Annotated in this window: 51 protein-coding genes and 1 tRNA gene (2 of these 52 only partly in view); 34 read left to right on the forward strand and 18 right to left on the reverse strand. The window is 44.9% G+C overall.

Annotation, left to right across the window (positions count from 1 at the left end; all coding sequences use genetic code 11):
- Window positions 1-520 carry the 3' portion of a polysaccharide deacetylase family protein gene (locus QFZ48_RS08585; RefSeq protein WP_429044010.1) on the forward strand. It extends 104 nt beyond the left edge of the window, so only the last 520 of its 624 coding nucleotides appear in the window; its start codon lies off the left edge, out of view; it ends in the stop codon at window positions 518-520.
- Between the two features lie 45 nt (window positions 521-565).
- Here the strand turns inward: QFZ48_RS08585 and QFZ48_RS08590 are convergent, their stop codons facing one another.
- A complete protein-coding gene (locus QFZ48_RS08590; RefSeq protein WP_429061960.1) occupies window positions 566-1,480 on the reverse strand; it encodes a hypothetical protein in 915 nt (304 codons plus the stop codon).
- Between the two features lie 104 nt (window positions 1,481-1,584).
- Here QFZ48_RS08590 and QFZ48_RS08595 point away from each other — a divergent pair, with 104 nt between their 5' ends.
- The 5 genes from QFZ48_RS08595 (at window position 1,585) to QFZ48_RS08615 (ending at window position 5,651) form a co-directional block, all read left to right on the forward strand.
- Window positions 1,585-2,355 carry a TatD family hydrolase gene (locus QFZ48_RS08595; protein WP_429061961.1) on the forward strand — a complete coding sequence of 257 codons (771 nt, stop codon included), beginning with the start codon at window positions 1,585-1,587 and terminating at the stop codon, window positions 2,353-2,355.
- A gap of 41 nt (window positions 2,356-2,396) precedes the next feature.
- Entirely contained in the window at window positions 2,397-3,434 is a 1,038-nt protein-coding gene (locus tag QFZ48_RS08600) for an asparaginase (RefSeq protein ID WP_429044004.1), read from the forward strand.
- A 144-nt stretch (window positions 3,435-3,578) separates the two neighbouring features.
- Window positions 3,579-4,271 carry an aquaporin Z gene (gene aqpZ / locus QFZ48_RS08605; RefSeq protein ID WP_370911196.1) on the forward strand — a complete coding sequence of 231 codons (693 nt, stop codon included), beginning with the start codon at window positions 3,579-3,581 and terminating at the stop codon, window positions 4,269-4,271.
- 91 nt (window positions 4,272-4,362) lie between these two features.
- Window positions 4,363-4,449 (forward strand) — tRNA-Ser (locus QFZ48_RS08610).
- A gap of 269 nt (window positions 4,450-4,718) precedes the next feature.
- Complete coding sequence (locus QFZ48_RS08615) at window positions 4,719-5,651, forward strand: FimB/Mfa2 family fimbrial subunit (protein ID WP_429061963.1); 933 nt, start codon at window positions 4,719-4,721, stop codon at window positions 5,649-5,651.
- 182 nt (window positions 5,652-5,833) lie between these two features.
- Here QFZ48_RS08615 and QFZ48_RS08620 read toward each other — a convergent pair whose 3' ends face one another.
- The 6 genes from QFZ48_RS08620 to QFZ48_RS08645 all read right to left on the reverse strand — a co-directional run bounded on the left by QFZ48_RS08620 (window position 5,834) and on the right by QFZ48_RS08645 (window position 9,586).
- A complete protein-coding gene (locus tag QFZ48_RS08620) occupies window positions 5,834-6,142 on the reverse strand; it encodes a DUF3817 domain-containing protein (protein WP_370911199.1) in 309 nt (102 codons plus the stop codon).
- Window positions 6,143-6,144: 2 nt separating this feature from the next.
- A complete protein-coding gene (locus QFZ48_RS08625; protein ID WP_429061965.1) occupies window positions 6,145-6,609 on the reverse strand; it encodes a hypothetical protein in 465 nt (154 codons plus the stop codon).
- A gap of 54 nt (window positions 6,610-6,663) precedes the next feature.
- Window positions 6,664-7,581, reverse strand: a complete 918-nt coding sequence (locus QFZ48_RS08630; RefSeq protein WP_429061967.1) for a helix-turn-helix domain-containing protein — start codon at window positions 7,579-7,581, stop codon at window positions 6,664-6,666.
- Between the two features lie 57 nt (window positions 7,582-7,638).
- Entirely contained in the window at window positions 7,639-8,190 is a 552-nt protein-coding gene (locus QFZ48_RS08635; RefSeq protein WP_429061969.1) for a GNAT family N-acetyltransferase, read from the reverse strand.
- A 133-nt stretch (window positions 8,191-8,323) separates the two neighbouring features.
- Window positions 8,324-8,713 (reverse strand): type VI secretion system tube protein TssD, encoded by a 390-nt coding sequence (tssD, locus tag QFZ48_RS08640; RefSeq protein ID WP_079469761.1) that lies wholly within the window; start codon window positions 8,711-8,713, stop codon window positions 8,324-8,326.
- Window positions 8,714-8,893: 180 nt separating this feature from the next.
- Window positions 8,894-9,586: a response regulator transcription factor gene (locus tag QFZ48_RS08645; RefSeq protein ID WP_370911203.1), complete on the reverse strand. Its 693-nt coding sequence runs from the start codon at window positions 9,584-9,586 to the stop codon at window positions 8,894-8,896.
- A gap of 280 nt (window positions 9,587-9,866) precedes the next feature.
- On the opposite strand from QFZ48_RS08645, the gene QFZ48_RS08650 reads away from it, so the two are divergent.
- The 5 genes from QFZ48_RS08650 to QFZ48_RS08670 all read left to right on the forward strand — a co-directional run bounded on the left by QFZ48_RS08650 (window position 9,867) and on the right by QFZ48_RS08670 (window position 13,677).
- Entirely contained in the window at window positions 9,867-10,445 is a 579-nt protein-coding gene (locus QFZ48_RS08650) for a Crp/Fnr family transcriptional regulator (protein WP_429043989.1), read from the forward strand.
- A 72-nt stretch (window positions 10,446-10,517) separates the two neighbouring features.
- A complete protein-coding gene (locus QFZ48_RS08655) occupies window positions 10,518-10,928 on the forward strand; it encodes an ester cyclase (protein WP_429061970.1) in 411 nt (136 codons plus the stop codon).
- 649 nt (window positions 10,929-11,577) lie between these two features.
- Complete coding sequence (locus QFZ48_RS08660; protein WP_429043984.1) at window positions 11,578-12,462, forward strand: AraC family transcriptional regulator; 885 nt, start codon at window positions 11,578-11,580, stop codon at window positions 12,460-12,462.
- 340 nt (window positions 12,463-12,802) lie between these two features.
- Entirely contained in the window at window positions 12,803-13,402 is a 600-nt protein-coding gene (locus tag QFZ48_RS08665) for a class I SAM-dependent methyltransferase (RefSeq protein WP_370911207.1), read from the forward strand.
- 26 nt (window positions 13,403-13,428) lie between these two features.
- A complete protein-coding gene (locus QFZ48_RS08670) occupies window positions 13,429-13,677 on the forward strand; it encodes a hypothetical protein (RefSeq protein WP_429043982.1) in 249 nt (82 codons plus the stop codon).
- On the opposite strand, the gene QFZ48_RS08675 is transcribed toward QFZ48_RS08670, so the two are convergent.
- Window positions 13,678-14,295 (reverse strand): redoxin domain-containing protein, encoded by a 618-nt coding sequence (locus QFZ48_RS08675; protein ID WP_370911209.1) that lies wholly within the window; start codon window positions 14,293-14,295, stop codon window positions 13,678-13,680.
- Window positions 14,296-14,655: 360 nt separating this feature from the next.
- On the opposite strand from QFZ48_RS08675, the gene QFZ48_RS08680 reads away from it, so the two are divergent.
- The 4 genes from QFZ48_RS08680 to QFZ48_RS08695 are packed head-to-tail and all read left to right on the forward strand — an operon-like array spanning window position 14,656 to window position 21,047.
- Complete coding sequence (locus QFZ48_RS08680) at window positions 14,656-15,564, forward strand: bestrophin family protein (RefSeq protein WP_429061971.1); 909 nt, start codon at window positions 14,656-14,658, stop codon at window positions 15,562-15,564.
- Window positions 15,565-15,618: 54 nt separating this feature from the next.
- On the forward strand, window positions 15,619-17,082 hold the full coding sequence (locus tag QFZ48_RS08685; protein ID WP_429043976.1) for a DUF3375 domain-containing protein: 1,464 nt from the start codon (window positions 15,619-15,621) through the stop codon (window positions 17,080-17,082).
- Window positions 17,083-17,086: 4 nt separating this feature from the next.
- Entirely contained in the window at window positions 17,087-17,677 is a 591-nt protein-coding gene (locus QFZ48_RS08690; RefSeq protein ID WP_370911212.1) for a DUF4194 domain-containing protein, read from the forward strand.
- The gene (locus QFZ48_RS08695) at window positions 17,658-21,047 is read left to right on the forward strand and encodes an ATP-binding protein (RefSeq protein WP_429061973.1); all 3,390 of its coding nucleotides are present in this window, start codon (window positions 17,658-17,660) and stop codon (window positions 21,045-21,047) included. The genes QFZ48_RS08690 and QFZ48_RS08695 overlap by 20 nt, the downstream gene beginning before the upstream one ends.
- 206 nt (window positions 21,048-21,253) lie before the next feature.
- On the opposite strand, the gene QFZ48_RS08700 is transcribed toward QFZ48_RS08695, so the two are convergent.
- A complete protein-coding gene (locus QFZ48_RS08700; RefSeq protein WP_429061975.1) occupies window positions 21,254-21,628 on the reverse strand; it encodes a winged helix-turn-helix transcriptional regulator in 375 nt (124 codons plus the stop codon).
- Window positions 21,629-21,744: 116 nt separating this feature from the next.
- On the opposite strand from QFZ48_RS08700, the gene QFZ48_RS08705 reads away from it, so the two are divergent.
- The 6 genes from QFZ48_RS08705 to QFZ48_RS08730 all read left to right on the forward strand — a co-directional run bounded on the left by QFZ48_RS08705 (window position 21,745) and on the right by QFZ48_RS08730 (window position 28,455).
- On the forward strand, window positions 21,745-22,755 hold the full coding sequence (locus tag QFZ48_RS08705; protein ID WP_429061977.1) for a zinc-dependent alcohol dehydrogenase family protein: 1,011 nt from the start codon (window positions 21,745-21,747) through the stop codon (window positions 22,753-22,755).
- 214 nt (window positions 22,756-22,969) lie between these two features.
- Window positions 22,970-24,361: a cytochrome ubiquinol oxidase subunit I gene (locus QFZ48_RS08710; protein WP_429043965.1), complete on the forward strand. Its 1,392-nt coding sequence runs from the start codon at window positions 22,970-22,972 to the stop codon at window positions 24,359-24,361.
- Window positions 24,362-24,364: 3 nt separating this feature from the next.
- Window positions 24,365-25,399: a cytochrome d ubiquinol oxidase subunit II gene (gene cydB / locus QFZ48_RS08715; protein ID WP_429061979.1), complete on the forward strand. Its 1,035-nt coding sequence runs from the start codon at window positions 24,365-24,367 to the stop codon at window positions 25,397-25,399.
- 254 nt (window positions 25,400-25,653) lie between these two features.
- A complete protein-coding gene (locus QFZ48_RS08720) occupies window positions 25,654-26,616 on the forward strand; it encodes a helix-turn-helix transcriptional regulator (RefSeq protein WP_370911218.1) in 963 nt (320 codons plus the stop codon).
- A gap of 75 nt (window positions 26,617-26,691) precedes the next feature.
- Window positions 26,692-27,723 carry a DJ-1/PfpI family protein gene (locus QFZ48_RS08725; protein WP_429061980.1) on the forward strand — a complete coding sequence of 344 codons (1,032 nt, stop codon included), beginning with the start codon at window positions 26,692-26,694 and terminating at the stop codon, window positions 27,721-27,723.
- A gap of 51 nt (window positions 27,724-27,774) precedes the next feature.
- The gene (locus QFZ48_RS08730) at window positions 27,775-28,455 is read left to right on the forward strand and encodes a GyrI-like domain-containing protein (protein WP_429061981.1); all 681 of its coding nucleotides are present in this window, start codon (window positions 27,775-27,777) and stop codon (window positions 28,453-28,455) included.
- Window positions 28,456-28,490: 35 nt separating this feature from the next.
- On the opposite strand, the gene rnc is transcribed toward QFZ48_RS08730, so the two are convergent.
- Genes rnc through QFZ48_RS08745 form a run of 3 tightly spaced genes read right to left on the reverse strand, consistent with a single transcriptional unit; the run spans window position 28,491 to window position 30,737 of the window.
- Window positions 28,491-29,210, reverse strand: coding sequence for a ribonuclease III (gene rnc / locus QFZ48_RS08735; protein ID WP_079469778.1), 720 nt, complete (start codon window positions 29,208-29,210; stop codon window positions 28,491-28,493).
- 10 nt (window positions 29,211-29,220) lie between these two features.
- A complete protein-coding gene (gene fabF / locus QFZ48_RS08740; protein ID WP_429061983.1) occupies window positions 29,221-30,477 on the reverse strand; it encodes a beta-ketoacyl-ACP synthase II in 1,257 nt (418 codons plus the stop codon).
- A 23-nt stretch (window positions 30,478-30,500) separates the two neighbouring features.
- Complete coding sequence (locus QFZ48_RS08745; protein ID WP_012788038.1) at window positions 30,501-30,737, reverse strand: acyl carrier protein; 237 nt, start codon at window positions 30,735-30,737, stop codon at window positions 30,501-30,503.
- A 451-nt stretch (window positions 30,738-31,188) separates the two neighbouring features.
- Here QFZ48_RS08745 and QFZ48_RS08750 point away from each other — a divergent pair, with 451 nt between their 5' ends.
- The 4 genes from QFZ48_RS08750 to QFZ48_RS08765 all read left to right on the forward strand — a co-directional run bounded on the left by QFZ48_RS08750 (window position 31,189) and on the right by QFZ48_RS08765 (window position 37,665).
- Window positions 31,189-32,277, forward strand: coding sequence for an efflux RND transporter periplasmic adaptor subunit (locus tag QFZ48_RS08750; RefSeq protein WP_429061984.1), 1,089 nt, complete (start codon window positions 31,189-31,191; stop codon window positions 32,275-32,277).
- Window positions 32,278-32,355: 78 nt separating this feature from the next.
- Window positions 32,356-35,487 (forward strand): efflux RND transporter permease subunit, encoded by a 3,132-nt coding sequence (locus tag QFZ48_RS08755; RefSeq protein WP_429043949.1) that lies wholly within the window; start codon window positions 32,356-32,358, stop codon window positions 35,485-35,487.
- Between the two features lie 36 nt (window positions 35,488-35,523).
- On the forward strand, window positions 35,524-36,855 hold the full coding sequence (locus QFZ48_RS08760) for a TolC family protein (RefSeq protein WP_429061986.1): 1,332 nt from the start codon (window positions 35,524-35,526) through the stop codon (window positions 36,853-36,855).
- A gap of 219 nt (window positions 36,856-37,074) precedes the next feature.
- Window positions 37,075-37,665 carry a family 16 glycoside hydrolase gene (locus tag QFZ48_RS08765; RefSeq protein WP_429061989.1) on the forward strand — a complete coding sequence of 197 codons (591 nt, stop codon included), beginning with the start codon at window positions 37,075-37,077 and terminating at the stop codon, window positions 37,663-37,665.
- 70 nt (window positions 37,666-37,735) lie between these two features.
- On the opposite strand, the gene QFZ48_RS08770 is transcribed toward QFZ48_RS08765, so the two are convergent.
- The gene (locus QFZ48_RS08770; RefSeq protein ID WP_429061990.1) at window positions 37,736-37,936 is read right to left on the reverse strand and encodes a hypothetical protein; all 201 of its coding nucleotides are present in this window, start codon (window positions 37,934-37,936) and stop codon (window positions 37,736-37,738) included.
- 49 nt (window positions 37,937-37,985) lie between these two features.
- Window positions 37,986-38,630 (reverse strand): hypothetical protein, encoded by a 645-nt coding sequence (locus QFZ48_RS08775; protein WP_429061991.1) that lies wholly within the window; start codon window positions 38,628-38,630, stop codon window positions 37,986-37,988.
- Window positions 38,631-39,077: 447 nt separating this feature from the next.
- Here QFZ48_RS08775 and QFZ48_RS08780 point away from each other — a divergent pair, with 447 nt between their 5' ends.
- Genes QFZ48_RS08780 through QFZ48_RS08790 form a run of 3 tightly spaced genes read left to right on the forward strand, consistent with a single transcriptional unit; the run spans window position 39,078 to window position 46,111 of the window.
- Entirely contained in the window at window positions 39,078-41,102 is a 2,025-nt protein-coding gene (locus QFZ48_RS08780; RefSeq protein ID WP_429061992.1) for a type VI secretion system Vgr family protein, read from the forward strand.
- A 15-nt stretch (window positions 41,103-41,117) separates the two neighbouring features.
- Window positions 41,118-44,993: a PAAR-like protein gene (locus tag QFZ48_RS08785; RefSeq protein ID WP_429061993.1), complete on the forward strand. Its 3,876-nt coding sequence runs from the start codon at window positions 41,118-41,120 to the stop codon at window positions 44,991-44,993.
- A complete protein-coding gene (locus QFZ48_RS08790) occupies window positions 44,990-46,111 on the forward strand; it encodes a hypothetical protein (protein ID WP_429061994.1) in 1,122 nt (373 codons plus the stop codon). The genes QFZ48_RS08785 and QFZ48_RS08790 overlap by 4 nt, the downstream gene beginning before the upstream one ends.
- 109 nt (window positions 46,112-46,220) lie before the next feature.
- Here QFZ48_RS08790 and QFZ48_RS08795 read toward each other — a convergent pair whose 3' ends face one another.
- The gene (locus QFZ48_RS08795) at window positions 46,221-46,898 is read right to left on the reverse strand and encodes a carboxypeptidase-like regulatory domain-containing protein (protein WP_429061995.1); all 678 of its coding nucleotides are present in this window, start codon (window positions 46,896-46,898) and stop codon (window positions 46,221-46,223) included.
- A gap of 215 nt (window positions 46,899-47,113) precedes the next feature.
- Here QFZ48_RS08795 and prs point away from each other — a divergent pair, with 215 nt between their 5' ends.
- The 6 genes from prs (at window position 47,114) to QFZ48_RS08825 (ending at window position 54,595) form a co-directional block, all read left to right on the forward strand.
- Window positions 47,114-48,046, forward strand: a complete 933-nt coding sequence (gene prs / locus QFZ48_RS08800) for a ribose-phosphate diphosphokinase (RefSeq protein ID WP_370911232.1) — start codon at window positions 47,114-47,116, stop codon at window positions 48,044-48,046.
- Window positions 48,047-48,153: 107 nt separating this feature from the next.
- Window positions 48,154-48,600, forward strand: coding sequence for a GNAT family N-acetyltransferase (locus QFZ48_RS08805; protein ID WP_429043926.1), 447 nt, complete (start codon window positions 48,154-48,156; stop codon window positions 48,598-48,600).
- A gap of 140 nt (window positions 48,601-48,740) precedes the next feature.
- Window positions 48,741-50,459, forward strand: coding sequence for a TonB-dependent receptor plug domain-containing protein (locus tag QFZ48_RS08810; protein ID WP_429061997.1), 1,719 nt, complete (start codon window positions 48,741-48,743; stop codon window positions 50,457-50,459).
- On the forward strand, window positions 50,404-52,266 hold the full coding sequence (locus QFZ48_RS08815; RefSeq protein WP_429061999.1) for a TonB-dependent receptor domain-containing protein: 1,863 nt from the start codon (window positions 50,404-50,406) through the stop codon (window positions 52,264-52,266). Before QFZ48_RS08810 ends, QFZ48_RS08815 begins: the two co-directional genes overlap by 56 nt.
- 11 nt (window positions 52,267-52,277) lie before the next feature.
- Window positions 52,278-53,768, forward strand: coding sequence for a SusD/RagB family nutrient-binding outer membrane lipoprotein (locus QFZ48_RS08820; RefSeq protein ID WP_429062000.1), 1,491 nt, complete (start codon window positions 52,278-52,280; stop codon window positions 53,766-53,768).
- Window positions 53,769-53,878: 110 nt separating this feature from the next.
- Window positions 53,879-54,595 carry a DUF2490 domain-containing protein gene (locus QFZ48_RS08825; protein WP_429043923.1) on the forward strand — a complete coding sequence of 239 codons (717 nt, stop codon included), beginning with the start codon at window positions 53,879-53,881 and terminating at the stop codon, window positions 54,593-54,595.
- A gap of 11 nt (window positions 54,596-54,606) precedes the next feature.
- On the opposite strand, the gene QFZ48_RS08830 is transcribed toward QFZ48_RS08825, so the two are convergent.
- The 3 genes from QFZ48_RS08830 to QFZ48_RS08840 form a co-directional block, all read right to left on the reverse strand.
- The gene (locus tag QFZ48_RS08830) at window positions 54,607-55,095 is read right to left on the reverse strand and encodes a YcxB family protein (RefSeq protein ID WP_370911237.1); all 489 of its coding nucleotides are present in this window, start codon (window positions 55,093-55,095) and stop codon (window positions 54,607-54,609) included.
- A 20-nt stretch (window positions 55,096-55,115) separates the two neighbouring features.
- Window positions 55,116-55,616 (reverse strand): hypothetical protein, encoded by a 501-nt coding sequence (locus QFZ48_RS08835; RefSeq protein ID WP_370911238.1) that lies wholly within the window; start codon window positions 55,614-55,616, stop codon window positions 55,116-55,118.
- Window positions 55,617-56,166: 550 nt separating this feature from the next.
- Window positions 56,167-57,671: the end of a vitamin B12-dependent ribonucleotide reductase gene (locus QFZ48_RS08840; RefSeq protein ID WP_429062002.1), read on the reverse strand. It continues 1,792 nt past the right edge of the window; 1,505 of the gene's 3,297 nt are visible here — the last part of the coding sequence; the start codon falls outside the window, past its right edge; the stop codon is at window positions 56,167-56,169.

Here is a 57,671-nt window from a genome sequence, read left to right on the forward strand (position 1 = left end):
TGGTCCGCATCCGCAGGCAACGCCCTTTGTGCTCGAGCAACTGGCAAAGTTCAATGCCAAAGCTACTTTTTTCTGTATAGGAAAAAATGTACTGGAGCATCCCGCTATCTATCAGCAGATACTGGAAGCAGGGCATACTACCGGCAATCATACCCAAAACCATTTGAACGGATGGAAAACCAATACCGGAAAATATATTGAGAATGTGCTGGAAGCAGCAAAATATATTGCCTCTCCATTGTTCAGACCTCCCTATGGCAGGATCACTCCCTTCCAGATCCGTCAGATCAGGAATAAGATACCGGGCGCTAAAATTATTATGTGGGACATCCTCAGTGGCGATTTTGATACGCAAATCAACGGGGAAGCCTGTGTGCAGAATGTAGTATTCAAGTTGCAGCCGGGATCTATTGTGGTTTTTCACGACAGCGCCAAAGCCTGGGACCGGCTGGAGTATGCGCTGCCACGGGTACTGGAGTATTGCAGGAAGCAAAAATTTGAAGTAGCCGCTATACTATAATAACTGTTGCTGATAAACTCATTTATCAGCAACAGTCAAGAGGTTTTATAATTTAATCTCTTTGGTTTTATCTCCCACAGTAATCGTAATGGGATCGGTACATTTACCATTACCATAATCAATTACCCCGGTTACTTTATCAAATTCAACCTTCAGTTTTCCTTTAACGAAGTGCTGGCAGTCAAATATTTTCACCAGTGCTTCCTGTGTTGTAAAAGTGGCCGTAACACCAATTACAGGTCCTTTTTCATAAGAAATGCTGGCTGTTCCCTCCACGGTAAACACATCATCAGAAGGATTTAACAACGGTGTTACCGGGTCAAAACCTGCTGTTTGCTTAATGGTTTTCTTACTGGCGTAGTTGATTACAATGGTATCGCTGAGCGTTACTTTTCCGTTAGTTAACTCGGTGGTATACTGGATACCGGTTGTTGCGCTGTAGCTCACGCCACTGATGGTAAAGCGGCCTTCTACTGATTTTCCATTGAGTTTATAACCAACCGGCTCCACCAGGATGATTGAAGCAGGATTAAATAACGGACCGCTGAAAGTAACATTCAATATGCCGCTGCGGAATACGCCATACCTGTCGAGGCACGATTCCCCAAAATCAATCTTTACTTTTTTGGGCCACTGGTCGGGATTGGTGGCATCCATTAGTTCCGCTACCGGGCAGGAAGTGGAGGCCGTATTGGCCAATGCATTGTTTACGTTATCTGCCTTGCGGGCGGTAAACAAACCCTGCGTAATAGCTACTTCCGCCACTGTTTCAAACAGTCCGCTGTACATAGCACTGGCAGCCGCCTCGTGTTGCGAAGCAGCAATGGTATTGTTATCTGATTGGTTATTCGGTGCTGTATCTGTGGTTACTTCCTTCTTACAGGCAAAGAAAATGGTGACTACCGCCACGCTGGTGAAGGTCCACGCCAGCACACGATTGGTACTGAAATAGCTTTTCATAGTTTAGGTTTTATTAGCAATTAGGTTTTTCGGTCTTTACCTTTACAGAAATAAAGATACCGTTTAAATATTAAAGAAATTACAAATTTAATAAAATAATTATTATGCTTTGGATGGATACCCACACGCACCTTTATTCTGAAGAATTTGAGGCCGACCGGGACGAAATGATAGCGCGGGCCATAGCAGCGGGGGTAGATAAACTGTTGTTGCCGAATATAGACGAGAGTTCCATTGAAGGGATGCTGGCGCTGGAAGCCAGGTATCCCGATCATATTTATGCCATGATGGGAATACACCCCTGTTATGTAAAGGAAGCCGTAGATGAGCAACTGGACCTGGTAAGAGCCTGGTTACAGCAGCGGCCTTTCCGGGCGATCGGGGAAATAGGACTGGATTTTTACTGGGATAAATCCCTGCTCATTCAGCAATACAAGGCTTTCCAGGAGCAACTGATGCTGGCGCGGGAGTATGGGTTGCCCGTATCCATTCACAGCCGGGAAGCTACACGGGAATGTATCAATGAAGTAAAGGCATTGCAGGATGGCCGTTTAAGCGGTGTTTTTCACTGTTTTTCAGGCACCCTGGAAGAAGCTAAGGAAATCATTGACCTGGGCTTTTACCTGGGCATAGGCGGGGTAGTTACCTTCAAGAAGTCCGGTTTGGATAAGCTGCTGGAAGAAATAGACGTGGCGCATATCGTGATGGAAACAGATGCACCCTATCTGGCGCCGGTTCCTTATCGCGGTAAACGCAATGAAAGTGCTTACCTCCCGCTGGCAGGTGAAAAGGTGGCAGATATAAAAAATCTAAAAATAGCAGACGTTGCAGCTATAACAAGCAGCAATGCCCGGAAATTATTCAAAATGCTCTAACTGTTTAGTGAATACCTTTGCAGGCAATGGCTACTAGCACAATGAGTAAAATTCTGATAATTTACACGGGCGGTACTGTAGGTATGATCTACGACGATAAAACCAAAGCACTGCGCCCGATCGGCTTCAATGAAATAAGAAATAATTTACCGGAACTATACCGGATGGGCATCGATTTTTATGTGTACGCATTTAATCCGCCTATTGATTCATCAGACATGCAGCCGGAGATATGGGTGGAACTGGCCAGTATAATTGAAGACCGGTACGACCGGTACGATGGTTTTGTAATTCTGCACGGATCCGATACAATGGCCTTCACGGCGTCCGCCCTGAGCTTCATGCTGGAAAACCTGTCGAAGCCCGTTATCTTAACCGGCTCCCAGCTTCCCATCGGGAAAATACGTACAGATGCCAAAGAGAACATCATTACAGCGATGGAAATAGCCTGCAGCAGGCATAATGGCACTGCCATCTCTATGGTACCTGAAGTATGTATTTACTTTGACTTCTCCCTGTTCAGAGGCAACCGTTCCAAAAAATATAATGCGGAAAAATTTGAGGCCTTCTATACCATGAACTATCCTCAGCTTGCGGAAGCCGGCATTGATATTAAATTCAAGCATCAGTTTATTTTACCGCCGCCTACACAACCACTGAAGGTGCATAAGGAACTGGAAACAAATATCACCGTACTGAAATTATTCCCGGGCATTACCAGGAGAGCTGTAGAAGCCACACTGGGTGTATCCGGTTTGAAAGGTGTGATCATGGAAACCTTTGGCAGTGGCAACACCAACACACAGCCCTGGTTTATTGAGAGCATAAAAAAAGTGATTGATCATGGCGCCATTGTAGTAGACATTACCCAGTGTGATGGCGGCTCTGTGGAGTTAGGCAAATATGAAACCAGTCAGCATTTAGTGGAAATTGGTGTAGTGAGCGGGCATGATATGACCTTTGAAGCAGCAGTCACCAAACTGATGTTCGTATTGGGTCAGGGCCTCTCTGTAGAAGATGCAAAGACAATGCTGGAAACATCCCTGCGGGGCGAACTAACGCCAATCGAAGTATACTAAATACCTTTTTAACGGAAGCTATTACAAGCGGGAGATACATTCAGTTGTACTTTCGCTTTTTTTTATTTTGAATATTTAAGGTAATTTTAACCATCACCAAATTCTCTTCCCCTATTTTCTATTCACCACAAAATTCATTATTCTATGGGAGTTTCCTTATCACAGAAATGCATTGCTGAATTCTTCGGCACTTTTGTCCTGGTATTTATGGGTTGCGGCAGTGCCGTGTTAGCCGGTACGCACGTAGGGTTTCTGGGTATCGCTTTTGCATTTGGTTTATCAGTAGTAACCATGGCGTACGCTGTAGGCCACATCTCCGGATGTCACTTGAATCCGGCTATTACTATTTCCCTGTGGTCTACAGGCAAAATATCCGGCAAAGATGCGGGCGGATATATTGTAGCACAGATCATCGGAGGTATTGTTGCTGCTGCTCTCCTGTATTTTATTGCACAGGGAAAAGCAGATTACAGTCTTGCTGCTAATGGCCTTGGCGCCAATGGTGTGGAAGATGGCTCACCAGACCATTATTCACTGATCAGTGGATTGATTGCTGAAATCGTTCTTACCGCCATTTTCCTGGTGGTAGTTCATGGCAGCACTAGTAAAAACAACGGCAACAGCGCATTTGCCGGACTGGCAATAGGCCTCTGCCTCACCATGATCCATATTGTAGGCATCCCGGTTACAGGGGTATCTGTGAACCCCGCAAGGAGCATCGGACCGGCTCTGTTTGTTGGTGGCGCCGCCCTTTCCCATTTGTGGGTGTTCCTCGTAGGACCCATTGTAGGCGGGCTTTTAGGCGGAGGAATATGGAAGCTGTACGATAAGAATTAAACTTTTTTTTGAAATATAAACTAAAGGATTATCTTTGCAACCCTGAATTGGAAAATCAACCCTTCCTTTGTATTCAGGCAAAGATAATCACGGAGAAGTGCAGGAGTGGTTGAACTGGCACGCCTGGAAAGTGTGTATAGGTGAAAGCCTATCAAGGGTTCGAATCCCTTCTTCTCCGCAAGCTTTAAAGCTCTGGTAACGCAAGTTATCAGGGCTTTTTTGTTTTGCTTATCTACTTAAAAATAGCGCTGTAATTTCGTGTGGGATATTCCATTTTTTCTAAAATGGAAAGTATCTTTAGACTTCCACAATAAGATATTCCTTTATTTGAAGAAAAAGTATAATTAGTCATTGTTTTAACGAGAGTTGTGAACCCATAATCCATACAATCTATTATTTGTCAAAATTTTCAACCCTTATATTTAAATTCTCAAACACATTTTATCTATGAAAAAAAAATGGCTAATAGCGTTATCGCTAAGTGTACTGTTTTATGCCTGTAGCAAAAACAACACCAATGAAAGACCAGACACCCGTCAGGTACAAATTCCATTCAAAGTAAGCGTTGCTGAGTTTATAAAAAAAGTGCAGCAGCTACCCAGCGCTTCCGGCAGAATGGCTCCTTCGTCAATTTTTGCAAAAGATTCAACGCTTAATACAGCGGTTTCTGATATTTACTTTTTTGCCTTTAAAAATAATGGAGACAGAATTAGTTATATACATCAAAGATCCACCGATGCGGATTTTGGCGTTATTTCAGATTCATTACCAAGTGGAGAATGTACAATAGCCCTGATTGCTTCCAGTGATTCTCTGATAATAAGTGATGAATTACGTAACGCTGGTATAAATCTTAATGCAGATTATAACAACAATACTATATTAGCTGCGTTCCCGGATATCTTTTACAAAAAGATGCAAATTACAGTTGGACCCGACACTACCGCAAACAACTTCAGTTTATCTCTGGAACGCATCATGGCTTCTTTGGAAGTAAATATTACAGATGCTCCTGCTATCAGAGCTGATTCAAATATAACCGTCAACGTAAGATCTGAAAACACCTATTTTGAGATTTTTTCGGCCTGGGCATATACAGGGATTCCTATGCAACTGAAAATTCCCCAAAGAACTCAGCAATTATTTAGCGAACTGATTATGAATACAAGTGAAGAAATCAGGATAGATATCAATTATCCAGACAAAGTAACAAATACGATGTTAACTAAAACAATTGGCCCTATTACACTTACTAAAAATACAAAAACAATACTGACTGGTAGTTTATATCCCGCAATACCACCGGTAACTAATGTCAATAGTGGATTCAGTGTTAGTATTAATAATATATGGAATCCAGCTCAGACAATTGATTTTTAATCTGTTTACTACAACTATTCAGTGCAAAATCTTCTGAACAAGCTTTAAAGCGCTGGTAGCTTAAGTTGCCAGCGCTTTAAGGCTTTTATCCCAAAAAGTTTTTCGTCGAAACAAACCTGTTGTCTTGCAGCTACGAACTAACTTCGGCAATCAAGCCCGGCTAGCTTCATCCCTCATAGTTCTCACGCCATCATCCGCGACAAAATAACCCGGTCCACATAAAACGTTCCGAAAGGAATAATACACGCCAGTAAAACTTTCCAGGTAGTTGTACTGAATTTCCACTTATAGGCAATTCCTACGCTCAGGGTATTCAGGATAAAGAACAGGAATAATATTCCGTGCACGGGGCCTATTGCCTTTACCAGGGAAGCATCATGATATACATACTTCAGCGGTACTGCCACTCCAATCAGTATCAGCAGGGAAATCCCTTCTAAAAAGGCGATCAGCCGCAATCTTCCTATTTTTGTATTAAAGAACTTCAGCATAGTTAAAATGGTCTTATATATGGCCGGTTCGCCAGCGGTGAGAACGGCCACGGTATTGCAATGAAAATAATAATAAGTGCGAGGGAAAACCAAATGGTCATTGTACGGAACCTGCCTGCATCGGTATTTTGCCGTTTGGCTACCGATGAACCAATAGTTATAAAAACAATGGCGATGGTCATCAGCACAATATGTATTAACCCGAAAAACAGGAAATCAAATTGCCGGATAGCCTCATGATAATGAGACCTGAAATAAGCCACCACCGGGCTGTTAAAGTACAGGATATAACCAATCGCCAGCTGGATATGTGCAATGGTGGCGGTACCATGTCTTACCAGATCATCCTGCCGGGTAAATACTTCTTTGCGGCTCCATCCGCGTATGCCACGGTATACAGCGTATAAAAGGCTTAGTACTACTGCCCAGCGGAATAATGAATGTATGAATAACAAAAAGAAATACATGCCCGCAAAGCTCTGACTAAAAGCAACGGGCTGTTAGGACAAATAAGGGTTGTTTTAGGACAATTCAATCTTCCTGCGGAAATCAGTAGGGGTAATACCTTCATACTTTTTAAAGAGCCGGGTGAAGTACGACTGATCCCCGAAACCCACTTCCCCCGCTACTTCGCTGATGGTGAGATCACTTTGACTTAACAATACTTTTGCTTCCAGCACGATGGCCTCGTCGATCCACCGCGCAGGTGATTTACCGGTAACCGCTTTCACTGATTTGTTTAAATGATTGGGGGAAATATTCAGCAGGGATGCATAATCCGTTACCAGGTGCCGCGACCGGACATTGGTAAATACCAGCTCCTTAAAACGATTGGTGGTATTGACGGCTGCCGTTTGATGACTGCCCGTCAGCGGCTTGTAAAGCAGCTTTACTTCGCATAGTAATGTGATCAGGTATGGCTGGATAATTTCCAGGTGCTGCAGCCCGTTCCGGCTGTAATCAAATAACAGGCGTTTGAAAAGATGTACCACAAACCCCGCGGTTTGCCTGTCGAGACTGATCCTTGGATTGCCCCATACCCTTAAAAAATCAAATGCTCTCAGCGGCTCTTGTGTATTGTATTTGCCGGTAAGGATATCAGTATGGAAATTACACAGATATCCCTTGTTCACCTCCCCGCTTTTAAAGGAAAAAACCTGTCCCGCCGGTACAAACAACATTTCATTTTTGTGGATGGTATACAATTCACTGCCAATTTTTATACTTGCTTCTCCACTGGTAATAAACAGGCAGCTATGGTTGGTAGACCTGGAAGCCGGTACTGACTGCGTTACCAGCCGGTACATCTCTTCCACTTTCACTATAAAAAACTTATCAAAATCGGGTCTTAAGATGTTATCAAGCTCCTTCTTAGGTTGCATAAACCTGGCAGTAAATGAACCAGGACCATATACCCTTATTCCCTTTCTCGCTGGCATGATCAATTTTCTTTTACCCTGAAGGTAAAAAATTATGCGCTTCCCGGCAGGCCCATATTATGCGGGCCTGGCGAGGGAGTAACACAACAGCCCCGTCAGATCATCTTCCTTTTCCAGTTCTTCTCTCAATGCGTGATCGATTTCAAAGTGATGACGTTCGAGGAGCTTAATGGATTTTTCATTTTTGTCAGCGGGGAGAGCTGCAATTTTTTGAAGATGCAATTGCTCAAATCCCAACTTTATGACCACCGGTATCACTTCCTGCATAATGCCTTTTCCAAAGAAGGCAGAGCGAAGCTCGTAGCCAATTTCAGCCCGGCCGGATTCAGGTACTATGTTCCAGCAACAGATAGTGCCAACGAGTTGGTTACTTTCTTTGCCGGTAATTATCCAGTACAGCGATTTGTTGGCAGCGATGCCTGCCTGTAGCTTTTCAATAAACTGCCGCGCCTCTGCTACCGTAGTGGTGGCAGCCCGGTTCAGGAACTGGTTCACACGCGGGTCCGACCTGAGAGCGGCAATGGCTTCATCATCACTCAAGGCAGGAGCCCTCAAAATAAATCGTTCGGAAACGAGCGTCGGAAAGGGGTTAAAATTAAGTACCAGCATACAGTTAAAATAATCATTATTCAGTTGCTATACTTATCAACAGGCATATCTTTTTAGATATACAGCTACAACCCGCATGTAACAGGTGTTCGTGCGGGTTGTTCTTTTTTAAAAAGATGTACAACGGCTAGCGCTATGCAGGCCAGGGATTCTGGTAAGTGGAGTTATTTAATTTCACCTCCCTCGATGACAAGGTCAGCTGTATTTGCAGGGGTTGCTCATTGGCGGAATTAAACGTCTCTTCGTATTCTACGCAATAGGCGTCTGTAAACTTCAGCTCTTTGAGCCTCGACATGGAATCCCGCCGGAAAAAGGTGATACTGCCGTTTTTCGTCTGGGTGTTGGAAATCATCCAGTCAAACAAACTGGTTTCACCGGCAGACTCGATCAGCAGGTTAATAGTGCCTCCTTTGGGGCGGGCGGCAGGTTTCCCGTTATGATCTGTATTTTGGGTAAATGAAAACCTGCATTCCAGGATGTTCATTTCTTCCCCGTCGATGTTGAGAACAGCTTTAAAAGACATAATTAATCTGGTTAACAGGTCCGTTGCAAGGCACAACAGACAGGCACAAAAATATGGTATACAGAATGAAAATACACATTTCTGTTTACATGCCGAAAAATTGAGGGTTATTTTTGAAGGAAGCCAATGGATCCCGCAGGGATGGCCCTTCCAGCCAGTTGTTGATATACGGTTTAATAACTATATAAGATCAAATGCCTGGGCAAAACTGGTCAGGTCGTAGCTCGACTGTGCCCCGATCTTCGCTTTGATATTTCGCCGGTGTGTAACGGCGGTCTTTTCGGAGATCCCCGCCTTTTCGGCAATTTCACTGGCGCTGAGTCCGAGGGCCAGCAGCCGCAGGATTTCCTTTTCCCTTTTGGTAAGGGAAGCAAAAATATGCTGGTTACGGCGCAGGAAGTTATTTTCTTCCAGCAGGCGGTTTACCTTGCTGGTAACGTGATGCAGCGGATCAATGGGAATGGCGCAGGTAATAACGTGTGTGGGAAGCCCTCCGGCATCCCGCATAAATACCCGCGTAGAGCCCAGATGCCAGGTCCAGTCCCGCGATGCAGTGGTTCGTACCTGCTGGAAAAAGGTGACCGTTATATTGGCTTCCGCCGGTGCGTCCAGCATGTTGATGATCTTTGGCAGGTAATCCGCTACATCGTGTGGGTTAAAGAAGGTGTCGTAATACCCGGCGCCCATTTCCCGTAAAGCCTCCAGCGTAATATCGAGTTCCCGGCAGCCCCGTGGCGACATATACTCCACGTAGCTCTTTACCACATTCATTACAATTACCACTACCGGAAGCTCCTGATCAATGGCCCTTAAAGCGTTCAGCTTCTCTTCCAGCCCTGATCCGTCATTATTAAATGCAGCGTGCTCAATCATGTACCTGATATAAAATCGTGTATAGGAATCCTCTGTGATGTTGGTTGACTACTTACTTCAGTGCTCTTTCGGCAACAAATGTAGTGAAAATAAGAAAGGGTCCCTCACAAAGAAGAGACCCTTTTTTGGGGATAGAAAATACGGTGATTGACTAAATCAGGTGGATGACTTTATATAGAATAATGTGAAATCAGATTATTTTCACAAAGATATGTTAAAGCTAAAGGGAAACAAATACCTACATGTGAGTATTTTTAAAAAAATAAATGACCTTCCTGTCATGAAAGCCAGTCCGGAACATTTCCTCCAAAGCCTTTCGCACATTGCTCCCCTCAGCGATGAAGCAAGGGAACTATTTGCAACACATACTACTTCACAAATAGTAAAAAAGGGTGACTATTTACTGCGTGAAGGACAACGCTGCCAACACATATGGCTCATTGAAACCGGTGCCTGCAGAGCCTTTCAACATCACAATGAAAAAGAGATCAATACCGGCTTCTACTTTGAAAATACATTCCTCACTAACCTGAACAGCCTGCGAAACAACGTTCCAGCCGATTACAATATACAAGCTATTGAAGCCGGCACCATATGGAAATGGCATAAGGACAATCTGTTTTCACTCTATCAGCAATCATCCGAAATCACCGCCTTTGGCCGCCAGTGGCTGGAACACCTGTTCATTGAACAGGAAAAACATAACCAATGGCTTAAAAGACACAATCCCGAAGAACGATACCAGTCCATACTAACTACGCAACCCGAACTCCTGCAACGTGTATCTCTTACACAACTCAGCTCTTATCTCGGCATCTCGCGGGAAACCCTCAGCCGCATCCGCCGCCGCCTGCCCTGAACCCATTATGTGACGTTTGACACAATTGCTTTATAGCAGGCCTTCTACCTTTACGGTATAAAACTAACGGTCATGACTATACAAGAACAGAAAGATTTCATCGGACACTACATTGCCACTATCTGGAACCTCGGCGATACCAGCCGTTTGGAGCAATTCCTGCATCCCGATTATGTGGATCATTCATTGCCGCCTGCGCTGCCCGGCAATGCTACCGGCCTGAAACAATGGATTGCATTAACGCATGAATCCTTCCACCCCAAAACCATTATAGAAGAACAGGTAGCCGAACCCGGGAAGTGTATCATAAAAGTAACCATGCGCATGAAACACATTGGACTATGGCGGGGAATAAGTCCTACCGGCTTAACAGTAAGCATTCCTGGCTATCGTTGCTTTCGATTGCAGGATAACCGGATCGCGGAGCACTGGGGTTTAATAGATGGAAATGCACTTGAAAGAAAACTTGCCCCAAAGTCTTAAGGACTCCGTATGCCCGTACCCGTTATAACCGTTTACTAAGAATGGAGCTTGGTCGCCTGCCGCAGGGGGACAAGCCCCTGCCGGAAAGCAACACCATTGGTAAAACTGAGTAATAAAACGTGAAAGTGGAACGGAAAAATGCAACAGTCCATCTGTAAAAAGATCCGTATTAATACAGTAAGCAATAAAAATCCAGGTGTTACGGCCGGCTATGTTCCCTTCCGGAACCATTGTAAAATCAACTATCCGCGCATCCGGATCGTTGATTTCAACAGCCAGCTCCTTCCGGTAATATTCGTCCTCCCCCTTACAACGCCACGCCGGCCATAAACACCTGGAAATAATATTATTCTTCTCCCTGGAAATGTTTCTATACAAAAATGCCTTTTATTCACACATCTGCTTAATACTTTTTTATCTTTTAATTATACTTTGATAATCAAATTCATGATAAAATAAGTGTAATAATAACACCTATATACTCAAATCGCCCGGCAGTTAATACTATAAGGAAAAAAGTAAAAATTGTATTTTACGCCCGATAACCTTATTTTTATAATGCTTTTTTAGCAACCAGGTCATAAAAATCAACAACCAGTACTTACATTCCACGTCAGGATTCCGGTGTGTTATAAAAACTGCGCTCATTATGAAGAGTAAATTATTAAGGGAAATCACTCCTCTTACGCAAAGTGATTGCTTTACGTTGTTTGCCCGTGAGAAAAAAGTGTTCGATTTCCCGTTGCATTACCACGACGAATTTGAATTAAACTTTATCCAGTATGCCAGTGGGGCCAAACGGATCATCGGGGATCATATTGAAGAGATAAGCGACCTTGAGCTGGTACTGGTAGGGCCCAACCTGCAACATGGCTGGTTTGCCAATAACCATGAAGGCGGCAGCGTTAAGGAAATCACCATCCAGTTCCACCGCGATCTGTTTGATGATAAATTCCTGCAGCGCAACCAGATGAATTTCATCAAAAACATGTTTGAACGTTCTCTGCGGGGAATCCTCTTTTCTGCCGAAACCACCCAGCAGATCATGCACCGCCTGATCCGGTTGCCGCAACAGCAAGGCTTCGATTCCGTCCTGGAACTGATGTCTATTTTGCACGACCTGTCTATCAGCCGGAATATGCGCATCCTGTCTGATTCCACTTTCGGCAACACGGAAACCTTCTCCTACAATAGCCGCCGCGTGGAAAAGATCATGACTTACCTGAATGCCAATTACGATAAAAATATTTCACTGGGGGAAGCCGCCAGGCTCGCTGCCATGACGGAGGTGGCCTTCAGCCGCTTTTTCAAGGCCAAAATCGGTAAAACCTTTGTGGATACCCTCATAGAAATCAGGCTGGGACACGCTTCCCGGCTATTAATAGAAACCACACACACGGTAAATGAAATCGCCTATAAGTGCGGTTTTAATAATATCTCCAACTTCAACCGCATCTTTAAAAAGAAAAAAGATTGTACACCCAAGGAATTCAGGCTGGCCTATACTTCTTCAGGGACGCGGACTTTCGTTTAACGCGGATTTTGTCTTGGCTCAGGATTACGCTGATTTTACTGATTACCTGGATTTTTACTTTTGGATTTTTAGATTATAATATAATAACTAAGGGAGATAAGAGCGAATATCCGCTTCTATCTCCCTTAATCCTTTATAAATCAAAGTAAAAATCCAGGTAATCAGTAAAATCAGCGTAATCCTGAGCCAAGACAAAATCCGCTTAGCAGGTAAATTGTAATAGCGACATTTAAAAAAAAAGGTATTACTGGCCACTGTACCGGTTTATATGCCCCGTTTTGCATATATATAAGGGTTAAATCCTCCAAAAATGCCGGTAAAAGCGTAACTTTGCGGCTTCATGCAGACTTCTACTTTATTAAAGCCTAATTGCTACGTAAATGATGCCGGGTTTGACTGGTTGTATCCTGAAAAAATACAGCAACTATCAAGAAGGCACTGGACGCCACTCAGTATCGCTAAAGCAGCGGCCCGTTTCCTCGCAAATGAACCAGGGAAAAAAATTCTGGACATCGGCAGCGGTGTCGGAAAATTTTGCCTGGTAGGCGCCCGCTTTTACCCGGGAACCAATTTTTACGGCATTGAGCAACGGGAAGAGCTTTATCAGCACGCACTTGAAGCAAAGGCTGCCACGCAAATCAGGAATGTGAGCTTTATTCACGGCAATTTTACGCAGGAGGATTTTTCTGCGTATGACGGTTTTTACTTCTATAATTCTTTCTTTGAAAACCTGGTAGATCAGGATCAGATAGATAACAACGTAGAATATTCAACAAGTTTATATAATTATTACAGCCGCTTTTTATTTAAAAAACTGGAAAGCAGTGCAAGCGGTACAAGACTCGTAACATACCACAGTCTTGAAGATGAAGTACCTCCCTGTTATCAGATGGTGGATGCTTCTACGGATTTAATGCTAAAAATGTGGATCAGAAGATAGGACTAAGTAATACAAAAATTAATACAATGACTGCAGACGAACATGCTTTAGAGACCATAGCACAATTAGGCGCCATAACAGATTACCAGCAGGCTGACCAGTTACTGGAAACCATAAAAAAGGAACATGCTGCTTTATATAAAGAAATCTTCACCTCCCTCCAGGAAAAAATAGAAAGTTTGTCACCATTGGAATGTAACAGCTTACAATGGAGCATTTACCGGTATGCCTTGATGCACATACGTAAATGCACGGCATTGGAACCAGCCTGCTAATCAGGCGCTGATAGCCAGCTTTTTGCCAATGGCAGCCACCACGGCTTCCGGCGAAAATTCTTCCTGCAAATACAGGTCAACAAAATCGTAACTGATTTCCAGTGAAGGCGCAATAAGATATGCCGCCGGCACAGGTACGTCTGCATTAACACCGGAAACAAAGCCCCAGATCGGGTCTGATTCCCTGTAAATGCCTGCTTTCCTGGCTATGCGGAACTGTGCGTCGTGCACTACATCAAATGGCAACACCTCCGGATAAACCGATGTAAACTGCTTCTTATCCTCGCTGGACAATACCAGCAAACGGGCGCCGGCAGCCACTATGGCCGCATGGCTTTCTTTCAATCGTTCCATCAGCTGATCAGCGTAATTGTTCCAATGCCAGGAATAAAACACCACTACCAGCGGCTGCAAAGTAAGACTGTGCAATGATGCGCCGGAATGGGCATTATTCAGCAGCGGACCAGCATTGATCACACGCGCTTCTTCAATAAAAAATTCAGGAAAAAAGCTGCCTGATTTTAACGGGTTAATTTTTTCCCTGTTCCTCACAGGGCTGGGGAAGTTTTCCGGTGTGGGCTGCGGTAAGTAATCGGCGTATCTATACAATGATGACATATTAAAGGCTTTTATAATGGCTGATAAAATGGCCGCTGTTATAGGTTTGGTGAATATCTTTTGCTTTCGTAAAACAAAGATAGGGAGAATATTTTAATTACCCTACTATTCCTATAGACTATTAGTATTATAAATTCTAAATAACTGGTTCCTAATAACTTTGAGAGGAAAATATTTTTCCGGGAGATGAAAACAGGGGTATTTAAGTCCGGCGCCAAACATTCAAAGCGTGTACCCGTTATTGTTATAAAGTTATAGCAACCAGGGGCGCCCGTCTTTAAAAAAAAAGATAAAAACGTGCCAGGATAAACCCGGATGACATAATTTACAGCGAAGCCATAAAAGAATAAATATTGACATATGCTGCTGAAACACAGACTATCACTCGGCCAGATCTTTTCCTTTACCTGGAAGGTAGACCTTATGCTGCTGGGATGTTGTACCCTGGTATATTTTCTCGACTCACGCTGGCTGGCAGCACATATTAACATCCCTATAGCCGTATCTACCGTACTGGGTACCGCCATCGCCTTCTTTATCGGCTTCAATAACAACCAGGCTTACGACCGCTGGTGGGAAGCCCGTAAAATATGGGGCGCACTGGTAAACGACTCCCGCACCTGGAGCCGGTCCATGCTCAACTATCCCTCCCCGGACGCTACGCCCGAAACCAAAGCCCTCATCCGTCACATGATTTACCGGCACCTCGCCTTTATTTATGCGCTCAAAACCGTTCTCCGCAAACGGCCCGACGACTACTACACCCGCTACCTTACCACAGAAGAAATTGAAGAAGTACAAAAACAAAGTAATATCCCCAATGCCATCCTGAACTTGCAGACCCGCGACCTCCAGCAACTCCGGGCCTCCGGCAGCATCGATGGCTTCACTTTTATAGAACTGAACCAGATCCTGGTAAAACACTGCGACTGCATGGGCCAGTCGGAACGGATCAGGAACACCGTATTCCCTCCCAGTTATGTATATTTTACGCAGATGTTTATTTGGTTTTACGTTATCATGAATACACTGATGATGACGGAATCCATCGGCGCATGGGCCATTCCTTTCGGATGGATGTTCGGCTTCGTATTCCATGTAACCCACCTGAACGGCATCACCCTCATGGACCCGTTTGATTTTCAGCCACTCGCTATTCCGCTCGACAGCATCGCCCGGACCATTGAAATCAACGTTATCCAGCTGCTGGGAGATGAACCGGTACCTGCCCCGGTATTGCCGCGACAGGAAGGTTTGTACGTAATGTAAGCCCATAGCGAAACGTATTTACTTTGTAATACGTAATTCCTTATTTTTACACCTATGACGTATGACCAATTATGTAATCTATATGCCCAGTCAGTTACCCTCAAGATACTACGGGCACGTAGCGCGCCAATGATGTTGTCATTTTTTCATTACACATTCAAGGAAAAAAATCATACTACCATTTCCAATGTGGAACTGGTAACCCGCTTGTCCGACTACCTCGGCGTAACCGGCTACCGGGCCGCAGATGATGAAATAGACGCTACCAGCCTGCTGGAACACGACGATGTGAAGGCCAGGAAATATATCGATCAATGGAGCAATAAAGGCTTCCTCCGCAAATATCCCGATGACGACGGACTGGATATCCATGAGCTGAGCAGCGACATGGAAAAAGTGATGCACTGGGTATCTACTCTCCAGAAAAGAGAATTTGTTGGCACGGAAAGCCGCTTCAAAGATATCTTCTCCAAACTCAAAGAACTGATTGACCAGAGCAATAAAGACCCGGAACAAAGGATCCAGGAACTGGAGAGAAAGAAATATGAAATAGAACAGGAAATAAAGGCGATCACCATCACCGGTAAAGTTCAGGTGTTTGATGATACCCAGATAAAGGAAAGATTTTACGACGTCAACCGCATGTCGCGGGAACTCCTGAGTGATTTCAAAGAAGTGGAACAAAACTTTGAACAGATCACCCAGGAAATTTATCGCAAACAAAGCGAAAAAGATATCGCGAAAGGCGCCCTGCTGGCGTATACCCTCGACTCCTTCGAAGCGCTCCGCCAGAAAGACCAGGGGAAAAGCTTCTACTCCTTCTGGCAGTTCCTCATGGATGAAAACAAACAGGAGGAAATGCGGGAGCTGATCGAAAAACTTTATCTCCTCCTGGAAGACCGGAACATCGAATATAAAAATGACCGCTTCTTAAAAAAACTCAAACAATTCCTTCATGCCTCCGGCAAAAAGGTAATTGATGCCAATAAAAAACTGAGCGATAAACTCAGCCGCGTGCTCAGCGAAAATAATCTTACGGATCACCGCAAAGCAATGGAGCTTATCAACGATATCCGGCAGCTGGCGTTCCAATCGCTCGAGAACCCACCAGGGGAAGAATTTTTTATAGAGATAGAAAGCGATCCAGAAATAGACCTCCTCGACCGCTGGGATATGGCGGAAGAGAAGAAACCCAACGTTGAAGTGGAATTCCCCGAAGGAATGGGTGGTACCGAATTTGACGACAACGACCTGAACGCATTATTTAACCATTTTAATATAGACCGCGCCCTGCTGGAAGACCGCATTTCCGCACAACTGCAAAATAAAAAGCAGGTAAGCCTGAAAGAACTGGTAGAAATTTATGGCGCCGAAAAAGGGCTCACTGAACTCATTACCTATTTTTCCATCGCGAGCCAGTCGGCACACCATATCATCCTGGAAACCCCGGACCCGGTGATGCTGGGCAGCCGCACCATCAATATGCCGATGGTGCTGTTCACAAATTCACAAAACTAATATCATGGCCGAGAAAAATATATCTCCCTTTGCACACGTGTTTCTAAAACTCATGCAGGGACCTGTATACGAAGAAGATAAATCTTACTGGAAAGACCTGCTTGGATGGCAAACAGAGCTCAGCAAATACCTGCAGCAAACCGGCCTCCAACTGGTGGTAAACGAAGCCGATGGATTTGCACGTATCGTGCAACCGGAAGCAGATGAAACCAACGAAAAACCACTGCCTCGCCTCATGCGCAAATCACGGCTTACCTACGAAGCCACGCTGCTGTGCATTGTGCTCCGCGAAGCCCTCGATGAATTCGATATCCAGGGCAATGGCACCCGTCTTTTTATGACACAAAAAGAAATCAAAGAAAGACTCGCACTCTTCTTTAAAGAACGACACAACAAATCCAAACTACTGAAAGATCTCAATAAACCCATCAACAGCCTCTTAAATGTAGGCGTGCTGAAAATGACCCGGGAGGACGCTGCCAACAAGGAACTGCATCAATACGAGGTAAAAAGAATCATCAAAGCACTGGTAAATAACGAGAAACTGGAAGAAATAAAATCAAAATTAAACCTGCATGTCCACCCTGTTCAATAGTGATTCAAAAGAAAGTGGATTCCGGTTGCAATATTTTGAAATATACAACTGGGGAACCTTCCACAATAAAATATATCGCGTCAATACCAACGGTAATACCTCCCTGCTCACCGGCGCAAACGGTAGCGGTAAAACTACCCTGATCGATGCGCTCTTAACACTGCTGGTGCCCGCCGGGAAAAGATTCTATAACCAGTCGTCCGGAACAGAACAACGCCGCGACAGAGGAGAAGAATCCTATTTCTGGGGCTACTACGGTAAAACCTTCTCCGAAGAATCGCAGCAGTCCAAAACGGACCAGCTCCGTCATAAGGAAAACAACCCTTACTCAGTACTGCTGGCCTACTTCTACAACGCCGCTACCATGCACCAGATCACACTGGCGCAGGTTAGATGGTACTCCGGGGAAATGAAACGGCAATACATCGTTTCGCCGCATAAACTTAATATCAACGATCACTTCGGCAACGGGAAATTTGATGTAAAAGGCGACTGGAAAAAAAGACTGCGCCTCGAATTTCCCAAAACAGAAATCACCGACAGCTTTAAAGAATACGCAGCCCTGTTCAGCAACATATTCGGACTGCGAAGCGAAAAAGCCCTGTCTCTCTTTAACCAAACCGTTGGTATCAAAGTACTCGGCGATCTGAACACGTTTATCCGCGGACAGATGCTGGAAGAAACAGACAGCGAAAACGAATTCCTGAAACTGCGCGAAAACTATGATAGTTTACTCACCAGTCATCGTGCCATTCAGAAAGATGAAACCCAGCTGAAACTGCTGGAACCTATCATCGAAAACCGCGCGGCCTGGCAGCAATTACAAGACAGGAACCGGGAGTTGCAAATGCTCCAGGATATCCTGCCCTCCTGGTTTAATAAACAGGAAAAAGATATCCTGGAAAGAGAACTGGAATCTTTACAGAAAGAACAACAGGCAACTACCCGCAGTCTTACCAATATCAATGAGCAACTCCAGTCGCTGCACCTCCGTAAAGACGAGCTGATAGCCCAGAAAGCCAATAACAGCGTAGATGAACAACTGCGCTCTATCGAAAAATCCATCCATTACGAACAAAAAGCCATGGAGGCCAAACGTAATAAGATGGAAGAATACAATATGCTCACAGACCGGCTGGAGCTCGCACCCAATCCGGATGAACAGCAGTTCCATGAAAATATTACAGGCGCTGAACAGATGAAAACAGCGCACGATAAACAACTGGAAACATTACAGGAAGAAATTTTTCATCACAAAAGCAGCCTCGCCGCAGAAAGGACACAGGTATCAAAGCTGGAAGAAGAAATAGATTCCTTCCTGCACCGGAAAAATAATATCCCTTATGAGCTGATCCGTATCCGTCAGCAGCTGGCAAATATGCTGGATATCCAGGAAGATGACCTGCCCTTTGCCGGTGAACTGATCAAAGTAAAAGATGCAGAGATCCATTGGGAAAGCGCCATCGAAAAAGTATTGCACAACTTCGGCCTGCGCCTCCTTGTACCCGAAGAATATATCCTGGACATCAACCGCTACATCAATTCCAATAACCTGCAAACCCGCCTCGTATACCACAAAGTAGAAGAGGAGAGTTATACCATGTTGCGGATGCCTTCTGAAAAAGAAAGCCTGCTGCAAAAAATAGATATCAAACCCGGCACCATCTTCAGGGAATGGTTACAGAACCAGCTGCTCGATCAGTTCGATTATACCTGTACCGACGACATGACTGTATTCAACCGTTGCCGGAAAGCAGTAACTTCCAACGGACTAACGCGGCAGGCTACACGCCATGAAAAAGATGATCGCCCTAACCGTTCCCAGAAAAATAATTATGTGCTGGGATGGAACAACAAAAACAAATTGCGCCTGTTAAAAGAAGAACAGGATGAATGCAACAAGAATATTGAAACACTGCAGCATAGCATTTCCCAGCTGGAAGACAGCAGGAAAGCCATTGCCAATATCAATGCGCTGCTGAACGCATTGCTGTCGCTGCGTAACTACAGTGAAATCAACTGGCAGATCCATGCCGGCGTCATTGAATCATTTGCACGCGAAAAAGCAACGCTGCTCAAAACCAGCGATAAATACCAGGTGATCTGTGATCAGCTGGACGATATTACCCTGCAAATACAAGGCAAGGAAAAAGAGAAAGAAGGCACCCTCCAGGAAAAAGGCCGCCTGGACGATAAAGCCGCGGAGAAACTGCGCCACTTCAATCAACTGAAGGTCAATAAACTGGACGACGTTTCCCTGCAATACGTGCTGGAATACCTTACAGACCTGTCGCTGACCGAACCGGCGGAAACAACCCTTGAGCTGGCATCTTACCGGAAACGGGCAGATGATAACATGAAGGCAACCATGCACGACGCGATGCGTCTGACCGCGGAAAAAGAAGCCGAAATCACCCGGCAGCTGGCAGCATTTGTGATGCCGCCAAAATCCATCCACGATACCTTCCCCGACTGGCTCGGTGATGTTGCGGATCTGCAGCCGCATGTGAAATACCTCGACGAATTTACCTCGCTCTATGAGCGGATTAAATTCCAGCGGCTCATTGAACATAAAGAACGCTTCCGTAAATACATGGACACCAGCATGCTCAATGCCATCACCAACTACCGGGCATGGATATACGGACAGGAAGACCTGATACGCGAAGTAATGGAAGACCTGAACGAACCGTTACGCAACATCACCTTCAATAAAAACCCGGATACCTACCTCCAACTGGAATGCCGCCATGTACGCGATGTGGAGATCCGGAACTTCAAGGAAAAACTCAGCAACGCAGTACCGGATTCTTATAAATATCAACTTGAAAAAGATGAAGCCTATGGCGATCAGCTGTTTGAAAATATCAAACTGCTCATCACCGAGTTACAACAAAACGAAGCATGGCGCCGCAAAGTAACGGATGTACGCAACTGGCTCGACTTCGGCGCAAAAGAATTCTATGTGGCCGACAACAAGGCATTCAAATATTACGAGGATACGGCTAGTCTTTCCGGTGGCGAAAAAGCACAGTTCACCTACACCATCCTGGGAGCCGCCATTGCCTACCAGTTTGGTATCAATGAAGCCAACCGTCAACACCGCAGCCTGCGCTTCATCACAGTAGATGAAGCCTTCAGCAAACTGGACCCTGAAAAGAGTCACTACCTCATGGAATATTGCGGACAACTGAACCTGCAGCTACTGGTAGTAACGCCACTGGACAAACTGAATATCGCAGAACCATATATCCATGCGTGTCATTTTGTAGCAAATAAAAACAAACGCGACTCCGTGGTATACAACTTCACGATGGAAGAATACCGCGACAGGAAGAAAGAGTTCGAATCCATGGCGGCAATGTCCTAAGCGAAGGTTGTCTTTTTCGCTGATTACGCTGATTATACTGATTACTTTGATTTTACTTTTGGATTTTTTTGGATTTTTAGATTAATAATAAGGGAGATAAAAGCGAACCTATCCGCTTATATCTCCCTTAATCCTTTATAAAATCCAAAAGTAAAATCAAAGTAATCAGTATAATCAGCGTAATCAGCGAAAAAGACAACCTTCGCTTAGGACATTGCCGCCAGAGCGGGTTCTGGTTGGCATTGCGGCTCCCGTCCCATTTGTTTGCGGCCCCATTCGCTCAGCAGGGTAATAAAGGGCAGTAGTTCCCTGCCCGTATCCGTTAGCTGGTATTCCACGCGGGGCGGCACCTCCAGGTATACATGGCGGGTAACCAGGTCGTCGTCCTCCAGTTCACGTAGCACTTGCGTGAGCATTTTAGGAGTTATACCGGTCATGATCCTCCGTAGCTCTCCATATCTTTTCACCCCGTTTCTCAGGTGGTAAATAACACGCCCCTTATGCTTGCCGCCAATCCGTTGGAAAGCGTAATCAACCGCGCAAATCGTGTCAGCATGAATATTTTTTCCGGATTTCTTCATTTTTTTGGCATTGATTATCAGCAATAGTATCCATCTGGTACCTACATTCCCAAATGGTGCATACTTGTCTTATATGAAGTTAGGGAGCAATTTTGTGAAAGAAAAAAATAGTTCTTATGAAAGCAATACAACAAGTAGCATTCGGACTGGAGAGTTTACAGCTCAAAGAAATACCCACTCCCATAGCCGGGCCTGGTGAAGTACTGGTAAAAATAGAAGCCGCGGCACTCAATTACCTCGATGTAGCCCTTGCTACCGGCACTTACAGCAAGGAATTGCCGCTGCCGCGCATTCCCACTTCCGATGGCGCCGGCGTGGTAGCCGCCATCGGTGATAACGTTACCAAATGGCAACCGGGCGATCGGGTGGCCATTCATTACAACCAGCTCTGGCAGCATGGCCTGGCCACCGCCGGTACCAATCATATCAGAACCGGTGTAAGCACGCCCGGCCTGCTGGCAGAATATGCAGTGATCCCTGAATATGCACTGGTACGCACTCCTGCCAATTTAACCAGCGTGGAAGCCGCTACATTGCCTGTTGCCGGCGTTACCGCATGGACAGGCCTGATGGGCTATGCTGGTATCAAGGCAGGGCAAACCGTACTTACACAAGGCACCGGCGGCGTCTCCCTTTTTGCCATGCAAATCGCATTGGCAGCAGGCGCGAAGGTGATTGCCACCAGCAGTCATCCGGATAAACTGAAGAAATTACAGGAGTTGGGCGCCCACGAAGTAATCGATTATAAAAAATATCCCAACTGGCATGAAGAAGTAAAACGTATCACGGGCGGGGAAGGTGTACATGCTACCTTGGATATTGCCGGCGCCGCCACCATCGTTAATTCTGTTAAGTCGGTAGGCTTCAATGGCTTTGTGGGCCTGGTAGGCTTCATTGAAGGCGCACAGCTGCCGGTAGACCTGTTTACAGTTGTAGGCAGCTATATCCGGCTGCAGGGCTACTCTGTAGGCAGCCTGAAAAGTTTCCAGGAGCTGGCTGCCGCAATAGAAGTAAATGATATCCACCCGGTAATAGACAGCGTATTCCCTGTAAGCGAGGCGCAGGAAGCATTCAGGTATATGGGCGACGGTAATTATTTGGGGAAAGTAGTAATAGAAATGAAGTAAAGTGGTGAACATATAAACGTCCTGCGCATCGGCAGGACGTTATACCAAGTAAACCATTACACTAAAATTATTGTTTCAAGATAGTAAAAACAAGTTGAAAAGCGGGTTATTTCCTTGTTAAGGTGATGATAACATTATATTTTTATCAATACATGACAAACATCAGTTTCATGGATATCTTCACCTGCTACCTTTGCATCAATAATTGAACATTATGCCTTCAGTAGAAATACTATCCAGAATACAGTTTGCCTTTACCATTGCCTTCCATTACATCTATCCTCCGCTGAGTATAGGGCTGGGACTGTGCCTCGTGATCATGGAGGGCCTGTACCTCAGAACCGGTTTGTCGCTTTACAAGGACATTACACGATATTGGATTAAAATATTTGCATTGATCTTCGGGATCGGCGTAGCCACCGGCATTGTAATGGAATTTGAATTCGGCACCAACTGGGCTACTTATTCACATTACGTAGGCGACATTTTCGGAAGCGCGCTGGCAGCGGAAGGCATCTTTGCATTTGCGATGGAATCTGCCTTCCTGGGTGTATTATTGTTTGGCTGGAACCGCGTTCACAAAGGCGTACATTTCTTTTCTACGTGTATGGTGGCGCTGGGCTCTATCTTTTCTGCATTGTGGATCGTTATTGCCAATTCCTGGCAGCAAACGCCAACTGGTTACCGCATAGAAGGGCATGATCTGCAGGCGCGCGCAGTAGTTACTGATTTCTGGGAGATGGTGTTTAACCCTTCTTCGGTCGACAGGTTCTCACATGTGATCATTGGTTCCTTTCTCGCCGGCTCTTTCCTCGTGATGAGCGTTGCCGCCTGGTATGTACTTAAAAACCGCTTTGTCAAACATGCACAGGCTATGTTTAAAGTAGGCCTGGGCGTAGCTGTAATTGCTGCGCTGATGCAGCTTTTCACCGGTCACCGTTCCGCTCACTATGTAAGCAAATATCAACCCGCCAAACTGGCTGCTATGGAAGGGCACTACGATAGTTCTGCAGTAGCGCCCATGTATATTGTGGGTTGGGTAGATAATAAAAATGAAAAAACAACCGGCATAAAAATTCCGGGAGGCCTTTCTTTCCTTACGCATGGCAGCTTCTCCGCCCCGGTAGAAGGTCTCAGAGCCACGCCCAAGGCAGACAGGCCCGGCGCAGTGAACTTTGTATTCCAGATGTATCATTTGATGATTACGATCGGCATGATACTCATAGGACTTACGCTGCTGGCCGTTTTCTTTTTATGGAGAAAGAAACTGTTTAACCAGCGCTGGCTGATGATCATATTTGCATGGGCGGTACTGCTGCCGCAAATAGCCAACCAGGTAGGCTGGTATGCCGCCGAAGTAGGGCGCCAGCCCTGGGTGGTGTACAAATTGTTGCGCACATCTGATGCACTGTCGCGTAAAGTAACCGCAGACCAGGTAATGTTCTCGCTGATATTATTTACGCTGGTATATATGTTGCTGTTTACGCTGTTCATCTATCTGCTAACGCGGAAAATACAGCACGGACCAGATGTTTCAGAGAATGCTGAAATTGAATACGACGGCTATTATCACGATAATATAACTTACCATCCCACTAAATTATAACTCATGGAAACAATTCTCGGACTGGATCTTCCCACCTGGTGGTTTTTAGTGATTGGCGGATTGATCACTGGTTATGGTGTGCTGGATGGCTTCGACCTGGGGGCTGGTGCTTTGCACCTGTTTTTTAAAAAAGAAGAAAGCCGGCGCCTGGTGCTGAATGCGATAGGACCGGTATGGGATGGAAATGAGGTATGGCTGGTAATTGCCGGCGGGGCTTTGTTTGCCGGTTTTCCGCTGGTATACGGCGTGGTATTATCTACCTTCTACATTCCCTTTATGTTATTCCTCGTAGCCCTCATCTTCCGGGCTATTTCAATAGAATTCAGGAGCAAGGAAACCTGGCTCTGGTGGCGCAAAATGTGGGATATCAGTTATACCGTGTCCAGTACCGGTATTACGCTGTTGCTGGGGTTGGTATTGGGCAACCTCATTCACGGTCTCCCGATAAATAAGGAACATGAATTTACCGGCACGCTGCTCACCTTTTTTAATCCTTATGCAATACTGATTGCTTTTACCACCTTATCGCTGTTCATGCTGCATGGTTCTATTTACCTGGTAATGAAAACGGAAAACAGGCTGTACACCAGGCTTACGGTGATAGTGAACAACTGCAGCAAGTTCTTCATTCTCTGCTTTATCCTAACGTCAATGGCTACCCTTATTTATGTGCCGCATATGACGTTTCAGTTTAAATCACATCCGCAGCTCTTCCTGCTGCCCATGCTGGCGGTACTGATCCTGCTGAATATCAAAAGAAATGTGGATGCCCGCAGATATTACACCGCCTTCCTCTATTCTTCTATTATCACTGCCTGTTTGCTTATCCTCTTCGCGGTAGGCCTGTATCCCAACATTGTGATATCTACTACTGATCCTGCTTATAGTATCAGCATTTATGCAGCGGCGTCTTCTGTTAAGTCGTTGAAAATTATGCTGCTCATTGCAGTCATAGGCACCCCGATGGTAATTGGATATACTACTTTCTTATTCTGGACATTCCGGGGCAAAGTGAAGCTGAACGAGATGAGCTATTAGATATTAGCTATTGGCTTAAAAAACAGGTCCCCGCAAGAAATTGCAGGGACTTACCATTTAACCTATATTCTGTACTGTAGCATTGTGTTGATGATCTCCCGAAAGTCGCCAGTTATCATTTTCCCGGTATCCTATCTTTTATCAGGAGAGATGTATTTAAGACGGCCTGCTTTGATAAAAGTTTAACCGGTTTAAAAAAATTTCTGAAAATAATTCCGGGAAGCCGAAATTAGTACCCAGAATTGATCACTTCCATGAATCGTATCGACCGGCTTACCGCCATTCTCATACAACTACAGGGTAAAAAAATAGTAAAGGCCGCGGAAATCTCTGACCGCTTTAACATTAGCTTAAGAACGGTATACAGGGATGTAAAAGCCCTGCAGGAAGCCGGCGTGCCCATTGGTGCGGAAGCGGGTACCGGCTATTATATCGTGGAAGGGTATCATCTGCCCCCTGTGATGTTTTCCAAAGAAGAGGCAGCCGCACTCCTGACCGGGGAAAAACTGATGGAACAATTCAGTGACCACAGTAACCGGAAACAGTTTAGTCTTGCTATGGAAAAGATCCGTTCCGTACTCCGTGGAACAGAAAAGGACTACCTCGAATCACTGGATGAAAACATCGCCGTATTGAGGTACCGGCCTGTAGTAACGGATGCGGCGGAGTTCCCCAACCGGTTCCTTTCCGATATTCAGCAAGCCCTGGGCATGAACCAGGTGATCAGTATGGAGTACTTTTCCTTCCAGGAGGAAGTGGCCACCCGCAGGGAAGTAGAACCAATAGGTATTTTTCATAGCAGCGCCAACTGGCACCTGATCGCCTTCTGCAAGCTCCGGCAGGGCTACCGCGACTTCCGGGTAGACCGTATCCGTAAATTAACCGTGCTGCCGGCCACTTATAAGAAAAACAAGCATCTTTCTTTGCAGGACTACCTGGAACAGCAGCGCAGCCGGAACAGCGAAAATACCTATCTCGTTAAAATAGCGCTGGACAACGATATGTTGCGGTATGTAAGGGAACAGAAGTATTATTATGGCCTTATGGACGAAAAAGTGGTGGGCGATAAAACAGAGCTTACATTCCTCCAGGCCTCCCTGGGCCATTTCGCCAGGTGGTTGATTATGTTTGGCAACCGGGTGGAAGTGCTGCAGCCCCAGGAGCTCAAAACCGCTATCGGAGATCTTGTAACAGAACTCCACGGACATTATTTATAAATCCGGAAATGCTGCTGACATAAGGTTGTCACTCCCAGGCTGTTCTTTTGTATTGTGATCAAAAACAATACAAATATGAAAAAGCTCAGCAATTGCTATGTATTCCTGTTCAATGGCTACTCCGACTGGGAACCCGCGCTGGCCATGTATGGCCTGGGAAGCTTCACAGATACCAACATCGTTACCTTTTCCTTTACCGGCGAACCCGTTACTTCCGGCGGGCAGCTAAAGATACAACCCCGTGCAAGTCTTGATGAGGCATTGAAAGCGGATATCGACCTGCTGATACTTCCTGGAGGTGCGGCCATGGAAAATGATTCCAATGCTGCAATCATTCCACTTGTTAAACAACTGCTGGCACAGCAAAAAACAGTCGCGGCTATCTGCGGCGCCACTGTGCTGCTGGGGCAGCACGGCTTCCTGGACAACATTGCCCATACCAGCAATCACCCTGAAGTGCTAAAGCAACAGGCCCCTGCTTATAAAGGCGCCGGAAAATACCTGGATGAACCCGCAGTAGCTGATAAGCAGATCATAACCGCCAGCGGTACTGCAATGACAGCCTTTGCCAAAGCTATCTATCAGCATTTTAATTTACTGGAGATAGAACCCCTGAAGTTTTGGTTTGGCTTCTTTGATCATTCGGCTGTTCTTCCGGAGATGTTATCTGCGGCGCCCTTTCATTTCTTCTATCAGCGTTACGAAACTAATTATGCCGGTATGTTGTCGCTCGTACGCACCGCTATTAAAGACGTGTACCGGGAGGCCATCAACGCCGGACTGGAAATATGCGGCGCCCCCGAATGGCACTACCGCAACTTCGACGGAAAACCAGATACCGTATTCACCCTGGATATCGGCCTGCCGGTAACGGCCGTGCAAACAGTTACAGCGCCGTGGCAATGCGAAACACTGCCCGCCTTCAACTGCGTAAGCATGCAGCACAAAGGCCCCTGGGAACAGCTCATCACTACCTACGGGCAGCTGTTTACCGGTATCGGTATACTGGGTATGGAGGTAACCGGCTATACGCGGGAACAATACCTCCGGTATAATTTTGAACAACCGGCGCAGAATATCACCAACATACAGATTGGGTTACGCTAGCCGGCGTAAACATCCCCTGGCACTCCCCGGGGGATTTTAACTCTTAAAACAATGAAAGTCTATATCATCATGGGATGGCTGCTGCTCATCACCTTTGCATTTGATATACAATTAACATTTAAAAATATGAGTAAACTGGATTTAACAAAGGAATTCAAACAGTACTATACTGCCGCGTTAGTACCTGAACTGGTTACCATAGAAAAGGGACTGTTTGTAACTATCACAGGCAAAGGGGATCCCAATGGTCCCATGTTTAGTGAAGTAACGGCAGCGTTGTATGCAGTGGCATATGGTATTAAGTTCAGCAGCAAGCAAAGGGGCCGCGACTTTACCGTGAGCAAGCTGGAAGGTTTCTGGTGGGTAAACGTTAATACCGCAGATCCGCTGCAGGTACCCCGCGATCAATGGCACTACGAACTGGCCATCAGGATGCCGGACAACATTACCCGCCAGCAGTTTTCCGAAGCAGTGCTTGCTGCAGAGAAAAAGAAGAGGTCTGTTTTTATCAGGCAGGTGGATTTAAAGCATATAGAAGAGGGGCTGAGTGTTCAGCTGATGCATATTGGTCCTTATAGTGAAGAGCCGGTATCATTGAAAAAGATGGAGGAGTTCATGCTTCAGCAGGGGTTGCGCATGAATGGGCGGCATCATGAAATTTACCTGTCGGATTTCAGGAAAACGGCGCCGGAAAAGCTGAAAACGATATTAAGACACCCGGTAAGTAAGTAGCTGATGATGGGCGGAGCACATCTTACCAAAAACAGTTAGTCGGTTAACCCGAGTTGTATAATGGCTTGTTGTGCAGCGATCTGGCTGGCATCTTTTTTATTGAAGGCTTTGCCGCTGCAAATGAGTTCGCCGTCTACTACAGCCCCTACGGTGAAGATGCGCCGGCCGTTGTCCATCTGTTCTTCGAGGAGTTCGAATTCCAGTGTTTTGCCATTTTTATTGGCCCAGCCGTATAATTTGTTCTTGTGGTTCATTTCCACGGTTTCCAGCAGTTCCATGTCTATATAAGGCATGATAATGCGTTTATGCACAAACTGTTGGGTTTTATTATAGCCGCGGTCGAGGTATACAGCACCTACGAGGGCTTCGAGGGTGTTGCCGAATATCTGGCTTATTTTGAGGAAGCTGTTGTATTTGTCGTAGATGGTGAGCTTTCTTAAGCCCATTTTGATGGCAATGTCGTTCAATTGTTGCCGGTTAACGATCTTGGAGCGCATCTCGGTTAAATATCCTTCTGTTTTATAGGGATATTTTTTAAAGAGATAGTCACCCACAATGGCGCCGAGAATAGCGTCACCGAGGTATTCCAGCCTTTCGTTGCTTTCCAGGAATTTTTCTTTACTGGAACGATGGCTCAGGGCCACTTCATAAAGGGCAAAGTTACCAGGCGGGAAGCCCAGCAGGTTGTGCAGCTCTTTATATAAGTGCCTTTTTTTGGAAACAAGTCGATATAAAAAACCTGGCAGTAAACTCACACAATCAAGATCAAGGAACAAATTTTTTGAAAATCACGGAAGCATTATGTCCGCCAAACCCGAAGGTGTTGGACAATGCAGCGTTTACTTCTCTCCTTTGTGCGATATTAAAAGTAAAATTCAGCTTCGGGTCTAACTGCGGGTCGTCAGTGAAGTGGTTGATGATCGTAGGAGGAACTATGCCATCGAGGATAGACATAATTACGGCTATGGATTCAACGGCGCCGGCAGCCCCGAGTAAGTGCCCTGTCATGGATTTTGTAGAGCTGATGTTCATTTGATAGGCATGCTCTTCAAAAACGCGCTGAATGGCTTTTACTTCGGCAATATCTCCCAACGGAGTGGAAGTACCGTGAACGTTGATGTAATCGATTTCGTTGGCCTGCATTCCGGCATCTGCCAAAGCGTTCCGCATTACATTTAAAGCGCCCAGTCCTTCCGGATGTGGGGCTGTGATGTGATATGCGTCTGCTGTAGCGCCGCCGCCGGCTAACTCTGCGTATATCCTGGCGCCTCTTTCCTGTGCGTGTTCTAACGACTCCAGTATCAGTGCGCCAGCTCCTTCGCCCATCACAAAACCATCGCGGTCAAGATCAAAGGGTCTGGAAGCAGTTTTGGGATCTTCATTCCTTTCTGACAGGGCCTTCATGGCGTTGAAGCCACCAACACAAGGCTCGTTGATCACATTTTCCGATCCGCCGGTAACCACCATATCGGTTTTGCCGTAACGGATACTGTACATCGCCTCAATGATAGCATTGGTAGCAGATGCGCAGGCTGATACAACGGAAAAGTTGGGCCCCCTGAAACCGTGACGGATAGAAATATAGCCGGCAGCGATATCAAGAATAAGCCTTGGAATTAGAAAAGGACTGAAGCGGGGCGTACCATCCCCAGTATGGAAATCTCTCAGCTCGTGACTGAAATTGATCATCCCTCCAACACCAGTGCCCCATATCACTCCAACACGATCAGCATTGATCTTGTCTTTATTGATATTGGCGTCTAGTATCGCCTGATCTGCGGCAATTACAGCCGTTTGTGTAAAGGGGTCCATTTTACGGGCCTCTTTTTTGTCCAGGTAGTTAGCAGGATCAAAATTTTTCAGTTCGCAAGCAAAACGGGTTTTGAACTTGGAAGCATCAAATTGCTTGATATAATCCGCGCCGGATACACCGTTCGTCAATCCGTGCCAGAAATCGGCCACAGTATTGCCGAGCGGTGTAAGAGCGCCTAAACCTGTAACGACAACTCGTCTTGGTTGCATTAAAACAATTCTGATTAGGAGGATTATTTTACATGTTCTTCCAGGTAAGCAACTGCCTGGCCAACAGTAGTAATAGTTTCAGCTTGTTCGTCAGGAATGGAGATGTTGAATTCTTTTTCGAATTCCATAATCAGTTCTACCGTATCCAAAGAGTCAGCGCCTAAGTCATTGGTGAAGCTGGCTTCAGGAGTTACCTCGGCTTCGTCAACGCCCAATTTGTCAATGATGATCTTTTTAACTCTTGATGCAATGTCTGACATAATTTTAAGTGTTTTTGGTTTAAAACTTGACTGCAAAAATATAATTTTTATTGAATTGCCAACAGATAGCCCGAATTTTAAGGACGCTCTAACCTGGCCAATCTCACCAAACCCAATACAGTAAACATATTCATAGCTTTGTTAATAAAAGAATTTATATATTTTTGATACTGGCTGGATTACAGATTTGCATATTTTACCACAAAAGTCGCCTTTTTCGGGACAATTACGCCATTCTCTGAAATCCAAAACATATAAATCTTAAAATATCTCCATTCAACCGGCTATTTAGCCACTTATCTAAAGCATTAACGCTATTTAACAGTTGCCGGGAGCATTCAGCCTCCTCAATGCGTAAATTTGTCCGGCTTGTGAGATAGTATCCCTTCAGGAGCCTGTTTCTCTGTTATGAATCAGTAGCAAAAGTTAGAAAAACACATATAAATAAGATATGGCCATCACCAAAAAGACCGTTCGCACAATAGTTATATTGGCCGCAGCCGGTATCGTCATTTACCTCGCTTTTAAGAAAATAGCCGGCAAAAAATCAGCCGGAGAGCCGGCCGCTGCGGCATCCGGCGCAAAAGCAGGCGCTTCCCGGCTGCTGCTTACCGATGCCTGGATCGTTAAAACATCCCGGCTCGACCAATCTATTGAAGCAAGCGGCACCTTGCAGAGCAATGAAGAAGTAGAAGTGAAACCGGAAATTAATGGCCGCATCACACACCTCTATTTTAAAGAAGGAACCACTGTAAGAAAAGGAGATCTGCTGGTTAAACTGTATGACGAAGACCTCAGAGCACAGCTTCAGAAACTCAAATTACAGCAGCAACTGGCCAAAACAACCCTGGAACGCCAGGAAAACCTCCTTAAAATAAATGGAATCAGCCAACAGGACGTAGATGTGACCCGCAACCAGGTAAGCGCCTACGGAGCCGATATGGAGTATACCCAAACCCAGTTGCAGAAAACAGAACTACGCGCTCCCTTCAGCGGTAAGCTCGGTTTACGCAACGTAAGCGAAGGCGCCATCGTGTCGTCCCTTACCATTATTACCACCCTCCAGCAAATAGATCCGCTGAAAATGGACTTCTCCGTGGCCGAGAAATACCGCAACGCCATCAAAAATGGCGACCAGGTCAACTTCCTGGTATCCGGTGACAATAAAGAATATAAAGGCAGCATTTATGCCATTGATCCGAAAATAGATCTTACCACCCGTACTGTAAAGCTCCGTGCTATCGTTCCTAATAATAACGGTATCCTGTTCCCCGGCTCCTTTGCCAAAGTGAAAATTTTGCTGAAAGACCTCCCGGATGCTATGTTGATACCGTCACAGGCCGTTATTCCCGGTACCCGTGATAAAAAAGTAATCATTGCCGATAAAGGCCAGGCCAAGTTTGTAACAGTAGAAACAGGCATCAGAACCGAAAGCAGTGTACAGATCACCAGTGGCCTACAACCTGGTGACACGGTTATTACCACTGGTATTCTCCAGCTGAAACCAGGCATGCAGTTGAAGTACAATAAGATACAATAATAGTTTTCCCAACGGCACTACCAACGGCAGCATCGCTGCCAACAGGAAAGCCCGGCAGAAAACCTGAAAATAATTATCATGAGTTTACCTTCATTATCTCTCAAACGCCCCGTATTTGCTATCGTGATGAATATCATTATCGTGATATTCGGCCTGGTGGGCTTTACTTTTCTGGGGGTAAGGGATTTCCCGGCGATCGATCCGCCTGTCGTGAACGTACGCACCTCGTATGCAGGCGCTAACTCCGATATCATCGAAACACAGATCACCGAACCACTGGAAAAACAGATCAATGGTATCGCAGGCATCAAAAATATTTCTTCCAGCAGCAGCCAGGGAAGCAGCAACATCACCGTGGAATTTGAACTTGGAGAAGACCTGGAAGGCGCTACCAACGATGTGCGTGATAAAGTATCACAGGCGCTGCGCCAGCTGCCACCCGATATTGATGCTCCACCCGTAGTATCCAAGCAGGACGCCAACTCCGACCCCATCATCTCCATGACGGTGCAGAGCAACACCCGCAACCAGCTGGAAGTAACCGAATACGCCTCCAACGTACTCCTGGAAAAACTGCAAACCATTCCCGGCGTAAGCGCCATACAGATATGGGGAGAAAAAAAATACGCCATGCGTATCTGGATGGACCCTGCCAGGTTATCGTCCTACAGCCTTACCCCCGGCGATGTACAGGCCGCCCTGTTACGCGAAAACGTGGAACTGCCCTCCGGCAAAATTGCCGGCAACGCCACCGACTTTACCGTACGTACCTTCGGACGGCTGGTATCTGAAGACGATTTCAACGGCCTGATCATTAAAAATGTAAACGGCAGCGAGATACGCATCCGCGACATCGGCCAGGCAGTGCTGGGACCTGAAAACGAAGAAACCGTGCTGAAAGAATCCGGTAGCCCGATGATTGCACTCGCCCTCATCCCGCAGCCCGGATCCAACTATGTAGCCATTGCAGAAGAATTCTATAAAAGATTCGAACAACTGAAAAAAGATATCCCGGAAGATTATTCCGTAAATATTGCAATGGATAACACCCGCTTCATCAAACAATCGATCGATGAAGTAGAAGAAACCCTCATAGTAGCACTGGTACTCGTAATTATTATTGTATACCTGTTCTTCCGCGACTGGCTCATGGCGCTCCGTCCGCTGATAGATATCCCCGTATCCTTAATCGGCGCCTTCTTTATTATGTACGCCTGCGGCTTTACCATTAATATCCTCACCCTGCTGGCCATTGTACTGGCCACCGGCCTGGTAGTGGATGATGGTATTGTGGTAACAGAAAATATTTATAAGAAGATAGAACAGGGAATGCCTCGTATGAGGGCTGCACGCGAAGGATCTGAAGAAATATTCTTTGCCGTAATCGCTACGTCGATCACACTGGCCTTTGTATTCTTACCGATCATCTTCCTCCAGGGCTTCGTGGGACAACTGTTCCGTGAATTTGGCATCGTGGTGGCCGGCGCAGTAATCATCTCTGCCTTTGTATCACTCACGTTAACGCCTGTACTAAACGTGAAGCTGGGCCGTAAAACACATACCCATTCCTGGTTTTATACCAAAACGGAACCTTTCTTCCGCTGGATGGAAGACGGATACAGAAAATCACTGGAATCGTTTATGCGTATCCGTTGGGTAGCCGGACTAATCATCGTCGGCTGCCTGGCAATGATTTACTTCCTCTTTAAAACGTTGCAGTCGGAACTGGCGCCACTGGAAGACCGTAGCACTTTCCGCCTGTCCATTACCACTCCGGAGGGCACTGCATTCGATTACATGGATAATTATGTGGATAAGCTCACTAAGTTCATGATGGATTCTATTCCTGAAAAGAAGATCATCCTGAGCGTAACTTCTCCCGGCTTCAGTGGCTCCGGTGCGGTAAACACCGCCTTTGCCAACGTAATGCTCACAGAGCCTCACGATCGAACCCGCTCCCAGAAAGACATCGTGAATATGGTAAACCGGAGCATGAACAAGTTTCCGGAGGGTAAAGTTTTTGCCATTGAATCCCAGACTATCCAGGTAGGCCGCCGCGCGGGATTGCCGGTGTCTTTTGTGTTGGAACATATCAACTTCGACAGTCTTACCAGGGTGCTGCCCAAGTTTATGGAAGAAGTGGGCAACAGCCCTGTTTTTCAGGGAACGGATGTGGACCTGAAATTCAATAAACCGGAACTGCGCATACATATTAACCGCGATAAAGCAACACAACTCGGCGTATCTGTACAGGATATATCCTCCACACTGCAGCTGGCACTGAGTAACCTCCGCTATGGTTATTTTATCAGGAATGGTAAACAATACCAGGTAATGGGACAGGTGTTCCGCGCCGACCGTGATGATCCAATGGATCTGCAAAACCTTTATGTACGTAACTCACGTGGCGAAGCGATACAGCTCGATAACGTGGTAAGTATAGAAGAAGAAACCAGTCCGCCGATCATTTATCACTTTAACCGTTACAAATCCGCTACGGTGTCAGCAGGATTGGCGCCGGGCAAAACTATTGGCGATGGTATCACCGAAATGTACCGGATCTATAATAAACTGCAAAATGAAAGTGTGCTGAATGAATCCTTTAATACCGCCTTGTCCGGTTCCTCCCGCGACTATGCGGAAAGCGGCTCCAATACTATGTTTGCATTAGGACTGGCATTGGTACTCATTTACCTGGTATTGGCCGCACAGTTTGAAAGCTGGGTGGATCCGCTGATCATCATGTTAACGGTACCACTGGCATTTGCCGGAGCGTTGCTGTCGCTATGGGTATTTGACCAAACCTGGAATATCTTCTCTCAGATCGGTGTAATTATGCTGATAGGGCTGGTAACGAAGAATGGTATCCTGATCGTGGAATTTGCCAACCATCAGCGTGATACCGGGATGGCAAAAGCCGATGCCGTAATCCATGCCTCCTCGATGCGTTTACGTCCTATCCTGATGACGAGCCTCGCTATGGCGCTGGGTGCGTTGCCGATTGCGATGTCGCTCGGCGCTGCCGCCACCAGCCGCATTCCGCTGGGAATCGTTATAGTGGGTGGAATCATCTTTTCACTGGTGTTAACTTTATTTGTAATTCCGGCGATGTATACCTTCCTGTCGCGCAGAGGCAGAAGTAATAATACTGACGAGGAAGACGAAATGGCAAACAATGAGGAAGCACAGGTAGCAGCAGCACATGCCTGATAATAACAGATTTGAATGATCACGATTATGCTATTTATGATGAAAAATATAAAGAAGTGTTTCTTCTTATTCCTGTTACTCCTAAGTGTGGGTGCGTTAAAGGCACAGCAACAGGTGCTTACCCTTGAACAGGCAATAGATGTGGCGCTGAAAAACAACTTTGATATTCGCCTGGCCAGGAATACAGCTGAACTGTCTGCTAACGACTACGCCTATGCGAATTTTGCATTTGTACCGCGCGTGAATGCCACTGCAGGTACTACCTGGAATAGCACCGCTACCAAACAGGAGTTTGTAAACGGTACCAAACGCGATACCAGCGGCATCAAGGGCAACAATCTCACTGGCAACGTAACCCTCAGCTGGACGTTGTTTGACGGTTTAAAGATGTTCGCTACACGCAATAAAATAGCATCTATCCGCGACCTAGGGGAACTGGCCATAAAAGACCAGGTGCAGAATTCCATCTCCACTATCATCGGCGGATACTATAACATTGTACAACAAAAGCAACAGTTGAAAGCCTTGGCAGAGCAGATGTCCATCTCCGAAGAACGGGTAAAATTGTCTGACGCCAAATTCAGTACAGGTCTCGCGCCCAAAACGGATCTGCTGCAATCAAAAGTAGACCTGAATGCGCAGAAGGCATTATACATCCGCCAGCAAACGCTGATAGAACAAAGTAAAGCCCTGCTGAACCAGTTGATGGCCGTACCCGCCGGCGCTACCGGATATGACGTGGTAGATTCCATTCCGCTTAACAGCGGGCTATCCTTTTCGGTGCTACAACAAAACATTGCTAACAACAATACCGCTATTAAAGTACAGCAACAGAATGTGAATATTTCTGCCCTGACGGTCAGGGAGCGTAAAGCAGATTACTTCCCGGTTATCTCCTTCAATTCAGGATATAATTATAACAGGAATACCTCCAATGCTGCATCTAACGCATTCAGTCCCCGTTTCAGCCGGAATGCCGTTTTCAACTACGGCTTCACCGCTGCTATCCCTATCTTCAATGGATTTAATGTAAAAAGACAGGTGCAAAATGCGCGGATCGACTTTGATTTCCAGAATATCACATTGGATAACGTAAGATCCCAGGTAGACCTGTCGCTCAACAACGCGTTCAAAGACTACGAATACTATAAAAAACAAGTGTCGCTGGAAGAAGAAACAAACGATCTTGCCAGAGAGAATGCGATGGTTGCGCTGGAGCGCTTCAAACAAGGCATATCTACCATTCTTGAAGTAAAAATAGCGCAACAAAGCCTGGAAGATTCCTATTACCGGCTTATACAGGCGCGTTATAATACCAAGCTCGCGGAAACGGAGCTGGTTCGCCTGAACGGCGCATTGCTGCAATAGATTATTTTTCTATATCAGAAGCGGGTAAGTAAGGGAGATATATCCTGCTTATCCGCTTCTTTTCTTGATCTTATCATCAACTGTACGGGCATGAACAGGCACTTGTATCATTAACGGACACATTAAATAATAGGCAATATAAAAAGGGTTACCACTCAAAGTCGATTCGTCCGGCATGATTTTGCAAATATCTCCACCGGATTATAAAACACGATACACATGTTACGCTACATTATGCTTACTTTAAGCGGCATTATCTGCTTTACCTACATATGTACAGCCCAGGAGCTGCGGGTGGTAAACCGCGCAATGGTCAGCGACTCCATTATCCATTTGAACGAAGCGCCAGGTGCAGGAATAGCCTGGATTAAAAATAAACAATTTGCCAGCGGCACTATTGAGTTTGATGTAAAAGGAAAGAATGTTTTGCAACAGAGTTTTGTAGGTATTGCTTTCCATGGCGTAAACGATTCTACTTATGACGCCATTTATTTCAGACCGTTCAATTTCCAGGTTCCTGAAGCCGGCAGAAGAGGGCACGCTGTGCAATACATTTCACTTCCCGGAAACGACTGGCCATTTTTAAGAGAACAATACCCCGGAAAATATGAGCATGAAGTAAATCCTTCCACAGATCCCAACAAATGGTTTCATGTAAAGATAGTAGTAACTGATACGGAAGCAAGTACCTATCTGAATGGCGAAAGATGCTTAACAGTTACATTACTCGGCAAACAAAAAAAAGGAATGATAGGTTACTGGGTTGGTAACGGCTCCGGCGGGGACTGGAAGAATCTGAAACTAAACTAAGATTGTTGATTGATAAGTTAGAAGTCGGGCTTTGAGAACATGTGTTCTTAAAGCCTTTTTTATTTGGTGTTTAGTCACATAGAAAAGTGCGGAGCTTAGTTTCCACATAAATCTCCTCTGCAAAGGAGTCTACAGGATATACTACTTCCATCTCTGTATAGGCATCTTTGGGGATGCAAAGATGAAGAATGTTAAGTCTTACCAGAAGTTCATGGGCAGCGTCAGCGTCACTGCTAACAAGCTCCTGCTGTTCTTTAAGAATCTGTAGCATCTCATTGTAATCTTTCTCTGTCATCTTATAAATTTATCAACCAGGAAAATCAGATCTCGTCAAACCATTCAGCGCCGGTATTTCTTAATGGAACCCGATCTTGCCAGTGTATATCCTTCACAGGGTTAAAATAACCTCTGATACAATTAGGATTTCGGACGCAGATCTGTATGTGGTTTTTATCCTTAAATCCCGCGTTAGGGTAAAGCTCATTACCTTCCATGAAAACAATTCTCACAGAATCGTAGGGTATTAAATTCTTCATTTGTCTGTCGATATGCAGGTTCTCAATTACTGCACAATCGAGATTTCTTAACAATAAATCCTGTGATCCTCGTGCCGGCATATTCACGGGTAGCGTTCTTTTATCATTAACAACAGCTTTGAACAATGCATGATAGGATTCACGTACAAGGTTTAAACATGTTGCATCCAGCAAATCAAGACAGAACTTCAGATCAATAACTGCTCTCAATACCGCCGGCGAGCGGATTACTTTATTTCCCGGAGGATTACAGGCATAATCATATGCCCGTTCATAACTGTTCTCCCAGAAATAGCAACCACTTCCCAGCCAATCATATGGCTTACTGCTGGGACTCATTTTAATACTCCCTCTCACTAATGCGTCTCGTACGTCTTCTTCACAACCGTGAAAACCAAGCACCAATCCAGGCCGTGTTGCGTGAATCATTTCCATGATAGATTAACATGAACAATAAATCATAGAAGCAGATTATAACTGAATGAATAGATCAGTTTAACCTGCCATTTGCAACATACATTTACTATGGATGGAACACCTGTTGTTGTGAAAGTATTTCCGGTAAATAAACCAGCGAACAACGACACAATTTATCATTTTTTCCGGATAAAATAAACACAGGTAAAAAATACTTTCGTTTGCTACACTAAAACGAAATCTCATGAAATGCAATGTTGATATGAGTTGTATCAAAATGATACTAAAAATAAATTTGCAAAAATGAAAAGATAAAAATAATTTTTAGGTAGGAATCTTAATTAATTTTTCATCAATTAAAATTAATTGCATAATTTAGTTTTCACGTTTGTTATCAACAATAACTTCAAGTTAACTCCTCACCAAAACATATCCTCAACTCTTTCAACTCATTTAGTCATGGCACTGTATACAACAACAACCATATCAGTAGACGAACAACAGTTCAGTCAATTCAACTTCCTGCACCTGAAACAATACATGGACCAGCACCACGAATTTGAGATAGGGATACAATACGATTGGCTATCACAATACGGATCGAATGCGGTTGCAGCAGGCAGGTCGTTACTGGGAAAAGAAATCAGCATCTGTATCAGGCCTGTCGAATCCCCGGGAGTATTCAATCAGTTGCTGTTTAATGGTATCATTACAGGAGTCAATGCCGGAAAAGAAAATAATGGTAATGCCGGCAGCTGCGTCCTTCACGGCAGCAGCCCCACCATATTGCTTTCAGGTAATCCACATATGCAATCTTATGAGCAACTGGCCTTATCATCCATTGTAAACACCGTCATGAAAAACTGTTACCCCTTTGCTGTGCATCCGCAGGTGAATCCCCATTTCACACAACCGCTGAAGTATATTGTACAATACAAAGAAACCGGATTCGACTTTCTTCAGCGGCTTTCTCAGCGTTTTGGAGAACATTTCTTCTACAATGGGCAGCAAATTATTTTCGGTCAGTACAGCTCCCCAAAAAACGACCTGGTACATCAGAAAGACCTGATTGATTTCCAGCTGGAATATAAAATTTCACCCATCCATCAAACGTTTCAAACATATGAATACAGGTTACATAATATAGTAGCGGAAGATAGTTGTAATGCAGCCTCCGGCAACATGAACCACCACTCGTATCACGCGGAATCAGTGAGCAGGAAACTGTATCCTTTTAAAACCAGCTATAAAGTACCACATGTATTTGGCAGGAATGCCGCCGCAGAACTTTCTGCATTTACCAATCGCTTCTATAAAGGACGAATAGCAGAATTGGTTTTCATAAAAGGCAGTAGCAGGAATACCGGTCTGTGTATCGGAAACATTATTGACGTAAAGGAACAGCTATCCGCCCGTGAAGACTATGGTGAATTTATACTTACAAGGCTGGAACACCATTGTAATGGGAATGGCGACTATTACAATACATTTGAAGGTATTCCGGCCGACATAGCAGTACCTGCTATGAACCTGAAAAACCTGCCATATTGCGAAGCCCAGAGCGCCGTAGTAACGGATAATAATGACCCCAAAGGGCTTGGACGTGTCCGGGTGAAATTTAACTGGCAGCAGGGAAGTACGCCCTGGATCAGACTTCATCAACCGCATGGCGGAATCAATAAAGGTTTTTACTTTATTCCTGAAATAAATGAAGAGGTATGGGTAGATTTCGAAGGCGGTAACCCTGAAGCACCATACGTTACCGGCTGCGCGTACAACGGAAAAGCAACTGCTGCCTTCGGGGATCCAATGAATAACATTAAAGCAATTAAAACACGTAGTGGCCACATGATCCGCCTCGACGATACAGATGGCAACGAAAATATTATCATCACCGATAAAGGTGGCAACATGATCACGATGGATACCCAGGGGCAGAACATTTCAATTTCGGCGCCCGAAAGAATAAACCTAACCGCCAAAAATATCGACATTAATGCCACTGAAAATATCAATATAAATGCCGGAAGTAATATCAACCACTCCGCAGGGATGGATATCCTTCAACAGGCAGGTAACTGTCTTTATCAATATACGGTGAACGATTATCAATTAACCGCAACCAATATCACAAAAATAGCGATGGAAAATATCAACCTGCAGGCGAGAGAAATAGATAAACATGCAGAAGAAATAAACATCGACAGCTCCAAAGAAAACATGCAGATAAGCTCAGGAAAGTCAGTCAACATAAAAGAGTACAGAAAAGTCAAAACTATTCTAAAACACCAACACATGCGAAATACCCCCACAGGAGGCATGCTGATTGTCTGCAAAAAATATATAGAAACAGGGAAGAGCATTCGTTGGCATAGTTCAGGAGAACTGTTTCTTCATTCCGGCAAATCAGTAATCATCAACGGCAAACAGAAGGGTGTAAAATTCCATAAAATATCATCAGACATTCATAATCCTGAAAAATAAAATTGCATTAAAAAGATGGCTGATAAACACTTTGTGGTGCAAGGAGCATTATGCAGATGTAATTTCGGTAATACTCCCGCCCAAATACAGGTTTCTGCAAATGCAGAATACATGAACGACGTCAGTGGAAACTCCAAACCAGCTGCAGGTTCCAATGAGATAGGCAATCCCTTCATGCCAGGCACATTTGGAATGTGCATGTTAACCCACAAGCCTTGCACGCCTAACATCATTCAATGGGACAATGTATTGCCCGGCGTTACACTTTCGAACGGAGGGAAAATACTAACAGAAAAAAGCACTGCTGTTTGCGCGGCAGCCGGGGCTCCTTGTGTTTGTATTATCCATCACGGTCAAACAGCTTATGTAGCTGAGGATAGCATTGCGGAAAATGAATCCGCTATTATACCGGCGCTAAATCCCCTAGTTGCCAGCAGTTTGAAGTGCAGGGAAGTTCCTGCCATACGCACAATTACCTTATGTATTGAAAAACGTAACCCTGCGGCAATCTTTACCAGTGAAAAGAAGGAGGAGGTTTCCGTCAGGATCATGGAGCCGTTATTGTTTGAGGTTGAAAGCTATTATAATCATGTGATCCCGGACGAATCAGCGGTACAATGGAAAGTACTCAATCTTCACAATGACGGCAACGACGTGGTGTTAATCGAATCATCCGGCTCACGGTTAACATTTTCATTCGACACGTCCGGGTATTACCGGGTACAGGCCTTCGGAAAAGAACAAACAGATAGCGATGCCTTCATTGATCTATATGCGAGTAACAACACGCTTAAAGAGGAATTCATCATTAGTGAAACACCTTATAAGTCAGGCAACCTGCAAAGTGGAACTCCGGTTTGTGCAGAAGCTGTATACAAGATAACTCCCCCAACTGAAGCAGAAAGAGCGCTGGTGTCTATGCAAGTAACCGATAACAGCAAAAACATAATTGCCATACCCGATAATGATAAAATCTGGTTCACGCCGACCAACGCATCTGCCACTTACGTTGTTTCAGCCATCATGCGTACGGGTATACATCCGCAACAGATCAGTAAAGAAATCCATACCCAAAACAACAGGGCCATATCAGTGAGCAACGGGGCGTCAACACATGTGGTAAGGCCCCGCACAAATATGAATTTCCAGGTTTCACAAATGGTGCATACTAAACTGCCACCAGTACCTGCAGCGGCTATTCAATGGTTTTTAAACGGCCGGCCAGTAGGCATAGGGCCCTACATTACAATCAATGGCGATGTTCATCTTATACTTCCCGGAAAGTATACAGTAGAAGTACGCGTAAATATCATGGAGAGGGAGCGTAATAATATTCAACAAGCCTATTGGCATTTCGAAGTAAAAAACAATGAAGTATTAAAGATACTGGTGCCGGGAGATAGTACTAACTGGGTCGTTGGAAGGTATTATACTGTTTTTGCGCAAACACTAATGGATTATGAGGAAACACTCGATGGTCCTGTTTTCTGGAATCCCTACGGAGCTTATACCAATAAGTTATCAACGGCATCAGCTTCACAGGAAGGAAGCTTCATGATCAGTGCCCGTCTGGGAAATTCCCGGAAAACGCTCAGTATCAGTGCCATAAAAGCCACGCTCACACGTTGGTGTTTTACGGATGAGCAATTAATTTATAGACCATCGGCCGGTTGGCAGGAGATAGTCCGTATAGTTATCAGTAGTCATGAAGCGGCAAATGAAAAGATACCGCTTCACCTGTTGCAGATAAATCCGGCAAACTGCATTCATCATGTAAAGGATCTGGGAGAGGTGGCTTTCAATACGGATGGACTATTGCGACTTGATGTTAGCATAAATAGCCTGAAACCATTATTAACTAATACCAGTTTCGAATGGGATACATTTCGCGTGTTGTTCGCAATACCTTTGTCTGCTAATTGCATCCGGTTTGCTGAAATGAAAACCATTACTTGTGAAGGAACAGCATACTGGGTGCCGCAAAAGCAAAGCAACAAACGTATGCAGGAAAAGGGAGGGTACCTGGAGCTCAATAACAAACGACGTGTAGTATCTGTACACTTTCACGATCAGCGTAAATATCCTGCCTATAAAGTTTACAAATATGGACAGAAATTCAGCATGCTCGTACAAACCGCTAACCTTGCCGGAGAGGAATTATCCTTTCAGATATGGGAAAACCGGTATCAGGGAAAAGATAAACATTGGTTCAGCGACAGGTTGCATATAAATGAATATGGAACCGCAAATGCAACAATAGATTCAAACCAGCTGAAAGCGGGGAATACACTGGAAGATAGTTTTCTCCGCTGCTTCTATGCAGTAATAAAGTCTTCTTCGGATAACTATTTCTATCCACATGAGATAGCGGATAAAAATATCCTGAACCCTGATAATATCAGTTACTACCAGCATATAAAACTATCCAACTGGTTTGATAATTTTATAAACAGGCATTCCAGGGCAAATGCACCGGTAGTACTGGGCGAGCAACTTGAAATAAATGAGCTTAACTCCAGGTGTCCGGCATGCGAAGAGATGATTACGATAGAACAGCTGGCTAAAATATTCCCTCATGCAACAACCTCCTCATTGCAGATTGCAGCCGCCACTTACAACAGGTTTATGGAACAAACCGGTATGAATACCTGCTGGAATAAGGCACACTTTTTCGCCCAGGTGGCTATAGAAAGCGGTGGGTGTTTGAATGTTAAAGAAGGGGAAAGCTTCAACTGGTATTGGGAAGACCTGGGAAAGAACTTTCCGCCATTCAGAACAGCGGCAGGTAAAATAAAAGCGAAAACATGGGGGAGAGCGATAAGAAAACCGGCTCGTCCTGGCGTAACAAAAGAAAACCAACGGCATATTGCTGATTATGTATACGGTCCCGATTCGGTAAAGGGGAAATCATTGGGCAACATACAACCGGGAGATGGATGGAAATTCCGAGGCAGGGGACTGATCCAGCTTACCGGCCGGGAAGCTTATACTTATGCAAACAAGTTTACCCGGAAAGAAAAGGCCGATATTCTTCTTCAACCAGACCTGGTAGCCACAGATATAAAAATTGCCGTACTATCTTCAATGGCTTTCTGGAAATGGAAGGGATTGCAGCTTGCTGCTAATGGCAATACAGAAGTAACCGCTAAAATAAGCAAGGTAGTAGGCCTGGATGCGATTTCAAATGGCAAGAGCTCACATGCTGAAAAGAAACATTTCTTCGACACAAATTCATCTGTCTTATTCCAGGTAAACAACTGCCGGCATCGAAAAATATCCGATGGTGCCTTGAACAGGTATATTGTCAAAATAGATGCCTTCAGCTACACACTGGTGGAACAAAATGTTACCTCCAATCAATACAAATACGACCTGTACAACGCGGGTACACTTATTAAAACATTCTTACTGCAAAAAAACAGATACGGCCTGCTGCCATTCCCCGAAACTGGCCCCAACTGGGGAAGATACGGCACCAGGGATGGAGGAGATGATAATTATATAGCTCCTGATATTGCCGCTCCTTTGTTTGGATTCTTCTATTCGTTACCACAGAATGGCTATACAGATACACTTTATTATAACGATATCTCTGCCGGAGACAAACGGAACATAGGTCATAAAGGACATATTAATGGGAACGACATTGATATCAGGTACCCCGGAAGCTCAAACAGGAAAGGATCTGTATTATGGACGGAAGCAATGGAGACATATGGCAGTGAAAAAGAATTTCTGAAAGTGTTGGAGAAGCTACTCAACATTGCCACTAAATGGGAATTTAGAAACAATTTCGCTTATAACAAACGTATTAATAATACGATTGGCAGTTCTACAATCGCACATCAAGATCATTTTCATCTCGGTCTCAGGAAAAAAATAAAAAAATGAGAACAGTAAATTTAATACTGATAGTCTTTATACTTAGCAATGTAAGCTGTCAAAACACCCAGCAGCAACCAGTACAAAGCATTGGAAAGAATAACGTTATCAAAAAAGAAAAAATGTACACCATGAATATAGACGCCATTAAACGACACATAGAATGGCAATCCCACATAGAATCAACGGAGGACGGAATACCTGCAAGCTATACGTATACAGAGCAAGATGTTAATATCGCTTTACCTATTATTGCTCAAGGTTTAAAAGACAAAGGGTTTAAACAGCTCAGCGATAGTTCTTTTAATAAAGCGCTGACCAATATATTTGGAAAAATACTTAGTCGTAAAAATGACGGAGTCAGGTTTCATAACAAATTCAATACTATTATTGAAGAAGGATACGAAAAAGAAGATGAATATGACTATACAATTGAGAATATCTTCATTTCCATAGAATACAAATTTATCTCGTGGGTTCCTCTATTAGGGGATTTCATTGAATTTGAAGATAACAGCAGTTATAAAATTGATCTTCATCCAAAAATAATCTCACGCAACAAATACCTCTTCAACAACAGCCAATCAGATCTTGCCTATCTTCTCGCCGAAGATACGCTCTTCCTCAAAACACTGGTCAAATCATTCGGCTATACCAAAGAAGAAAAGATAAATACGCTGGCTATGAACGATTACCTGGATCTCGACAATAATCACATGCCTACAGTAGGCGAGATCATCTTTGTAAAAAACGCAGAAGGGGTGTTAGAAATAAAGCAGGAATTACTACAATGGATTTCGGATCATACCCGTGTCATTGATAACGCCTTGCTTCGGGCGCTGGAGCAATACGCCTATTCTTTATATAGCAATACCAATAACGACATATTCGCTAATAATCCCTTCGAAATATTTTCGCTGGATGAAAAAAGAAAAATTGTGGCCTATATCGCCAATATTTATGAACCGCTTCAGCACCAGCTTATGCCTAAAAATCCAGGTATATGGCCGGGTTCATCGGTACTTGAAAATATGCTTAACGAAGACAAAGGGCTGGAGGATTTTCTCAAACAACATCGCTATTTTTCATTGCCGGCCTTAAAACAGGAATTGGAACCAGCTGATTAAAATCGTGGTTTCGCCGCCAGCATACCACATGGTAAAAACATAAATATTAAAAAAATTCATAGCAGATATAAACAATTACGTTGGAGATAACTCTCCGGCGTAACATTATTTAAGGTTCTTTCTTTTCTATCTTTTGCTTCTGATATTCTTCAAACGATTGCTTTATATAAAGTAACAGATCGTAGTCTGAAGCGGAATTTAAAAACTGGTATCCCGGCCTGTATTTATACATAAACGAATCCAGTTCCGGGCTCTGTAGCTTGGTCATTCTTCCCACCAGTTCAGGAGAGTAGCGATAGTCGATGAACTTCTCCTTCTCCCAATAAACCAGCTGTTCATGAAACTGCTCTTTTCTTTTACGCACTTTACTTGGCACTAGATAACTTAAAGCCGTAATAGGGTTTGCCGGCAAGGTTTTAAGTACATCCATCGCCCCTGGCTTACGGTAATCAAAGTAGCGTCCATATTCATCTCTCAGCGCCATAGAATCGTTACGGTAGTTCTTACCCCGGATATTTACCCCCTGCAATTCAAACAACCGCTTCTGCATATATACATCCTGGGAAGCTGACATTCCCGGAACAAGCAACATTTTAGGTGTATAGCTCAACATGGAAAATTCAAGGGTATCTCCCGGCAGTGCCTCAATATAAAAACGGCCATTTTCATTACTTAATGTGCCCGTCATTGTCCTCTTGTTAACAATAGAAACAAAAGGCAATCCCGTTTTGGAATCCTGATCCGCCACCATACCGGACAAACGCACCTGTGCGAAGGTTCCCTGCATGTTAATGAAAAAGAAAAAAAACAGTGCTCCGATATATGCTGTAATACGAATCATGAATATACTAATCCTTCAAATTTAATGTTCCACCCGCAAATGAAAAGTTAAAAAACGGGAGAAATATGAGTGCTCAGCAGCAAAATTATTAATTATCAACATTATAAATATCCCTCTAATCACTTATTTTTACGGTTATCACCCATTATTGTGTAAAAGTCATGCCACAGAAAATCATCTTTGCTACCCAACATTATCAGTATCTGAAAAACAGGATCCTCTCAATTGCAGGCTCCACCTGGGAAAATGGGGAATTAGACATACGTGATTTCCCCGATGGGGAGCATTATCACCGCATTTTGAGTAATGTCAGCAACAAAGAAGTGATTTTGCTTGGTGGCACTATCGACGATAAAGAAACGCTGGAACTATATGATCTGGCCAGCGGCTGTATCCAGCTGGGAGCTTATTCCCTGACCATCATCATTCCTTTTTTTGGATATTCTACTATGGAACGCGCCGTAAAATATGGCGAAATTGTAAAGGCCAAAACACGCGCTGTATTGTTTTCGTCTTTACCCAATACCTCCCGTGGAAACAGGATCGTAATGATTGATCTTCATGTGGATGGTATTACCTGGTATTTTGAAAACGATGTTCGCCCGGTGCATTTATATGCAAAGGAATTTGTAATGAATACGGCCATGGAGCTCGCAGCCGGAGAGCCTTTTGTGCTGGCCAGCACGGATGCGGGCAGGGCTAAATGGGTAGAATCCCTTGCCAACGACCTGCATGTACCGGCGGCTTTCGCGTTCAAACGCCGCCTTTCCGGCGATGAAACAGCTATTACTGCCATTAGCGCCGATGTAAAAGACAAAACAGTGATCATCTACGATGACATGATCCGCACCGGCGGATCTCTGATCCATGCCGCACAATCTTATCGTGATGCCGGTGCCGGAAATATCTTCGTTATCACCACCCACGGCATCTTTGCAGGAAATGGCTTCGAAAAGATCAAGCAATCAGGTCTCATTAAAAAGGTAGTCTGCACAGATACCCATCCCAATGCCATCACCATCAACGACGATATGTTGCTTGTTAAATCAGTCGACCAGCTGATCGTCAATTATTTTCAGTCACAGCACTCCTGATTCCTGTTGGCAGGCTATTTGTCATCCAGACACTTGTGAACCATGCAGCGGTAATTCCTGAAATTGAAATGGCATAAATCGGCCATCTGCAAATCTGACAAATCATTATGCTTGATTTTCGTATACTCGAATACGGTAGTTGCGACTACCACACCATGATTGACCTTCGTAGCGAGGTGCTTCGAAAACCATTGGGGCTTACGTTTTCAGCCGAACAATTACAAAAAGAAATCAATGATATTTTCATTGCCGGCTTTACACAAGGGAACGATCATGAAATACTCGCCGGTTGTTGTATTCTCACTCCTGTCAGTGAAAACACAGTACAGTTAAGACAAATGGCAGTGTCGCCCCGCCTGCAGGGCAAGGGAATAGGCAGAGAAATTGTAGTATTCGCAGAACAATATGCACGTAGCAACGGCTTTGATGAATTAACCATGCATGCCCGGAAAGAAGCCACGGGATTCTATCAGAAACTGGGCTATAAAATCTGTGGAGAAGAATTTACAGAGGTGGGCATTCCGCACTACGAAATGAGGAAAAACCTGAATTAATTATTTTTTATTTTTTTGCTTCTGCAACCCATTGTAGAAGGCGTTTTGATTGTATTGTTATATTGATGGATAACCAATATAACAACAGACAGCATAGGAATCCTGTCAAAAAATTTTGTAACCAAATCTTTCATAATACGATGAGAAGCCATGTACTAGCCTGGTCGGGGCTGTGCTATGCCTTTTTCTGCTATACCTCCAGCAGCGCATACGCAAAACCCGAAGGGTATCTCACAGCAAAACAGCTGCAAGCTGATACCACCGTTCCGGTAGTGATTAAACCCGCTGCTGCTGATACCAGTGTTAAACCTAAACAGGATACCACTGCTCCGGTAGTCATTAAACCTGCTGCTACCGATTCCACTGTTAAACCGAAACAGGATACTTCCAAACCAGTAACCGATACCGCCAAAACGGCTGTAGCAAAACCTAAAGAGGATACCGCACTCATCCTTCCCCCGGACTCAGCTACGGCCAAAAGCGAAGTTGGAAAATTCCAGCTTACAGGAACAGTGAAAGATGATAAAGGAACTCCTATTCCCGGCGCCGTTATCCGGAATAAAACATCTAAACTAAACGCACAGTCAGACCCAACTGGTCAATACACCATTAAGGCGGCCGTACGCGATACTATACTCGTCACAGCTCCTACTTTCGGTGAACAGTCTATCCCGGTAGAAAAAAGAGGTGAACTCGATGTTACCCTGGTTCCCTCCAATGCTACCAAAAAAGTTTTGGGAGAAGTAGTAGTCACGGCCCTAGGCATTAAAAAGAATCCCCGCTCCGTAGGTTATGCCATACAGGAAGTAAGCGGTAATGCCGTACAGGAAGCAAAAGAAGTAAACTTTGTAAACGCCCTTACAGGAAAAGTTCCCGGTGTGCAAATCAGCTCTAACACAGGTTCCATGGGCGGTGCCAGCAAAATCACCATCCGTGGGGTAAAATCCATCCTGGGTGATAACAATGCCTTCTTTGTACTGGATGGTGTACCGATGATCAATAACGTAACAAACGATCCCGGACAGCAAAACGGTGGCGGCGGTTACGACTACGGTAGCCCTATGCAGGATATCAACCCGGAAGACATTGAAAACATCTCTGTCCTCAAAGGCGCAGCTGCAACCGCCCTCTACGGAAGCCGCGGTGCCAACGGCGTTCTCCAGATAACCACCAAGAAACGCCCGGATACCGAAAAAGGAATCGGGGTTACCTATAGCCTCAACGCCCAGGTAGACCAGGTAGCTGTACTCCCCGATTATCAAAATACTTACGGCGGCGGTAGTGCAGGAAAATTTGATACCCTCTATTACAATCAGCATCCGGAAGGCTTCCTCAATGAACAAAGCGCTACCTACGACGACAACAACGGCAAAGGACGCTACGACCTGATGCCACAATATGCAGTGGATGAATCATGGGGACCCAAACTGAACGGACAAATAATTCGCCCTTATTGGTCATGGGATAAGGATAAAAAAAATCCATACTTCGGCAAAACTGATACCTGGTCACCACATCCAAATAATGTAAAAGACTTCTATAAAACAGGTTTTACACTTACCAACAATATATCAATGGCAGGCAGCGACGATAAAGGAAGTTTCCGCTTGTCGTATGGTAACATGGATCAAACCTTCGTACTCCCCAACGCCACCAACAAAAGAAACAACCTCTCTTTCAATGGTAGCTATGAATTAACAAAGGGAGTAAAAGCCGTAGCCTCCATGAACTACACCTCCTTAAAAGTAAAAGGCCGTCCAGGTACCGGCTTTAACCGGTCCCAATCCTACATTGCAGTTCACGATGTATGGTCAGCGCCAGCTCGATCTGGAAATGGAGAAAAGATACAAGTACGATGACGGTTCCCAGATCACCTGGAACCGCCGGTCATGGGACGATCCAACTGTCTCCTCCAGCAATGGACCATACTGGAACCGTTATATGGATTACGAAACAGATAGCCGCAACAGGCTCTTCGGATCTGCCGGACTGGATATAGACGCCACAAAATGGCTCTCCTTCTCCGGTCGCGTATTCATGGACGACTATAGTACACTCGAAGAAGAAAGAACAGCAAAAGATTATGCAATAGGAGGATATATCAAACGCGTGAGAAGTAACCGCGAAATGAACTATCAGTTAACAGCAGATATCAAAAAAGATTTCGGTACCGACTTCCAGCTGAATGCAACAGTTGGTGGAAACGTGATGCATCGTAAATGGACCGTTACCGGCGGAAGCGTCGTGGGTGGATTGATCACTAAAGATGTGTACAACCTGCTCAACTCTGCGCAACCCGCTCAGGCCATTGATCAGTACTACGAAAAACAGATCAACTCCGTCTTTGCTACTGCCAACCTGGGATATAAGAACCTGCTGTTCCTCGACCTCACGGGTCGTAGCGACTGGTCCTCTACCCTGGTAAAAGGTAATAACCAATATTTCTATCCATCGGCTTCCCTTTCCTTTGTTTTCTCAGACCTGTTGAAAGAATGGAAATGGCTGTCATTTGGTAAATTAAGAGGTAGCCTCGCTGCGGTAGGTAATGATGCCGATCCGTACCGGATTTACAACACATACGACTTCATTCCTCCTTTCGGCAGCAATCCGGTTATCCAGTTCTCTCCAACATTATACAACGAAGACCTGAAACCTGAACGTACCACGGAAGTGGAAACAGGCGTGGAATTGAAATTCCTGGACAACCGTATTGGTGTTGATTTCACCTACTACAGACGCGTTACCAAGGATCAGATCATCACACTGGCACTGCCTACAGCCACCGGTTTCACAGGAGCCTACGTAAATGGTGGTAGCGTGGAAAATAAAGGTATTGAAATAGGGCTGAACCTGAACCCCATCCGCCTGAAAAATGGCTTCCGTTGGGATATCAGCGCCAACCTCGCACGCAACCGGAACAAGGTGCTCAACCTGGATATTGCACAGTACAATACATCACTGGACTTCCTGACAATCGGCACCGACCGCCGTACACAGAAGGTATCGGTGGTAGGACAAGTAGGAGAGCCGCTGGGAACTATCCGCGGTACCGATTATACTTACCTTAACGGCCAGAAAGTAGTAGATGCGCTCGGACGTTATGTGCCCAGTGAAATCAAACCTATCGGTAACGCCTATCCCGACTATGTAGGCGGTGTTACCAACACCTTTACTTATAAAGGTATTTACCTGTCTGCACTGGTTGATTTCCAACACGGCGGCGATTTCTTCTCCTATACTAACCTATACGGAAATAAATCCGGTCTGCTGGAAACCACTGTAGAAAATGGTATCCGTGAAAATGGTATCGTCGTTCCGGGTGTTACAGCAGATGGCCACGCCAATACAACAAACATCAGTGCACAGGATCACTTCAATTACAACGGTGGAAATGTGATCAGCAAGGCCAACCTGTATGATGCCAGCTATATCTACCTGAGAGAGGCCAAAATCGGTTACAATCTGCCGGAATCATGGTATAAGAAAATAGGAGCCCAGGCCGCCCGCCTTTCTCTCTATGGCCGTAACCTCTGGTTAATTAAATCAAATGCGCCGAATGTAGATCCATCCAATATCCTCAATTCCGCTTCCAACGTGCAGGGAATTGAAGGTGGTGCGCTGCCATCACTCCGGTCTTATGGATTAAACCTGAATGTATCATTCTAAATTTTGTGAAGATGACTAAAAAGATTTTTAAATATAGCAGCATCCTGTTCTTGTTGGCTTCACTGGCATTTACCAGCTGTAAAAAGTTGGATGATATGAACACTGATCCAACCAGGCCAACTACCGCTTCGCCCGCAAACCTGCTCACGGGCGCCCAGAAAAGCACGATGGACATGCTTTACAGCGGATTACAAAACGGTTTCATCGCCATGAACTATGCACAATTCTGGACTGGAAACTCCAGGACAAATGATAGCCAGTTCAATCTCGATGAAGGTAATAATGCCGCCTTCTGGAATACATTATACCGTATCTCGTTGCATAATCTTGATGACCTGGTTAAACAAAACGCGGCTAACCCGGGGCTGCCCGGCGCGACTAACCAGAGTGCCATCGCAAAAATCACAAGCGCCTGGATCTACCAGATCCTGGCAGATACCTACGGAAATATTCCATATACAAAAACCTTCCAGGGTAGCAGTAATATTACCCCTCAATACGATGATGCCCAAACCATTTATAACTCCCTGCTCGACACCCTGCAGGCGCAGATAAATGTGCTGGACACATCACAGATTAGCTTTGAAACCGGGGATATTATTTATAACGGAGATGTAGAAAAATGGAAGAAACTGGCAAATTCGCTGATGCTCAGATTGGCCATCCGCATGGTGGACGCCAACCCACAAAAAGCCAAACAGATCATTGAAGCGCACTATCAGGATGCCCTTAGCGATAACAGTGACAATGCCGAGTTCGAATACCTGAATGCAGCACCCAACAAATTCCCTTATAATGACTCTGAACGCGATATCATCGACTTTTCTGTAAGCGCCACCCTGGTGGATTATATGAAAAGTGTAAATGATCCCCGCCTCAGCATTTACGCCCGGCCTTCAGCCATTAGCGATACCATCAAAGGTATGCCTTACGGCTCGTCCGCTTCAAATCCGGACAGGCTTCCTATAGACAACTACTCCTTTCCCGGCACACAAATATATAGCGCCACAATGCCAGGCATTCTAATGGGATATGCAGAAGTAGAGTTTATCCTGGCGGAAGCTGCTGCCAGAGGCATGAATGTGGGCGATGATGCGGCTACGCACTATGCAAAAGGCATCACCGCTTCTATCAGCTACTGGCGTACACTTACCAACAACACAGATATCACGGATGCTGCTATCGAGGCATATATAGCGAAAGTACCTTACGTAGCCGCCGACTGGAGAAATGTGATCGGTACGCAAAAATGGCTCGCGCTTTATCCGCAGGGCTTCCAGGCATGGTTTGAAAGAACCAGGCTTCATTTTAGCAAACCAGGCGGACAACCATTATTCATAGCTCCGGTATCCGGTTCACTGGATCCCAGCGTTACAATGGTGCCCTACAGGTTAACTTACCTGCAGACCGAGCAAACACAGAATAAGGCCAGCTACGAAAAAGCCGCTTCCGACATCGGTGGCGACACAAAAGGCACCAAACTGTGGTATAACAAATTCTGATACAACAATCAACTATAGCTAAACAACAATCTACCGGCGCCTGCATCTGCAGGCGCTTTCTTTTTTTATACCGATTTATTTATCTTTAACCCCACCTATATTCAACGATCATGAGGAAAGTACTGCTAACAATGGCCCTGCTGGCTATTGTCCGTTTGGTATCAGCACAGGAAACAACACATGCCTACCAGAATTGGTATACTTATTTCGGCACCATGAAAATTAACAGTAAATGGGCGGTGCCTTTTGATGTGCAGTTACGTATCAGGGATGGTATCAGTAACAAAGGTCAGCTGCTCATGCGCGGCGGTCTGCAATATTCCCTTACCAAACAGGATCATATTTTACTGGGATATGCATATGTACCCACTTACAATGCCACCAGCAATACATGGCTGCCTGAACAACGCATCTTTGAACAATACATCCATAAAGCAAAAAAACTGGATATGACCCACCGGGTACGGCTGGAACAACGCTGGGTATCCCAACCGTCAGCTCCCGGAGATCCGCATGCTATCGGTAATTGGAAATATGGTAACCGCGCCCGCTATTTCAACCGCACACAACTACCCATCCTTCATAAAAAAGCAGCCACCCCGTTTTACGTGGCCCTGCAGGACGAAATCTTTTTAAATCTCTGGGGAAATGATATCAGCAACCTGCTGTTCGATCAGAATCGCTTCCTGGTTGCTTTTGGATATCAGTTCAATCCTAATCTCAAAGCAGATATAGGCTATATGAACCAGCTGGTCCAGGTTACGTCAGGCGCTAAAACCATGAACCATATCCTGCATTTCAGCGTGTTCCAGAATATTAACCTGTAACGCAGAAAGTCTTACCGGTAATTACTAAACTTCGATTTGAGTATGCCCGCGAAATTGCGGTAGGCCTCCTCTGTCTGGAAAGCACTGGTGGGAATGAGAAAGAAAGTTTTCTTATCACGATAGAGGAAGAAGAATTTTTCAGTTTCCACTACCCTGGAAAAATTGCTCCAGCTGATATTACGCGGATGATCACTCCCCCGGGTGGTAATCAATAATCCCTCGTCAGAATACTTGAGATGTATACTGTCTTTAAAAGTAGCCGCCTTATTGTAAATAGAAACAGGTAACAGGTACCAGAATACCCAGCCAAGCACCAGTATCATGATAACAATACCAGTAAGCGCACCGGTGGTCACCACGCTAAAAAAATAACCTGTTAAAGTAGCAAGTAATAAGATGATAAGGGTATTGCGGAAGACTTTAATCTCGCCTCTTCGCATAAAATGATAGCGCAATGCATGCAACACATCCCCTTTATCGTAGTTAAACTCTAAATGCATTATCGCCTGGCAAAACTATTTTATCTGTTAACTGAAATCGACATCGGATTATCCATTTCATCACGCACAGTAACAGGTGCTTCCTTCTTCCGGCTGCGTTTTACATTAGACAGATCGTCCTCGCTGAATCCGGGGAAGTTCTTCTTGATGAACAGAAAATATTGCTGCAAGGTTTTTGGATCTACCTTGAAAGGAAAAGCCATTTCCTTACCACTCCCTTTGAGGAAGTCGTTTGTATTTAATTTAGTCTCGTTTTGTAAATACCACTTGTATAAGTCCACAATAGCTTTCTCCAACTCTGCTTCATCCACTTTCTCAGTTGTCTCTACCCGCGGAAACATTAACACAAACTCTTCTACCCTTACAGGCTTGGCATTATTCGTGTTTTTGGCGTTATTACGGTTGTCGTTGTTGTCTCCGTTTTTATCACCATTATTATCCCCGTTTTTGAAACCAGTGCTGGCATTTGCTGATGCGGCTGCGGCCAAAACTACCAACAGCATAAACAACAGCTTTTTCATAAGGCGTCAAATTTTCGAGTTTAAAAATACAATTATATTTTGAGATTTCTAGTAGATTCCAAAATATGCGTAAAAACCCCTAAAAAAAACAAAAGCAATGGGCGAACCATTGCTTTCGAGAGTCATTTACAGTGCATGATGAATCATGCGGTGTAGGAATATTTGGTTTTTCATAGGACAGTAACCATAATAAAAATTAATACAATAACAAATATAATAAAATTATATCGTGAGTTAGGGAAAAGATTAAATATTAGAAATATATTAATATTTCTGCACGTTTTTAAAAAAGATGCAATTAGATTGATCTTTTTAGAAAAATATCAAATGAAAAAAATATGTTGTAAAGAATGAGGACCTAAATATTGCCTGGAGAAAGAGAAGAAAAACAGGGTGTTTTTTGAAAAAAGTAAGGGCGCCTAGAAAAGCGCCCTCAATTTGTTACTATCCTATGAAAACCCTATTTGAATACAAAGGTAAGGGCATGTTATTTTTCTTTGAAATTTTAGAGCCTAAATAACATATCATTAACAAGAAGTTGTAACATCAATCAGCTGCAACCCATGCTGGTACCGCAATTCAAACATTTATAGCAAGTACCCGAACGCACCGTGATATGTCCACAGGTATTACATGCCGGCGCATCACCTTGCATACTTTTCAGGTAATCCTGCGTACCACTTTCCTGCTGAAATGCTGTAGCCGCCTGCATCCTGGGAATACGCGGAGCAGCTTGCCCACTATTGTTTACCTTTCCTGGCAATGGAACCGGCGCCTCCTCATCCGCATCCCCTTCACCCGTATTACCAGGTGCATCCAGCACATGTACCAGGTCGGTACGGCCCAGGTACTCATATCCTAACACCCTGAAAATATAATCGATTAGCGAGGTGGCCGATTTAATGTTGGGATGATCTACCATTCCGGCCGGCTCAAACCGCGTGAAGACAAACTTATCTACAAACTCTTCCAACGGAACCCCATATTGCAATCCAACAGAAACGGCAATGGCAAAACAGTTCATCAAACTCCGTAAAGTAGAGCCCTCTTTCGCCAGATCAATAAATATTTCGCCCAACGTACCATCGTTGTACTCCCCGGTACGCACAAAAATTACCTGGCCACCCACATTTGCCTTTTGCGTAAACCCACCCCGTTTGGATGGCAAACTTTGCCGCTCCACAATCCTCGACAACTGGCGCTTTAAGGTGGTGTCCCTGCTGGCCAGCATCCGTTTGTTCACTTCCTCCAGCAACTCATCAATCGTCAGCTGCTGCAGGTCCTGCCCGGCAGCCACCTCGTTCACCGGCTCCGCTTTCTTCCTTTTATCACTCTTATTGCTTAAAGGCTGACTTAACTTACTTCCATCCCGGTACAAAGCACAGGCTTTCAACCCAAGTTCCCAGCTGAGCTTGTAAGCATCCGCAATTTCTTCCACAGCCGCCTCATTCGGCAGATTAATGGTTTTGGAAATAGCCCCGGAAATAAAAGGTTGCACCGCCGCCATCATCCTGATGTGACCATGCGCATGTATATACCGCTCCCCATGCTTTCCACATTTATTGGCGCAGTCAAATACAGGTAAATGAGCATCTTTCAGGTAAGGAGCCCCCTCCACCGTCATTGTTCCGCACACATAATCATTCGCCGCTTCTATCTGCTCATCCGTAAATCCCAAAGCATGTAACAGGCTGAACTCAAGACTGTAATAATCCTCCGCCTTAAACCCTAACCGCTGCAAACACTCTTCTCCCAATGTATAAACATTAAATACAAACGATATATCAAAGGAAGAAGAAACGGCGGTATCCAGCTTTTTCAGCTCTTCCCCCATAAATCCTTTCTCACTCAGCGACTGATGATTAATATAAGGCGCCCCCGCAAAATTGCCGGTTCCTTTTGCATAATCCACAATCGCCTTTATTTCATGGGAAGAATAGCCCAGGTTTTGTAACGCTGTAGGAATAGACTGGTTAATAATCTTAAAATAGCCGCCACCAGACAGCTTTTTGAATTTCACCAATGCAAAATCAGGCTCCACGCCGGTAGTGTCAC

Source organism: Chitinophaga sp. W2I13 (assembly GCF_050434005.1).
GTDB lineage: Bacteria > Bacteroidota > Bacteroidia > Chitinophagales > Chitinophagaceae > Chitinophaga.

Coding starts and splice junctions, on each gene's coding strand:
- QFZ48_RS08590 (WP_429061960.1), bottom strand. CDS start 1,480: ATGAAAAGCTATTTCAGTACCAATCGTGTGCTGGCGTGGACCTTCACC.
- QFZ48_RS08595 (WP_429061961.1), top strand. CDS start 1,585: ATGCTTTGGATGGATACCCACACGCACCTTTATTCTGAAGAATTTGAG.
- QFZ48_RS08600 (WP_429044004.1), top strand. CDS start 2,397: ATGAGTAAAATTCTGATAATTTACACGGGCGGTACTGTAGGTATGATC.
- aqpZ (WP_370911196.1), top strand. CDS start 3,579: ATGGGAGTTTCCTTATCACAGAAATGCATTGCTGAATTCTTCGGCACT.
- QFZ48_RS08615 (WP_429061963.1), top strand. CDS start 4,719: ATGAAAAAAAAATGGCTAATAGCGTTATCGCTAAGTGTACTGTTTTAT.
- QFZ48_RS08620 (WP_370911199.1), bottom strand. CDS start 6,142: ATGCTGAAGTTCTTTAATACAAAAATAGGAAGATTGCGGCTGATCGCC.
- QFZ48_RS08625 (WP_429061965.1), bottom strand. CDS start 6,609: ATGTATTTCTTTTTGTTATTCATACATTCATTATTCCGCTGGGCAGTA.
- QFZ48_RS08630 (WP_429061967.1), bottom strand. CDS start 7,581: ATGCCAGCGAGAAAGGGAATAAGGGTATATGGTCCTGGTTCATTTACT.
- QFZ48_RS08635 (WP_429061969.1), bottom strand. CDS start 8,190: ATGCTGGTACTTAATTTTAACCCCTTTCCGACGCTCGTTTCCGAACGA.
- tssD (WP_079469761.1), bottom strand. CDS start 8,713: ATGTCTTTTAAAGCTGTTCTCAACATCGACGGGGAAGAAATGAACATC.
- QFZ48_RS08645 (WP_370911203.1), bottom strand. CDS start 9,586: ATGATTGAGCACGCTGCATTTAATAATGACGGATCAGGGCTGGAAGAG.
- QFZ48_RS08650 (WP_429043989.1), top strand. CDS start 9,867: ATGAAAGCCAGTCCGGAACATTTCCTCCAAAGCCTTTCGCACATTGCT.
- QFZ48_RS08655 (WP_429061970.1), top strand. CDS start 10,518: ATGACTATACAAGAACAGAAAGATTTCATCGGACACTACATTGCCACT.
- QFZ48_RS08660 (WP_429043984.1), top strand. CDS start 11,578: ATGAAGAGTAAATTATTAAGGGAAATCACTCCTCTTACGCAAAGTGAT.
- QFZ48_RS08665 (WP_370911207.1), top strand. CDS start 12,803: ATGCAGACTTCTACTTTATTAAAGCCTAATTGCTACGTAAATGATGCC.
- QFZ48_RS08670 (WP_429043982.1), top strand. CDS start 13,429: ATGACTGCAGACGAACATGCTTTAGAGACCATAGCACAATTAGGCGCC.
- QFZ48_RS08675 (WP_370911209.1), bottom strand. CDS start 14,295: ATGTCATCATTGTATAGATACGCCGATTACTTACCGCAGCCCACACCG.
- QFZ48_RS08680 (WP_429061971.1), top strand. CDS start 14,656: ATGCTGCTGAAACACAGACTATCACTCGGCCAGATCTTTTCCTTTACC.
- QFZ48_RS08685 (WP_429043976.1), top strand. CDS start 15,619: ATGACGTATGACCAATTATGTAATCTATATGCCCAGTCAGTTACCCTC.
- QFZ48_RS08690 (WP_370911212.1), top strand. CDS start 17,087: ATGGCCGAGAAAAATATATCTCCCTTTGCACACGTGTTTCTAAAACTC.
- QFZ48_RS08695 (WP_429061973.1), top strand. CDS start 17,658: ATGTCCACCCTGTTCAATAGTGATTCAAAAGAAAGTGGATTCCGGTTG.
- QFZ48_RS08700 (WP_429061975.1), bottom strand. CDS start 21,628: ATGAAGAAATCCGGAAAAAATATTCATGCTGACACGATTTGCGCGGTT.
- QFZ48_RS08705 (WP_429061977.1), top strand. CDS start 21,745: ATGAAAGCAATACAACAAGTAGCATTCGGACTGGAGAGTTTACAGCTC.
- QFZ48_RS08710 (WP_429043965.1), top strand. CDS start 22,970: ATGCCTTCAGTAGAAATACTATCCAGAATACAGTTTGCCTTTACCATT.
- cydB (WP_429061979.1), top strand. CDS start 24,365: ATGGAAACAATTCTCGGACTGGATCTTCCCACCTGGTGGTTTTTAGTG.
- QFZ48_RS08720 (WP_370911218.1), top strand. CDS start 25,654: ATGAATCGTATCGACCGGCTTACCGCCATTCTCATACAACTACAGGGT.
- QFZ48_RS08725 (WP_429061980.1), top strand. CDS start 26,692: ATGAAAAAGCTCAGCAATTGCTATGTATTCCTGTTCAATGGCTACTCC.
- QFZ48_RS08730 (WP_429061981.1), top strand. CDS start 27,775: ATGAAAGTCTATATCATCATGGGATGGCTGCTGCTCATCACCTTTGCA.
- fabF (WP_429061983.1), bottom strand. CDS start 30,477: ATGCAACCAAGACGAGTTGTCGTTACAGGTTTAGGCGCTCTTACACCG.
- QFZ48_RS08745 (WP_012788038.1), bottom strand. CDS start 30,737: ATGTCAGACATTGCATCAAGAGTTAAAAAGATCATCATTGACAAATTG.
- QFZ48_RS08750 (WP_429061984.1), top strand. CDS start 31,189: ATGGCCATCACCAAAAAGACCGTTCGCACAATAGTTATATTGGCCGCA.
- QFZ48_RS08755 (WP_429043949.1), top strand. CDS start 32,356: ATGAGTTTACCTTCATTATCTCTCAAACGCCCCGTATTTGCTATCGTG.
- QFZ48_RS08760 (WP_429061986.1), top strand. CDS start 35,524: ATGATGAAAAATATAAAGAAGTGTTTCTTCTTATTCCTGTTACTCCTA.
- QFZ48_RS08765 (WP_429061989.1), top strand. CDS start 37,075: ATGTTACGCTACATTATGCTTACTTTAAGCGGCATTATCTGCTTTACC.
- QFZ48_RS08770 (WP_429061990.1), bottom strand. CDS start 37,936: ATGCTACAGATTCTTAAAGAACAGCAGGAGCTTGTTAGCAGTGACGCT.
- QFZ48_RS08775 (WP_429061991.1), bottom strand. CDS start 38,630: ATGATTCACGCAACACGGCCTGGATTGGTGCTTGGTTTTCACGGTTGT.
- QFZ48_RS08780 (WP_429061992.1), top strand. CDS start 39,078: ATGGCACTGTATACAACAACAACCATATCAGTAGACGAACAACAGTTC.
- QFZ48_RS08785 (WP_429061993.1), top strand. CDS start 41,118: ATGGCTGATAAACACTTTGTGGTGCAAGGAGCATTATGCAGATGTAAT.
- QFZ48_RS08790 (WP_429061994.1), top strand. CDS start 44,990: ATGAGAACAGTAAATTTAATACTGATAGTCTTTATACTTAGCAATGTA.
- QFZ48_RS08795 (WP_429061995.1), bottom strand. CDS start 46,898: ATGCAGGGAACCTTCGCACAGGTGCGTTTGTCCGGTATGGTGGCGGAT.
- prs (WP_370911232.1), top strand. CDS start 47,114: ATGCCACAGAAAATCATCTTTGCTACCCAACATTATCAGTATCTGAAA.
- QFZ48_RS08805 (WP_429043926.1), top strand. CDS start 48,154: ATGCTTGATTTTCGTATACTCGAATACGGTAGTTGCGACTACCACACC.
- QFZ48_RS08810 (WP_429061997.1), top strand. CDS start 48,741: ATGAGAAGCCATGTACTAGCCTGGTCGGGGCTGTGCTATGCCTTTTTC.
- QFZ48_RS08815 (WP_429061999.1), top strand. CDS start 50,404: ATGTATGGTCAGCGCCAGCTCGATCTGGAAATGGAGAAAAGATACAAG.
- QFZ48_RS08820 (WP_429062000.1), top strand. CDS start 52,278: ATGACTAAAAAGATTTTTAAATATAGCAGCATCCTGTTCTTGTTGGCT.
- QFZ48_RS08825 (WP_429043923.1), top strand. CDS start 53,879: ATGAGGAAAGTACTGCTAACAATGGCCCTGCTGGCTATTGTCCGTTTG.
- QFZ48_RS08830 (WP_370911237.1), bottom strand. CDS start 55,095: ATGCATTTAGAGTTTAACTACGATAAAGGGGATGTGTTGCATGCATTG.
- QFZ48_RS08835 (WP_370911238.1), bottom strand. CDS start 55,616: ATGAAAAAGCTGTTGTTTATGCTGTTGGTAGTTTTGGCCGCAGCCGCA.